We start from the raw sequence: 55,258 nt of genomic DNA, 5'->3' as shown, positions 1-55,258 counted from the left end.
CATGGCCCAATACCCGACCAGAACGTTGACCCCATCCAAGGCGCCGTCCCAGGCACCAGAGATTGTGACCTTGTCAGCCTGAGGTTTATCCGGCCAGCCTCAATTCGCCGGACCCCATTCGCCCGTCCCTGTTGACCTGGGCCACCAGATCCAAGGCCGGGCATGGGGGGCGACCACCCCGGAAAGGGGCAAGAGTTTTCCGAAAAACCCTTGCCCCCCCATGAACAGCTTTTCAGCCGCTCTAGTCCGGCATCGTATCTGCCAGCCGCTGCAACAGCGTGTCGCGGGTGACGACGCCAAGTGTCTTGCCATTTTCAGCAACGCGAATTGTGTCCACATCATCCGAAAACATCGCCACCAAATCATTGATTGGCGTGTCCGGTTCCACATCCGGCCCATCGGATTCGCCCGGCTCCATCATGTCGCAGGCGCAAAGCACCCCCAGCGGGTTCATATGGGCCACAAAATCCGCGACATATTCCGTTGCTGGGTTCGAAAAGATTTCCCGTGGCGTGCCGCATTGCACAATGCGCCCACCTTCCATGATTGCGATCCGGTCACCGATCTTGAATGCCTCGTCAAGATCGTGACTGACAAAGATGATCGTGCGCCCCAGCCGCCCCTGAAGATCCAGCAATTCGTCCTGCAACCGGGTACGGATCAGCGGATCCAGCGCGCTGAACGGCTCGTCCATCAACAGCACCGGGGCCTTGGTCACAAAGGCACGTGCCAGACCAACCCGTTGCTGCATGCCGCCCGAAAGATCGCCGACCTTGTGGTCGGCCCAATCGGCCAGCCCCACAAGCGCCAATTCTTCTTCTGCGAGGGCCTGACGTTCCTTGCGTTCCATCCCGCCCAGTTCCAGCCCCAACACCACATTGTCGCGCACGCTGCGCCAGGGCAGCAGACCAAATTGCTGAAACACCATGGCGACATGGCTTAGCCGCACATTGCGCAGGGTTTTGGCATCGGCATTGGTCACATCAACCAGATCGTCATCACAGCGCACCCGCACCGCGCCACGCGCCACCGGGTTCAACCCGTTCACCGCCCGCAACAGGGTTGATTTGCCCGACCCGGACAGCCCCATCAGCACAAGGATTTCGCCTTCGCGCACCTCGATATTGCAATTGTGAACGCCCAGCACCTGTCCGGTTTCAGACTGAATCTCGGCCCGGTCCTGGCCATCGTCCATCAGCGGCAGCGCCTCTTGCGGCGCATCGCCAAACACAATGGACACATTGTCGAATTCTACAGCATTCATTTGCGATCCACCCGCAGCATACGGTCCAACATGATCGCCACCACGACAATCACAAAACCACTTTCAAAGCCAAGTGATGTGTTCACCTGATTAAGGGCCCGCACCACCGGCACGCCAAGCCCATCCGCCCCCACCAGCGCCGCGATCACCACCATCGACAGCGACAACATGATCGTCTGGTTCAATCCCGCCATGATCTGGGGAAAGGCATAAGGCAATTCAACCTTCAGAAGCTTCTGCCGGGGCGTCGCGCCAAAGGCATCTGCGGCCTCCAACAAGGCCCCGGGGGTCGAGGTCACCCCAAGATGGGTCAACCGGATGGGCGCCGGCACCACAAAGATCACCGTCGCGATCAGGCCCGGCACCATGCCGATGCCAAAAAACACAATCGCCGGGATCAAATAGACAAAGGTCGGCAGCGTCTGCATCAGGTCAAGCACCGGCCGCATCCAGGCATAAAGCCGGGGCCGGTGCGCTACGGCAATGCCGATCGGAACGCCAAGCCCCATGCAGACCACACAGGCCGACAACACCAATGTCAGGCTCTCGGTTGTTTCTTCCCAGTAGCCCTGATTAAGGATGAACAGAAAGCCCAGAACGATAAAGGTCGTCACCTTCCAATTGCGCTGCAAAAGCCAGGTCAAACCGGCAAAAAACGCAATTATCACAATCGGATGCGGCGATTGCAGCAACCACAGGATCGCGTCGATCATTGTCTCTAGCGTATCCGACAACCCGTCGAAAAACCATGCGCCGTAGGTTTGCAGTTTGTCGAAAACCCAGGCGGCGGAATCGCCCACCGGGATCTTGTGATCGGTCAACCAGTTCATGCCTGCTCCGTCAAATATTTCTGATCACCCTTGGCCCATGCCAGCCGCAGTGGCATGCCGTCGGGCAAACGGGTTTCAATGCCTGCTTCAAACCTCTCGGCGGCAGAAAACATGTCGCAAAATGCCACAAAATCATTGTGCCACGTCGCCTTTGGGGAAAAACTCTGGACCACCATGGCCGCCACGGGACGGCGAAATCGACGGGCTTCGGCAATTGCCGCCGCAGTGCGGTGCAGCAATTGATAGCGCAGATCGCCAACATCCTCGGGGGTCAGCCCCAGCCAATCGCAAATACCGGCCAACCGCAGTGCCTTGCCCGCTGTTGGTTTGGCGTGCCAGTCCGATACGGTCTGGCCAAAGGGTTCTTCGACCTTGGCCTCAACCGCGACGGCCATGTCGCGGCCATCGGCATGCACCAATGCAAAGACATCACATTGCGACGGGAACCCGCCACCGGGCAAGGGCACCTTGTGTTCCACAATCGCCAATTGCAGCTCCGCATCAGCGCCCAGCGCCGCCGCAACTTCGGGCGGGAACCCCGCCTCCCAGCTTTGTGCAGTCGCCATCGCAGAATAGCCTGCGCGCCACTGCCGGTCCGGGTCTGCCAAAAGGGCCCGCCAATCGGCGAGCCCCTGAGTTGTGCGCAGAGGTGTCACTCCAGCGCCGATTTCACAGCCATCATTGCGTCGCCGCCGTCCTTGGCGGTCACACCGTCCAACCAGCCGTCAAGCACGCCCATATTGGCCGCCAGCCAGGTCTTGGCCGCATCCGCCGGATCATTGCCTTCGTCGAGGATCGAGGCCATGATCTCGTTTTCCATCGCGAGGGTAAATTCCAGGTTGGTCAGAAGCTTACCCACATTCGGGCAGGCATCGACATAGCCGGCCGATGTGTTGGTATATACTGTCGCGCCGCCGAGGTTGGGACCAAAGTAATCATCGCCCCCCGTCAGATAGGACATTTCGAAATTGGCATTCATCGGGTGCGGTTCCCAGCCAAGGAACACAACCGGCTCTTCGCGGCGATCGGCGCGCGCGACCTGGGCCAACATGCCCTGCTCAGAGCTTTCGACCACTTCGAAATCTTTCAGACCAAAGGCGTTTTCCTCGATCATCGACAGGATCAGACGGTTGCCGTCATTGCCCGCTTCGATGCCGTAAATCTTGCCTTCCAGCGCGTCCATCTGGCCCGCAATATCAGCAAAGCTGGCGATGCCCAGATCGGCGGCGACCTTGTTCACGGCCAGGGTGTATTTCGCTCCTTCCAGATTGGCGCGCACGGTATCGACCGTTCCGGCCTCGCGGTAGGATGCGATATCGCCTTCCATGGTCGGCATCCAGTTGCCGAGGAAAACATCAATGTCGCCTTTTGCCATCGACGTATAGGTCACGGGGACCGACAGCACCTTGATGTCGGTGTCATATCCCAGTGCCTGCAACACCGTTGTGGTGGCTGCCGTGGTGGCCGTGATGTCGGTCCAGCCCACATCAGAGAAATTGATCGTATCGCAATCGGCCAGAACCGGCCCAGCAATCCCAAGCGCCAGAACGGACGCCGTCAGTTTCAGTTTCATTGGTTAAGTTCTCCCTGATTTTTTATTGACTGACCCGTCAATCAATAACATATACTGCCAAGTCCGCAATGCTGCAAACGCCAACCCAAAAGAGACCGCCATGCCCAAGGTCGGAATGCAACCCATCCGAAGACAAGCTCTGATCGAGGCCACCATCGCCGAAGTCGGTGCGAAAGGCACGCTTGATATCACTGTCTCGGCGATTGCCAAACGTGCGGGCGTGTCGTCGGCGCTGGCGCACCATTATTTTGGTGGCAAGGACCAGATCTTCCTGGCGACAATGGTTCATATTCTTTCCGCCTATGGCCGCGATGTGCGCGATGCTCTGCGTCAGGCCGACACCCCGCGGCGCCGGCTTGCGGCCATCGTAGAGGCAGGATTTTCAGGTGGCAACTTCGACTATGCGGTGGTTGTGTCCTGGATGAACTTCTATGCGCTGGCGCTTTCGTCGCCCGAAGCCGCGCGTTTGCTTGCCATTTACCAGATCCGCCTTAGGTCGAACCTAAGACACGCATTGCGCCCCATGGTTGAATCTCCCGGCCCGGTCGCGGAAAGAATAGCTGCAATGATCGACGGTCTCTACCTGCGCGAAGCACAAAGCAAGGCGCCGGACGGCAAACACGCCATCGCAATCGTGATGCAACAAATTGACATGGAACTTAAAGGAACGGCGCAATGACCCGGCCCCTGCACCTCCCGGACCCTCAGCCCAAAGCCAGCCATTTTGTCGGCGGCTATTATGTCGAAGATGCCTCTGGGCCGGAAATTGCAGTGATCTATCCCTATACCGGAGAGCAGATTGCCCGGGTCCATGGCGCGACCGACGCGGTGCTGGATCAGGCGATTGCCGCGGCGGTTGTTGCGCAAAAGGAATGGGCGGCACGCAGTGGCACCGAACGCGGCCGGGTGCTGCGCCGGGCCGCCGACATCCTGCGCGCCCGCAATCACGAGCTTAGCCAACTCGAAACCTATGACACCGGCAAACCTTATCAGGAAACTTCGGTCGCGGATGCCACATCGGCGGCGGATGCATTGGAATATTTCGGTGGTTTGGCGGCCTCGTTGACCGGGGAACATATCCCGCTGGGGGGCGATTGGGCCTATACAATCCGCGAGCCCTTGGGGGTCTGTGCCGGGATCGGCGCCTGGAATTACCCGACCCAGATCGCCTGTTGGAAGGCCGCCCCGGCGCTGGCCTGTGGCAATGCCATGGTGTTCAAACCGTCGGAAACCACACCACTGTGCGCCTTGAAGGTGGCGGAAATCCTGGTCGAGGCCGGCGCGCCTCCGGGGTTATTCAACGTGGTGCAGGGGCTGGGGGATGTCGGAGCAAAGCTGATCGCGGACCCGCGTATCGCCAAGGTGTCGCTGACCGGATCGGTGCCCACCGGCCGCCGGGTCTATGCCGCCGCCGCAGAGGGCATCAAGAATGTGACCATGGAGCTGGGCGGAAAGTCCCCCTTACTGATTTTTGATGACGCCGTGGTGGACGATGCGGTGTCCGGGGCCATTCTGGGCAATTTCTATTCCTCGGGCCAGGTCTGTTCCAATGGCACACGGGTGTTTGTCCAGGCCGGAATTTACGATGCTTTTGTCGCACGTCTGACCGAACGTCTGGCGGGTGTGAAACACGGTGACCCCCAGAACCCCGAGGTGAATTTCGGCCCGTTGGTCAGCGCCGCACAACGTGACAAGGTATTGGGATACATCGAAAAAGGTCGCGCAGAAGGCGCGCGGCTGGTGGCCGGCGAAACCGAGATGTCGGGCCCCGGTTTCTGGGTCGCGCCCACGGTTTTTGCCGATGTGACCGACGACATGACAATCGCAAAAGAAGAGATCTTTGGCCCGGTTCTGTCGGTGCTGAAGTTCGAGGACGAGGCCGAGGCCGTGACCCGCGCCAATGCCAGCGAATTTGGCCTGTCCGCCGGGGTCTTTACCCGCGACATTACCCGCGCCCACCGTGTGATCGGGGCGCTGGATGCCGGTTCCTGTTTCATCAATTCCTACAACGACGCCCCTGTCGAAGTGCCGTTTGGCGGGTCGAAAATGTCCGGTGTCGGGCGCGAAAACGCCAAGGCCGCGATCGAGCATTATTCGCAATTGAAATCGGTCTTCGTGCGCATGACCCCAATCGAAGCCCCGTTTTAAGATGGAGGCCGATTATGTCATCGTTGGCGCCGGTTCAGCGGGATGTGCGCTGGCCTATCGGCTGACCGAGGCCGGGCATTCCGTAATCGTGATCGAATACGGCGGCAGCGATGCCGGGCCGTTCATTCAGATGCCCGGCGCGCTGTCCTTTCCGATGAACATGCGGCGTTATAACTGGGGATTTGAAAGCGCGCCGGAACCGGCCCTTGGTGGCCGCAGGCTGGCCTGTCCACGTGGCAAGGTGATTGGCGGGTCGTCGTCGATCAACGGCATGGTCTATGTGCGCGGTCATGCCAGCGATTACGATTATTGGCACAGCAGCGGCGCGCGCGGCTGGGCCTATGCCGATGTCGCCCCCTATTTCAATCGTATGGAAACATGGGATCCGGCCGGTCAAGGCGGAGAGCCGCATTTGCGCGGCGACAAGGGGCCGCTGCATGTCACGCGTGGCGGGCGGAAAAACCCATTGGTGCGCGCCTTTGTCGAGGCGGGCAAACAAGCGGGTTACGAAACAACCGAGGATTACAACGGCCAGAAACAAGAAGGTTTCGGCCCGATGGATTCGACCATCCACAAAGGCGAACGCTGGTCCGCCGCCCGGGCCTATCTGCGCCCGGCACAGGCAACGGGGCGTTGCACATTGCTGCGCGGGTTGGCCTGCAAGGTCGTGATCAAGGACAAGCGCGCCACCGGTGTCGAAGTCCTGCGCCGTGGCACGCGTGAGGTCGTCCATGCCCGCAACGAAGTGATCCTTGCCGCCTCTGCAATCAATTCCCCCAAGCTGTTGATGTTGTCGGGCATTGGTCTTGGCGCGCATCTGTCGGCGCATGGCATTGATGTGGTGGCCAATCGTGTCGGCGTTGGCATGAACCTGCAGGATCATCTGGAACTCTACATCCAGATGGCCGCCACCCAACCGGTGTCCTTGTTCAAATACTGGAACCTTTTTGGCAAGGCCTGGGTCGGGTTGCAGTGGCTGTTGACTCGCAAGGGACCGGGAGCCTCCAACCAATTTGAAAGCGCGGCTTTCATTCGGTCCCGCGCCGGGGTGCCCTACCCCGATATTCAATATCACTTCCTGCCGATTGCCGTGCGGTATGACGGGCGCGCCGCCGCCGAAGGCCATGGTTTTCAGGCCCATGTCGGGCCCATGCGCTCGCCCTCACGCGGGTCGGTCATGTTGAATTCCGCCGATCCCGCCGACGATCCGCGCATTCTGTTCAACTATATGTCCCACGCCAAGGATTGGGAGGATTTCCGCACCTGTATCCGCCTCACGCGTGAGATCTTTGCCCAGAAGGCGTTTGCGCCTTATGCCGGGCATGAAATCCAGCCGGGCGCGGATGTTCAAAGCGATGCAGAGCTTGATGCCTTCATTCGCGAACATGTGGAAAGCGCTTATCATCCCTGTGGCACCTGCCGCATGGGATCACTGGATGACCCGCAATCGGTGGTCGACCCGGAATGCCGGGTCATCGGGGTAGAGCGGCTTCGGGTGGCGGACAGTTCGATTTTCCCAAGAATTACCAACGGCAATCTGAATGCGCCGTCGATCATGGTGGGGGAAAAGGCGGCGGATCATATCCTGGGCCGCGCGCCGCTGCCGCGTGACACAACCCCGCCCTGGCAACATCCGCATTGGGACAGCCAACAACGCTAGGGCGCGCTTGGACCGCGCTCTCCCCCCCCCGTTTGCGCACCCGGTGCGCCCCGCTCACGCTGATTTGCCCGCTCATTCAGGCGCGGCAAGCCACCCCGGCAAGGCGCCAATATCGTCCAGCACCACATCCGCATAAGGCAAAAGCTCGGCCCGCTTGGCCGGGCCGGTCAACACCCCGACACAAACCATGCCGGCGCGGCGCCCGGACAGAAGATCATGGGTGCTGTCGCCGACCATCACGACCCTGTCGGGCGGGACATCCACCGCAGCGGCAAAGGCCAAAAGCGGCTCTGGCTCCGGCTTGGCGCCATGGCCGCTGTCAAATCCGGCGATGAAGTCAAACCGCCCGGTGACGCCCACCGCGCCAAGATGCGCCAACGCCCCGGCCTCGGTGTCATTGGTCACAACACCAAGCCGAAATCCCTGCTCTCTCAGCCCCGCCAGATAGGGGTCCAACGGCACCGCCTCCTGCACCGGCGCATCAAGCGCGCTTTGCATCAAATAGAACTCGATATCATCGACATCCCGCTCCGGCAGGACGGCGGCAATGCATTCTGCTGCTTGCCGGTTGGTGCCTGCGATAATCGGGCTGTCGGGCAAAAAGGTCCGCCCCGCCAGATCATACCGCGCCGCCGCGGCCAATGCGTCGCGCCGCCCCTCGTCACGACGGCCCGAAGCATCGGTCGCCAGCGCATCAATCACCCCGCCGGCCCAATGATCCCAGGTGGCCGAGAAATGAAACAGGGTGCCATCCTTGTCAAAACATATGGCCGCGATATTGCGTCTGCGCGTCACGTCCAATGTATCTGTTCCCCACCCGGAAGCGCGGCACGCGCCAGTCGCACGTGATCATAAGGCAGGTTTTGACCATCACAAAACCGAATAATCCAAGCGTCATCCATCAAGATAAAGTCCAAAACTGATCCTAAAAACTCTGGATCGCCGGCGCTTTCGCGCAAATCTTTTTCGTCCATGCCGCTGGATCCCAGGAAGACGCCGACCAAATCGTCCTCTGTGACCAGCCAGGACAACGCCCGAAGCGCCAGTGTTTCGGCGGTTTCCCGCGAAAAAGCCATGTTAAGACTCCATTTATGAATTGCGGAAAGGATTTGTTAACACTTCCAAACAAAAAGATAAGGAAAGTTTTGTTCAAAGGTGAGGTTACACAATGGCGCGTGAAATTCTCATTGTCGATTCGGTTGCGACCAACCGTATCGTGCTGAAGGTAAAACTTGCAGCCGCCTTTTACCAAGTATCTCAGGCCGTCACCGGAGCAGAGGCGCTGGAGCGGGTGCGCCGCAGCCCGCCGTCCTTGATTATCCTTGGCGGATCAAACGATATGCCGGCCGCGCAGTTGTGTCGCGAATTCCGCAAATTGTCGGCCACCGAAAATTGCCCGATCATCGTTCAGACAACAGAGACCGGGGCCGAATTCCGGCTTGAGATTCTGGCAGCAGGGGCCAGCGCCATTCTGGAACAACCTTGTTGTGATGCGCTTTTGCTGGCGCGGTTGCGGTCGCTGTCACGCGCACAGGAAACCGCCACGGAACTGCGGATGCGCGAAAGCACCCATCGCGCCCTGGGGCTGGCGGAAATGCAGTCCTCGTTTGATGCACCGGCCAAGATTGGTGTGATGGCCGTCAATCGCCGTGGCGTGGCCGGCCGCATGGCGGCCCTGCGGGCGATCGTGCCGCATCGGGTGGATCTTTTGTCGCCGCGCGACGTCTTTCACAATGGACCGGACACAAACGGGCATAATATCGTCGCGCCAGATGCCTTGGTGGTGTCGCTTGGCGATGACGATCCCGAGGCCGATCTTCAGATCCTGCCCAATTTGCGCGCCCGCGCCAGCACCAGATATTCCGGCATTCTAGTCCTGACCTCTGATCCCCATGGCCAGGTTGCGGCCGCCGCATTGGATCTGGGGGCGGATGATGTCGCGCCACAGCAAATTTCGGTCGATGAAATTGCCCTGCGCACGGATCGTTTGGTGGCACGCAAACGCATGTCGGACCGGTTGCGCAGCACCGTGCGCGAGGGGCTGCGTGCAGCGGTCACAGACCCGCTGACAGGGCTGTACAACCGCCGGTATGCATTGCCGCATGTGGCCCGTATTGCCGAACGTGCCAAACGGCTGGGGCGGCCCTTTGCGCTTATGGTGGCGGACCTCGACCATTTCAAACAGGTCAACGATCAATTTGGCCACGCCGCCGGCGATGCGGTGCTGGCCGAAGTGGCGAACCGATTTCGCGCCCAACTGCGGGCCGTGGATCTGGTGGCACGGATCGGCGGCGAGGAATTCCTGATCGCCATGCCCGACACCTCCGGGACCACGGCGCAATCCGCCGCGCATCGACTCCGCTCGGCTGTGGCGGACAAGCCTTTTTATCTGCCCAAACACGATCTGCCGATCCCGATCACAGTGTCCATCGGGGTGACCATGGCCATCCCCGACACCAGCCCGTTTGCCGACGGCGATGCATGCCACATGACTTCGGACATGCGGGCGGAAACCTTGCTGCACCGCGCGGATGGTGCCCTGTACGAGGCCAAGGCCCATGGCCGCAATCAGGTAGAATTGAGCCGCCCAGCGGCCTGAAATCACAGCCTGACACCACCGCCTGACAGCACAGCCCAAAATCAACCGATGCGCGCGGTTCGTGTATTTGCAGTCACGTTATTTACAGTCACGTTATTTGCGGTCGCGTTTTCCACGTTCCAGCGCTTCGGCAACCCGCGCGGCATATGCCGCCCTTTCCGCCGCGCTCATCCCCGCCACATGGTCAATCAGAAACGCCTGCCCCTTGCGGTTGCGGTCTTCGGCACGCATGTTCTGGCGTTCCAGAACCGCGCCAAACCCGTTACGGTCAAATGGTTCGGTGCGCAATAGATCCAACGCCTCGTTATATTCTGCACGGATACGCGCATGAAGCTCCTCGCGGCTTAGCCCCGCCCGCGCATCGCGGAAAAACTTGCGGCCCAGCTCGCGGCGGTCTTCCTTGCTCAGCGCCTGAGTATAGGGGGCAACAACATCGCGGATATGTTTCGGCCCGTCCCGATCCGGGCCACCGCGCAAGACAAAGCCCGCCACGATCCCGGCAATCGCCAGATTCAACGCCAGCGACATAAAGAACACAACCCGCAGCCCCAACGACATCCGCCGGGGTTTGGTGTCGTTGTTGGCCTGACCGGATTGCCCCGATTTCCCGGTGTCATTTGCCATGATCAACCTTCCTCCAGGTCAAAATCGAACCCCGACATCGGGTCGAACATTGCCAATTCGTCGGTGTAATAAAGTGCCGCCGTATCACTCAGACCCGAAGGCGGGCTGATCCCCAGCCATAGGCCGCATACCGAAGCGGTCACCAGCCCCGCCAGCGCCGGCCAGCCGCCAATCGCGGCACTGACCTGCGCCCAGAAACCGGGGCGCAGGGCGGCAGCTTTGCGCTCTGGCAGGGGCGCATTGTCAAATCCGGCCTGTATCGTTTCCGCATCGCCCAACACCCGCGCCAACAAATCCGCCGAAACCTCCGGCATGTCGGCATTGCGTGCGGCGCGCTCTTCCTGAAAAAGCGCATCGAGAAAGATGTCGTCGCGGTTGGTTTCAGACCTCGTCATCGGTATACCCCAGTTCTGCCTTGCGGCCCTTCAGCGCACGGGCAAGCGCCCGTCTGCCGCGCGCGGTCAGGCTTTCTACAGCGTCCACGCTAATCTTCAGTATGGCGGCGATCTCGGGGTTACCCAACCCCTCGAAATGCCTCAGCTCTACCGCCTGGCGTTGCCGATCCGGCAATTCGGCCAGGGCCCCGGCCAATGCGGCGCGGCGCGACGCCGTTTGCATCTGTGCCTCTGCGCTGGCGGTTTCATCCGCCGGTTCCCCGGCATCTTCCAGCGGCGCGACACGGCGACGTTTGCGCAGGCGATCGGTCGCCAGATTGGCCACCACCCGCCACAGCCATGTTGTCACCTGGGCCTCGCCCTGACGCCAGTCCGGCGCGATTTTCCACAGGCGCAACAGCGCGTCCTGGGTCACATCCTCGGCCTCGGCCCGGTCACCCAGCATGCGCAACGCCTGACCAAAAACCCGCGGCGTCAACCGAAGGGTCAGTTCCCGTGCTGCGGCGGCGTCACCATTGGCGTAAAGCACCAAAAGCGCTTCGTCCCCGACCCCGTTATGTGCATCCAGAGGCATGTGCATGTCCCGGTGGCTAAACTCTTTTATGTCTCTTGGGAATGGCAGAGTTCCTCTGGCATATCCCCTGCATCACCCATTGAACGTCTCTCCCCGCGATGCGGGAAGAGACGCGGACCAGGAAGACGGCCGGGATGCAATCAACCGCCTTCCTATCACGGGATCACTCGGCCGCGGGGGCCGGTTGACCTTGTTTTCCACCGCGTGCGGCTTCCAGCCGGGTCTTGGCAGAGTCGAATTCTTCTTTCGAAATCGTGCCATTGCCGTCGACATCTACCAGCGCAAACATCCGCTCAAAGCGTTGTTCGCCGCGCGCTTCACGACGGTCCTGACGGTCGCCACCGCGCATTTCGCCGCCGCGCATTTCGCCACGGTGTTCACCCCGGTGCTCGCCGTCACGTTTGCCCATGCGGTGATCTTTGCCGCGTTCATCGTTTTTGCCGCGCGCATGTTCGTGGCCCTGTTTGCCGCCTTTGCGCATCTTGTCCTGACCGGCCTGCATTTCTTCGGCGCTCAGCGTGCCGTTGCCGTCGCTGTCCATCCGGTCGATCATGCGGGTGAAGCGCGCGGCGCGTTTCGCCTCCGCGGCGGCTTCAAGCTCGGCGGCGCTCAACTGACCATCGCCATCGCTGTCCAACTTGTTGAAGCGGACCTGCGCGATGTTCTTCAGCTCTTCCTTGGTCAGGCTGCCGTCGCTATCAAGATCGAAATCCTCAAACGTCATTCCGGCCGCGCCATGAAAGCCGCCCATGCGGCCATGATCGCCGCCTTTGGCCAGCGCGCCAGTTGCCGGAACGCTGAGCGCAATCGCGGCGACGAGGACCGATCCGATCAGTGTGCTGCGTGTCTTGCTCATCTTGGTTTCCTTTCGTTTCCTGTATTGATCACATGGCCCGTTTGGCCCGCGATCTGACAGTCAAACGCGTGGTGCTGCCGGTTCCGTCGCAGGGTTGGAAAATTTTTTGATCACGAGGGCGTGACCGCGACATGCCACCACACGTATGTTTTGCCGCATGTCCATTACGTCGAACCTGGCCTAGGGTTGCCGCATTGGAGAATGATACGATGACGACAGTTCACCTCGAAGACATGAACACGCCCGCCGCCAAACCCGCTGCGGAACGCGATCTTTGGCCGACGCTCTGGAAAGGGTGGCGGTGCAAATGCCCCAAGTGCGGCAACGGTCCGCTGCTGTCAGGCTATCTGAAGGTGCGTGACACCTGTGTGGTCTGCCGCGAACCGCTGCATCACCATCGCGCCGACGATGGGCCGGCCTATCTGACGATCCTGATTGTCGGGCATTTGATGGCACCGCTGCTGCTGGTGGCCTTTACGGCCTATCGCCCGGATCCGATGATGTTGTTCACGATCTTTGCCGTTGGAAGCGTCGCGCTGTCGCTTTATCTTCTGCCCAGACTCAAAGGCGCGGTTGTCGCCTATCAATGGGTGAAGCGCATGCATGGCTTTGGCCGGCAGGACGATGACACGCCCGTGGACGGGCGCATTGGGGCCACTGGCCCCTAAGGGGACAGGATGGACAGCACCACCACCGACAAGACCCGCATTCGGGATGCCGCCACGGTTATCGTGCTGCGCGACCGCACGACTGCGCCCAAGGTGTTGATGGGCCAGCGTGGGGACAAGGCGGCCTTTATGCCGAATAAATTCGTCTTCCCCGGGGGGGCGGTTGATGCGGCGGACGGCGATGTGCCGCTGGCGCGGCCGCTTGCCCTGCCCTGCGTGGACCGCCTGCGCGAGGATTGTGAAGACGACCGCACCCACGCCATCGGCGCGGCGGCGATCCGTGAATTATGGGAAGAAACCGGCCTGCTGCTGGGCTTGCCCGGAAAATGGCACGGCGATGCGCCCGACGAATGGCAGGCCTTTGCCGAGCAGGGCCTGCTGCCGGATGCAGCGCCGCTGCAATTCGTGTTTCGGGCCATCACACCGCCGGGCCGTCCGCGCCGCTTTGATGCGCGTTTCTTTTTGATTGATGCCGGTGACATCGCTTCGGATCTTGATGATTTCTCTGCCGCCTGTGACGAGCTTAGCCACCTGCATTGGGCCGCGCTGGACGAGGTGCGCGCCCTGGATCTGCCGTTCATCACCGAGGTCGTTCTGGCCGAAGTCGCCGCGCGCCTTGATGATCCGGCGCCGCCGAAATCGGTGCCGTTTTTCCGCAACGACGATGAACAAAGCCTGTTCCTGCGCCTGCGGGGCCAGCCGATGCCATCGTGATGGTGCGGCCTTGACGGCCCCTAGGCCACCATCACCAGCGCCAGAATCGACACCGCCAGAAACGAAATTCCCAGCATCTCGCGGCTGGAAATCTTTTCCCGAAACACGAACACGGTCGCAAGAATGGAAAACACCAATTCCACCTGCCCCAGGGCATTCACGTAAGCCGCGTTTTGCAGGGTGAAGGCCGTGAACCACCCAAGTGACCCCAACATCGACGTCACGCCAACCAGCCCCGCAATGCGCCACACGCGCAAAACGCGCGCCACTTCGCCCGGCTCGCGCCAGCCCAACCAGACCGCCATGGCGCAGGTTTGCATCGCAGTAACAATCGCCAGGGCCACACCGGCGCGCAACAGGGGATCATCGCTGGCGATTTCCAGAGTGGCCCCGCGATAGGTGACGCCGGAAATGGCAAAAAACAGCCCCGACGTCAGCCCCAGCGCCACGGCGCGATTGCCCAGATTGCGCCATGACACGGCGGTGTCCGGCGTGACCGACAACACCAACACCCCGATCAGACCAACCAGGATTGCGCCAAATCCCAACGGCGACACCCCTTCGCCCAAGACCACCAGTCCAACCAATACGGTTTGGATGACCTCGGTCTTTTTGAAGGTGATGCCAACCGCGAAATTGCGCGATTTGAACAGCATGACGACACAGACCGTCGCAAGGATCTGCGACACCCCGCCGGCAATGGCATAAGGCCAGAACCGGGCAGAAATCGCTGGCAGCGCTGTGTCCCCGATCCAGAGATAGGCCGCGACCCCAAGCGCCACCAATGGCGCGGAATAGACAAACCGCGCAAATGTCGCCCCCGCCGCAGACAGGGCGGCGGCGCTGAGGTGTTTTTGCAGTATGAAACGCAGCGTTTGAAAAAAAGCCGCTGCAAGGGTCACGAATATCCAAAGGTCCATGCGCCTATCTGCGCAGAAACCGCGCGATAGGCCAGAGGCTTATCGCCGGAATGACGCGATCAGGCGCGGCGCCCCCAGCCAATTCCGGCCCAAAGCCGTTCATAGAGCACATAGGTGACAAAGCCGATGCCGGAATTGACCAGCGCCATTGTGCCGCCAACCGCCATTGACCCGGTGAATGCGATGCCCACAAGGCTCATCACCACCAAACCCATCAAGATCCAAAGAACCCCTTTTACCAATGTGCGTTGCTTGGTTTCCATTGCATCCTCCTGTTGTTGTGCTGTGCCTCCTTGCTACTGGGCGCAATGGTTGTGGAACATTCTGAATGTGATTAACAAAATTCAGCATCTGTGATAATTATCACCACATGAATACAAAAATCGACAAACGTGACCGTGCCCACCTGTTCCGCAGCCGATTGGAAGAGGCGATGACCCGCGCCGGATCAAACCAAAGCGCCCTGTCACGCGACATCGGCGTCGACCGGTCCACAGTGTCCCAGCTTTTGTCCGGGTCCGGGGCGCGCCTGCCCAACGCCCAGGTCGTGGCGGAATGCGCCCGCGCGCTGGGGGTGTCCGCCGATTGGCTTCTGGGGCTGTCTGATCGCCCGGAAAGTGCGGCCCATATCGTCGCCAATGCCTTTCACATCACCAAAGCGCCGCGCGCCCTGGTGGATGAGCAGATTTTCGATTGGCACCGCGAGGCCGACGGCTACAAGATCCGCCATGTGCCCACCGCCCTGCCCGACATGTTGAAAACCCGCGCGGTGCTGTCGTGGGAATTCACGCCGCACCTTGGGCGCACAGCCGAACAGGCGATCACCGCCTCGAACGAGCGGCTGGACTGGATGCGCGACTCAGCCTCGGATTACGAAATGGCGGTGCCATTGTACGAGATCGACAGTTTTGCCCGGGCCACCGGATATTACGCCGGGCTGGCGCTGGATGTGCGGCTGGAACAATTGGAGCGCCTTCAGCGTTTGACCCGCCAGCTCTATCCCCGTTTGCGGATGTCGTTGTTTGACGCCCGCAGGCTCTATTCCGCGCCGCTGACCATCTTTGGCCCGCTACAGGCGGTGATCTATCTTGGCAGCAACTATCTGACGTTTCGCCATGTTGACCGGGTGCGGGCGATCACCACGCATTTTGACCATCTCGTGCGCGAGGCCAGTGTGCCCGCCCGTGACATTTCCGACCACATTGGCCAGCTCCTGACCGAGGTTCAGGGCTAAACAGCCAAGCCTCAGGTCTTGGGCGCATTGACCCCGGGCGTGACCGCACGGCGTTTCAACTGCGCCTCGCGCAGCGTGATGAACACCACCGATGCAAGGATCAACGCACCGCCAAGGACCACAACCGGGTCAACCGGTTCGCCAAAGACCACCGCCCCCAAAAGCACCGCCCAGACCAATTGCAGGAACGTCACCGGCTGGGTCACGGTCAAAGGTGCAGAGCGAAAAGCCAATGTCATGGCGAAATGCCCGCCCGTGGCAAAACAGGCGATCCCGAAACAGGTCAAAAGGGTCCAGAGATCCGGCGTAACCCACACGGCAAAGGCAAAGGGCGCCAAGCCGATGGTCACGGTCACCGACAGCATGCCCACCACCATCGACGGCGAAACCTCATCCGCGACGATTTTGGCAATCAGGTAAGACACCGCAAACAACATCGCCGTGCCCAGCATGGCAAGATGGCCGGGGTTCACCTCGCGAAATCCGGGGCGCAGGATGATCAGCGCCCCAAGCAGGGCGACGGCCACCGCAATGATCCGCCGCTTGGCCAGGGTTTCCCCTAGAAACAAGGCGGCCGCGATGGTGACATAAACCGGCGACAGGTAATTCATCGCCGTCACCTCGGCGATTGGAATGCGCGTCATCGCAAAGAACCACAGGATCACACCCAGGGTGTGCACCCCGCCGCGCGCCGCAAACAGCGACCATTGCCGCCTGCTCATCCTTGTGGCCAGCAGGGTCTTGGCCATTGGCACCAGAAACACCAGGCCCAGAAGATAGCGCAGGAATGCCGCCTCGGCTGCGGGCACAGCATTGTCGAGGTATTTCACAAGCGCCGTCACCGCGACAAAACAAAGCCCGGTGACCAGCATCCAAAGTGTCCCGGCAACCGGATTTGATTTCATGCCTGTCATGACGCGCATCAAGACCGGCACAGCCGGAACTTGCAAGAGAGATCAGCCAAAAATCAACTTTGCCGCGATCACCCACATTGTCAGACCCACCACCACATCCAACACTTGCCAGGCGCGGGGCGAGGTAAACAACGGGCGCAACACCCGCGCACCATAGCCGAGCGAAAAGAAAAACACGAAACTGGCGGACATCGCCCCCAAGGCAAAGGCCAATCTGTCTTCGTATTGCGCCGAAATCGACCCAATCAGCACCACCGTATCCAGATAGACATGTGGATTAAGCCAGGTCAGCGCCAGACAGGTCAGCACCGCCGCGCGCAGCGATTGCGTGGTGTCGCCCTGATCCATAAGCGCACTGCCCCCCGCCAGCGCCGCCCGGAAATTGCGCGCACCATACCAGACAAGAAAAGCCGCCCCGCCCCAACGCATCACGGTTTCAAACAGCGGCACCGCCTCGGCCAGGGCGCCAAACCCCGCAACCCCGGCCGCAATCAGCGCCGCGTCACTGACCGCACAGGCCAGCACCACGGCCAGCACATGCGCCCCGCGCAGGCCCTGACGCAACACAAATGCGTTCTGCGCGCCGATCGCCAAGATCAGCGAAAACCCCAAGGCAAATCCCGCCAGTGCCGCCTGTGCATCCATGTGTTCCGCTACCTTGCCGATGTTTTGGGACAGGCTGGGTGGGAAAGCCCCGTCCAGGTCCAGGTTCAAGTCCAATTGCTTGTCCATATGTGTGGCGAAGGCGTCAAGCAGAAAGCCCGGATCACCTCAGGATGCCCCGCCCCAATGCCAGGACACGGCCCCCACCACCAAGAAAGATGTAAACCCATTGTGTTCTGGGCACTGGTCCACACTCGCCCGCCCTGGCCCGAACTGGCCCACCTTGGGATCGCCACAGCGCAATCCCGAAGTATTTGGTTTAAAGTCAGATAGATGCGCGTGACCACGCGCAGCCGACCACGGCGACAATAACTCCCCGGTGATGTTTTGCATCCACCAAAACCACCGATGCCGCGATAAACCAATAAAATTAGTCAGATTACTGTTGCGACAGCGAAGCCAATTTAATACTGAGTATTTCAGTAAGAATTCATCAAACAGGAGAGCCCGATGACCCGGACGGCCCTAACGTCAATCCTTGCCCTCACCGTTGCCAGCGCAGCTCTGGCCGAAGGTTCGGTCAATATCTATTCGTCGCGTCACTACGACAATGACGAGTCGCTCTATGAGGCCTTCACCGAACAGACCGGGATCGAGGTCAACCGGATCGAAGCCAATGCCGACGAGCTGATCGCGCGGATGACCGCCGAAGGCGCAAATTCACCCGCTGACGTCTTTCTGACGGTTGATGCCGGACGCATCTGGCGCGCGGATGAGGCCGGTCTGTTGCAGGCTGTCGACTCTGACGTGCTGGACGCCCGTATCCCTGCGCATCTGCGTCACCCCGACGGGCATTGGTTCGGCTTTTCGCAACGTGCACGGATCATTTTCTATGACAAAAATGACGTCGAAAACCCGCCGCTGACCTACGAAGATCTGACCGACGCCGCCTATGAAGGCCAGGTTTGCATCCGGTCGTCGAGCAATGTGTACAATCAGTCGCTGATGGCGTCGATCATTGACGCCAATGGCGAAGAGGCTGCGCTGGACTGGGCCAAAGGCGTTGTAGCCAATATGGCGCGTGACCCCCAGGGCGGTGATACCGACCAGCTGCGCGGCATCGTGTCGGGCGAATGCGAAATTGCGGTGACCAACACCTATTACTTCCTGCGCGGTCTTGCGAGTGGTGTTGACGGTCTGTCGGATGGCATTGAAAACATCGGCTGGGTGTTCCCCAACCAATCCGACCGTGGCGCACATGTGAACGTGGCAGCCGCTGGCGTTGCGGTAAATGCCCCCAACCGGGACAATGCGGTGGCGTTTCTGGAATACCTCGCCACCGATGACGCGCAGGCCTATTTCGCCAATCAGAACAACGAATATGCGGCGGTTCCCGGCATTGCACTGGCGGAAGTTCCGGCACGGCTTGGCCTGTTCCGCGCAGATGATCTGAACCTGTCGGTGCTCGGAGAGCAAAACCCGACAGCGCAGAAATTGTTCAACGAAGCCGGCTGGGAATAACCCGGACGTCGATTTGCGAACAAACGCCCCGCCTGGCAACAGGCGGGGCGTTTTTGTCTAGCGAAAGCACCGCCCAAAAGGCCGGTCCAAAGCCCAGCAGAATCACCGCGCAACGCCCGCTGGTTCAGACGGGGGGCCAGCCCCCCGCACCCCCCGGGATATTTTTGGTCAGATGAATAGAGCCGCGTGATTGCGGAATGGGTGCCCGGTGGCTTGGGGCCGGCTTATTGCCGCCCAACCCGGCGACACAGCAAGATCACCGGCAGAAGCCCGACTGCGACAATCACCAGACTGGGCACCGCGGCCCCCTCAAGCCGTTCATCCGCCGCCAGCCGATGGGCCTGTACCGCAAGGGTGTCGAAATTGAACGGGCGCAGGATCAGCGTCGCGGGCAATTCCTTCATCACGTCGACAAAGACGATCAGCAAAGCGGTCAGAAGCGAGGGCGTCAGGATTGGCAGATGCACCCGGCGCAGGGTGCCATACGATGTCTGGCCAAGCACCCGGGCCGCGGCGTCGAGGTTAGGATTGATCGCACTTTGCCCACCTTCATAGGCGCCAATGGCCGCCGCGAGAAACCTGATCATATAGGCAAAGACCAACACCCAGATCGACCCGGTGAACAACAGCCCGGTCGAGAGGTTGAACCAGTCACGCATCACCGCATCCAGCGCATTGTCAAAGGCGGCAAAGGGCACCATCAGCCCCACCGCGATGACCCCGCCCGGCACAGCATATCCCATCCGCCCGATGTGCAACGCCCAGCGCGCGGCACCGGATTGTGCGGCCCGCTGGTAATAGCCCAACGCCACCGCCGCCATGACCGTCAAAACCGCCGCCGTGGTTGCGAAGGTCAGCGAATTCTGCAGGAATCCGATATAGCGGCGGCTGAACAGATCCTGACCAGAGCCCTGCCCCATGACAACAAGAGCGACAATCGGCACAAGGGCCCCAAGCACCACCGGTGTCGCACAGAGGACCCAGGCCGCGCCTTCGGCCATGCCGTGCAATTTCAGCCGGGTCAGCCGTTCCAGCCGCTGGCCACTGTGGTATTTCGCCGCCCCGCGCGACCGCCGTTCCAGCACGGCGAGCGTCAGAGCAAAGGCCAGCAGACCAAGCGAGAGCTGCGCTGCCGCGGCACGATCCGCCATGTTGAACCAGCTGGTGTAGATGCCAGTGGCAAAGGTCGGCACACCGAAATAGGACACCGTACCGTAGTCTGCGATGGTCTCCATCGTGGCCAGCAGGACCCCCGCCGCAATGGCCGGGCGCGCCATGGGCAATGTGACCAGAAGAAAGGCGTGTAATGGCGGTTTGCCCAGCGCACGGGCCGCGTGAAACGTGCTGGCGCTTTGGCCAAGGAACGCGGTGCGGGCCAAAAGGTAGACATAGGGATAGAGCACCAGGATCAGCATGATCGCCGCGCCGCCCAGGCTTCGGATTTCGGGGAACCAATAATCGCGCGGGCCCCAGTCCATCAGGTCACGCAAGCCCGATTGGACAATGCCGGGATGGTCGAGCAAATGGGTATAGGCATAGGCCAGCACATAGGCCGGAAAGGCCAGCGGCACGACCAGCATGATTTCCAAGAAGCGGCGGCCGCGAAATTCGGTCATTGTCACGAAACAGGCCGCGCCGGTGCCAACCGCCAAGGTGCCTCCGGCCACCGCGGCAACCAGAACTAGCGTGTTGCCGATATACTGCGGTAAAACCGTTTCCAGCAGATGGGAGAGAGTGTCCAAACCGCCTGTGACCGCCGCAATTGTCACGGCAAGCAATGGCAACAGGCACAGCATCGCCACAACCATGGCCGCAGTTTTCAGGATCGAAAGCGACTCACCCTGACGCTGGGATGTGGATATGGCGGGTGCGGTTTGCATCCGAGGTTTTCTGTCAGGTTATCATCGCCCGCGCAAGGCCCAAGCGCCGATTGAGGCCCCGAAGCCGACCGCAGAACGCGCAGGAAAACAGGCGGGTGGGCGGATCACCGGAATACCCTAGTTTGATGTGTTGTCCCCACGGCTGCTGGGCGGCGCGGCGCCGGCAAAGGCCGCATTGCGCAGCGAAAGGTCGTAAAAAGTATGACAGGCCCGCCCCCGGTGTTTCGAGGCATAAAGCGCAAAATCAGCGTCATCCTGCATTTGCGCAATATCGGGTTCGGCGTAATCCTCACTGAGGACAATGCCGATACTGGCAGAAATCTGGCAGGTGTCTTCGCCAAAGACAATTGGCTTTTCCAACCGTTCGACAAGACGTTCGGATATGCGCGCCAGCCGCTTGCGGTTCATCCGCCCCGACATCAGCAGCACGAATTCATCGCCCCCCACACGCGCGACCGTGTCTTCGGTTCGGGTTTCTTCCACCAGAATGCGCGCCACTTCCTGCAATACGTGATCACCGGCGGCGTGACCCTTGGTGTCATTCACCGCTTTGAAGAAGTCGAGATCCAAATGCACCAGCGCAAACCGCCCGCCGCCAGAGGCCGCGCGCGACAGGACGTGATCCATCGCCCGGCGGTTTTTCAATCCGGTCAATGTATCGGTGAAGGCCTGTTCTTCGGCGGCGATCTTGGCCCCCTGCAACCGCAGGTTCAGCTTGCGAGACGCCTCCATCGCGGCGGACTTTGCCTCGACCAGATAGAGCATTTCAATGGTCAGATCGGTTGCGGCAAAATCAGCACCGGTCAGGGCGTAATCCCCCACCGCATCAACCACCGAGATCCCGAAGGATAGGTTGATCACCGCACCGCCACCAAAATCCGGCGGCGCAACCAGAACGCCGACCAATCCGGTCTGCTGGCCATCGCGAAACCGCAGATTCAGCTTGGTGCCGGCATGGGCCATAAGATCGGCCATCGCCTCGACACTGCGGGGTCGGCGCAGTTCGAATACTTCCAGAAACCGTTGCCCGACCAAGATTTGATCTGGGCGCAATTTCGCCAATGTGGGGCCGACATGGGCAATATGCCCAGCCCGGTCCAGCGTCAGGTGCATCGGACAGAACATATCCAACATGTCGCAATTGGGTCCCATTACTGCCCCTCCGCCCGGGCAACACCCAGCTCAAAACTTCGCCCTTCCGCAAAAGCGGCTTCGATCAGGGTAATTTCAATGACCTCGGCGCCGTGAAACACACCGGTGTGTTCCAGGAACACCAAGGCGCCATAATCATCGGCCATCGCACGCAAAACCCCGACCAACACATGCCCGAAGCCCATCAGATCACCGGAACACAACAGGCTGAACTGGTTTGCCCCGTGATCGCGCAATTCCAGAAGCGGCAGTTCCAGATCCTCGACCGCCAAACGCGCCCTGTCAGGCAGATCATCCAGAGAATGCAGAAAATCCAGGAATGTCACGCCACCAAAGCGCAGCAAGCGCCGTGGCGCTTCGACCTCGGGGTTGGAAATCAGATAGGTTCCGACATCTTCCAATACGGCCTCACGCTCTTTGCCCAGGGCGGCGGCCATTTCATCGACCATGCGATGTGTCAGCGCGCTGTCATAATGCAGCATCGGCTCGAAATCCGAAAAATCGAGATCCAATTGCCGCACGACCTCACCCCAGGCCAACGCACCATAGGTGTCGCGATAAAAACATTGGATCGCGCGATTGATCAGTCCATGCATGACCTGCCTCCTTTGGGCACACCATGGCCGCCTATCGGTTAATGTTCTCCCAACATCTAAAATCCTAGGGAATTACACTGATCCCGCCGAAGGTAATCATTTGGGTCTGGCTGGGTTCGATCCGAATCTCGCCAGAGTTCATCGCAGCAATCAGCGCCGCACTTTGGGCAGAGAGGGCCGCCCCACTGACATCGACAAACAGGCCACCGCCCGTTTCCAGCCCGCCGTTGCGCCGGTACAGGGTTTGAACCTTGACCCCTTCATCCGCAGCGGTGCGTTGCAGCAACACCCCTTCCTGCCCCGGCTTATGCGGGTTCAAATCGTCAAGGATCATGACACATCCGGGCCCCTCCGCATCGGCCAGCGGACAGCTTTCGGTCAGTTGCTGGTGAATATGCGGCTGCAAACTGCGCAGTTCCTCTGCGGTGATCGACTGGCCCTCGGGAAAGACCACGATCTGGTCCAACAATTCTGTCATGTCATTTTCGGTGATCTTGCGTCGATTGCGGTCACGCTCAAACACGAACCTGCTGTCTGTTTCCGTCAACCGCTGCAAGGCCAGGGACAGGTCGCTGGCTGCCGGGTGCGCGCCCGCGTCCGCAAGGGCCTGCAACTCTGCCAGCCCCGCTGCGCCGGCCCGGCCCCAATCATTTTTCATTTCCCAAAGCGCCACATCGTCAACCGTCACTTTGCCAGCCTTGAACCGGCTCACCTGGGATTGGGTCGAGATTGCCGTGTCATTCAAGATCGGCGTCAACCAAAGCGCAGACAGCGCCAGGACCGCCAAAGCCATGAAAAGGTTGGTCTGGCGAATCCGCCCGGCCCAATCGGGCAACAGCACCGACCCCGCATAGGCCAGCGCATACACCAGCAACAAACCGGCGCTGAACGCCGCCGCCACCCGCGCCGGTGTCCATCCATAGGCATCCACCCGCAACCAAACCGCCCAGGCCGCCGCCGCACAGAGCAAAGGCAACAACAGGCACATGATCCGCGCCGCGCCGCGCATCAGCGGCGCGCGCACCATGTCCTCTGGGCTGCGATCAAGCGCCGATGTCACCAATGTGATCGCGGCAATCGCCACCGCCATCAACGTCGCCGCCACAGACAGGCTGCCGAAAAGCTGATCCATGCCGCGCAGGGGCAGCGCAATCAGAAACACCGCCACCACCAGGGTCAACACCGGCAGGATCACCCGAAACAGCCGCAACACCAGAAACGGCGACACATAGTCCCGCAGCTCGTGCATGATCGCCATTGCCAGCCCCAGAAACATCCCCGTCAGCGCAAAAGGCACCGGATCAAGCTCGAGCAGGTCATCAATGACCGTCACCCCGACGATTTCGAACAGCGCATCCGACAGATACACAATCCCCCAGACCACCGCCGTAAACAGCCAGGCCGCCAGATACCGCACCAAAATGGCCCACGCCGTATCAAACAACAGGGCATAGTCCCGCCAGCCCCCCGTTCGTTGCAACGCGGCAGAGACAAAAGGCGTTCCAACGAACAGCAACAGCGCCATCGCGGAGAAGGGCAAACCGCTGTCAAAAAACGGCTCCAACGTGTCAAACCCGGTGGTGTCCCAGGTCATCAACCCGGCGATCAACACCGCCATCACTGCGGCCCCCAACGCCGCCGAAGCCCAACGCAATGGCCCGACAATCCCGAGAAACAGCCCGAAACCGCCCATGACCGCCGTCACGGTGAACAGAAACAGCCGCGGGCGATGGAACATCGTCTCGGCCAATTCGCCGAAAAACCAGGCCGCCAATCCGGCACATGCCCCGACAAGGGCCAGTGTCAGGCGATGCATCGCCACTTCTTTGTCTGATCCGCTCATGTTTCGCCTCCGGGGGGGTCGCCCTTAGATGATCTTTGATGATTTGCGCGCAGTTTGGCGGTCTTTGGCCGCCTTGGCCAGACTACACTCTGGCGCCGGGGGCGGTGCAGCCCGTCATCCCGGAAATCCATCTTCCTGACCGTCTTGCGCCGTGGGCCAAATCCCGGAGATCAGGTTATGTGACAGCAGATCCGCCACCGAAGGATCGCGCACCAAAGGACGGAGCTGACGTGCAAGCGCCGCGCGGCTTGTCGCCTCTCGCTGCATCTCTGTCACGGCTTCTTCTACGGAAATACGACGAAACCGCAGTGATGCGCCGGGCGCGGCCTGGGCCACAATTGGCAGGTCCGGCGGGATCACCGTGCCAATCCGGGGATAGCCGCCGGTGGTCTGACACTCGGCCAACAGCACATAGGGCACGCCATCCCCGGTCATTTGAATATCACCGGGCAAGATCGGTTCGGACAGGATGGTCAGCCCGCTTTTGGCGGCAAACCGCGCCGCGCCCGCGATCAGCGCCACGCCCTGGCGATTGCCGCGCGCATCGCGCAGAAACTGCGTGGTTTCAAACGCAGCCCGCACCTCTGGGTCGAACAAATGACTTTGAAATCCATGCACAAACCGCAGCTCGCCGCCGCCAAACCGCGCCGGATCGGGCAGCACCTGCGCCACCGGCCCGCCGGGATCGTCGCCCAGCGCAAGCGTATCACCCGCCGCAATTGGCCGGCCCAGCCCGGCAATCAAATGCGTCGCACGCGCGCCCATCACGGTCGGCGTGACAAGACCACCGCCAACCGAAAGATAGCTGTAGACCCCAACGCCCAATGGCCGCAGCGTCAAACAGCCCCCCGGCGCAAGCATATGACTCGCGTTCCAGACCAGCCGCTGACCGTCGGCATCCGCCGCCATCGGCGCGCCGGTCAGGGCAATGCGGGCGGGACGGTCAACAGAAAACACCCCGCCCCCCGCCGCCATCTCAAGTGCGGCTCCCGGCGCGCCCAAAAGCGCCTCTGCCTCTGCCAGTGCAAGCCGATCGGCCGCCCCACCACGCGCCAACCCCTGCGCCAACCAGCCGGGGCGGCCCAAATCCTGGACCGTCAGCCCCGGCCCGGCCTGATGCACCAAAAGCTGTCCGGTGGAATGGCGGCTCATGGGATGGCCTCGACGCTGGCACCGGCCATGCCGCTGCTGTCAGCTGCAATATGTGCGGCCAGTTCCGCCTCGGACACCGGCAAAAAGCTCACCTGATCGCCGGCCCGCAAGGCCATCGGCGGCGAGGCATCGGGCTGAAACGTGCGAAATCCACATTGGCCGACATGGCGCCACCCGGTTGGCGCCGGATTGGTAAAGATGATCAGCTGACGCACCGCGACCACAATTGCCCCCTGCGGCACCTGAGGTGTCAGGGCGGTCTGGCGTGCAATGTCCCAATTGTCCGGCAACATCCCGAGATAGGGCTGGCCCGGTGCAAACCCGAGCGTCAGAACCTCTATCGGTGCAGAGCAAAAGGCGGCAATCGCCCCCGCCTCATCCGCCCCGGCCAGCGCCGCAGCTTCTGCCAGTTGCGGGCCGGCGGCCCCGCCAAACACCGCGGGAATTCGCCAATGGCGCCCGCCCGTGTTCGGCACCGCGCCCCAATCCCGCTCCGCCAGCAAGCGGTCTATCAGTAACCGGATCTCTGCATGGCTGATCCGCAGCGGATCAAAGGACACCATCGTCGAGGTCAACGAAACGGTGGTCTCTTCAACCCCATTCCAGCCCGCCGCATCCACCGCCGCCCGAAACGCGCGCGCCGCGCGGTTGGCGCCCCCCTGCGGCGTATCGCCAAAGGTGACCAGCATCGCCGTCACCCCCATCGTTGCCACTCTGGGATAGCCTTGCGCGTTTTCCATCTCTCAACCCTGCGTCAGCCGCCGCCGCCCTGCAACCGGAATACACCGCCATGGCCGCCACAGACCGCCGCCACGCCAGCCAATCAGACCACCCGGCATGTGTCTGGGTCCAGACATCCGAATGTCCCTTCCCCCGGGTCCGGGGGAAGGTCAGGTTGGGGGTCCGTTCGCCCTGTCCGCCAACAGGCGGGCAGATGTTAATGGCGCGATTGCGGACGGAAAACCACCAATTACAGCTGTTCCATCACCTCGTCAGACGCATCAAAGTTGGCGGTGACACGCTGCACGTCGTCATCGTCTTCCAACGCATCAATCAGGCGCATCAACTTCTGCATCCCATCCAGATCCAGCTCGGTTGTGGTGGTGGGTTTCCAGATAAGCTTGGTCGAATCCGATTCGCCCAGCTCGGCCTCAAGCGCGGTGGCCACGTCATTGAGGTCGGTATCGGCGCAATACACCACATGACCATCCTCGGAACTTTCGACATCCTCGGCCCCGGCTTCGATCGCGGCCATCATGACCGTATCGTTGTCGCCGACCGACGCGGGATAGATCACCTCGCCCTTGCGCTCGAACATGAAACCGACAGAACCGGTCTCGCCCAGATTGCCGCCCGCCTTGGTAAAGGTCGACCGCACAGTCGACGCGGTGCGGTTGCGGTTGTCGGTCATTGCCTCGACAATCACGGCAACGCCGCCGGGGCCATAACCCTCATAGCGAATTTCTTCGTATTCATCGCCTTCTGCCGCTTGCGATTTCTTGATCGCGCGGTCGATCACATCCTTTGGCACGGATTGCGATTTGGCTTCCTTGACCGCCAACCGCAGGCGCGGGTTCTTGTCCGGGTCAGGATCGCCCATCTTGGCGGCGACGGTGATTTCTTTTGACAATTTCGAAAACAATTTCGAACGGGCCGCATCCTGGCGACCCTTGCGGTGTTGGATATTTGCCCATTTTGAATGGCCGGCCATGGCTGCCTCATATAATATCTGCTGATCAGGCATGTCTATAATCCAGCACAGCCTCTGTTCGCAAGCCGGTTGCGGTTGGCGCGGGGAAAGGGTCAAGTGGCGACAGGAGGCCACGCCATGACCACGGACCAGATCATTCTCTTTTCGCTCTTCGGGGCTGTCTTCGGATTCTTGCTCTGGGGGCGGTTTCGTTATGACATCGTCGCCTTTTCCGCCCTGCTTCTGGGCGTGGTGTTTGGCGTGGTCGAAACCAAACATGCCTTTGACGGCTTTGGCCATCCCGCGACCTTGATCGTGGCGCTGGTGCTGGTGGTCTCGGCCGGGTTGGTGCGGTCGGGTGCAGTGTTGCTGATCACCCGCACGCTGGTGGATCAGAGCCGGGCGCTTGGCGCGCATATCGCCATCATGGGCGGGGTTGGTGCGGTGCTGTCGGGATTCATGAACAATGTCGCGGCCCTGGCGCTGTTGATGCCGGTCGATATTCAGACCGCCCGCAAGGCCGGGCGCAGTCCGGCGCAATCGCTGATGCCGCTCAGCTTTGCCACCATCCTTGGCGGCATGGTCACCTTGATCGGCACCCCGCCGAATATCATCATCGCCTCGATCCGGGGCGAGACCCTGGGCACACCTTTTGCAATGTTCGATTTTGCCCCGGTCGGTGGCGTGGCGGCGCTGGCGGGATTGTTGTTCGTGGCGTTGATCGGTTGGCGGTTAATCCCGCTGCGCGAAGACGCCCTGAGCAAGGCCGGCGAGCTGGAGCCCTACATTGCGGAATTGACCGCGCCGGCGGACAACAAGATTGTCGGCCAGCGTGTGCGCGAGCTGCGTGAGGTTGCCGACAAATCCGATGTGGCCATTGTCGGGCTGATTCGCGATGGCAAGCGGCGCTATGGCTCGGTTTTGAACACCCTGATCGAAGCCGGGGATGCGCTGGTGCTGGAGGCGACACCAGATGCGCTGGACGAATTCCGCTCGACCCTTGATCTGGCCTTTTCCGACGAGAAGCGAGAGGAGCTGCTGAAGGCGGATTCCGAAGGGCTGACCCTGATTGAAGTGGTCGTCCCCGACACCTCTCGCCTTGTGGGCAAGACCGTGCAATCCGTTGGTCTGGTCTGGCGGCACCGGACCATTTTGATGGGGATTTCGCGCAAGGGCCGCCGGATTACCAAACAGATGCAGCGCACGGAAATCGAACCAGGGGATATTCTGTTGCTGCTCGCCCCGCGTGAAAGCGGGCCTACGGTTGTGGAATGGCTGGGCGTCTTGCCGCTAGCGGACCGGGGTTTGGCGGTGACCGAAAATTCCAAGACCTGGATGGCAATCGGATTGTTTGCCGGCGCAGTGGCCGCGGCCAGTTTCGGCCTGATCTATCTGCCGGTGGCGCTGGGGCTGGTGGTTGTGGCCTATGTGTTGTTGAAAATCCTGCCCCTGGCCGAGCTTTATGATCATATCGAATGGCCGGTTGTGGTGCTTTTGGGGTCGATGATCCCGCTTGGCGCCGCGCTGGAGACATCCGGCGGCACCGAATTGATTGCCGGGGCTTTGGTTGGCTTTACCGAGGGCTGGCCGGTTTGGGCGGTGCTGACCGTCCTGATGGTGGTGACCATGACGCTGTCGGATGTGTTGAACAACACCGCAACCGCAATTGTCGCAGCCCCGGTCGGCATCCAGATGGCGCAGAGTTTGAATGTGTCGCCCGATCCGTTTTTGATGTGCGTGGCGGTGGCGGCCTCGGCGGCGTTCCTGACCCCGATCGGCCACAAGAACAACACGCTGATCCTTGGCCCCGGGGGCTATCGCTTTGGCGATTACTGGCGCATGGGATTGCCGTTGGAGATTTTGGTGATCGCGGTGTCGGTACCGGCAATATTGCTGTTCTGGCCGCTGTGAGATCCGCGATGAAGAAGGGGGCCAGCCCCCGTCCCTGCGGGACTCCCCCGGGATATTTGTGAACAGAAGAAGACGAAGACGACACCGCGGACTTTTGCTTTGTGGGGTCGCCGATTAAGAGGCTGGCATGGGACATTTTCTGATCTTACAATTGCGGCCCGAGGCGGATGCTTCGGACGCGGAATATGCGGCAATCCGCGACAAGGCGGGTTTGGCAGAGGCGCAGTGCCATCGCATTCGGCTGGATTGCGAAGATCTGCCAAGCGATCTGGACCCGCGCGATTTTTCCGGGGTGATTGTCGGGGGTGGGCCCGGGTGTGTGTCGGACGCACCGGACAAGAAGTCGCCGGTTGAGGCGCGGATCGAGGCTGCGGTCTTGTCTTTGATGCCTGCAATTTCGGATCATGATCATCCGTTTATGGGGTGTTGTTATGGCATCGGCATATTGGGCGCACATTTGGGCGGGGATGTTTCCAAGGCGCGGTATGGCGAAGCGGTGGGGCCGACCCTGTGCCAACTGACCGAGGATGGGCGGCAAGATCCGTTATTGGACGGATTGCCGGAGACATTTGAGGCCTTTGTCGGCCACAAGGAGGCGCTGCAATCGCTGCCGCAGGGCTGTGTGCATCTGCTGGCCTCTGCCCCCTGCCCGTTCCAGATGGTGCGGTATGGCCAGAACGTCTATGCCACGCAGTTTCATCCCGAGGCCGATGGCCAGGTTTTTGAAGATCGCATTCGCGTTTACCGCAACCATGGCTATTTCCCGCCAGACACCGCAGAGGATCTGATTGCGATGTGCCATGCGGCGGATGTCACCCAGCCTGAGGTTATTCTGCGCCGATTTGTTCAGCGCTATGGATGAAGCGGCCACAGGAACGGGATCATGAAGCTGGCCAGCAGGCCGATGGAGAGGTTGAGCGGGATGCCGACCTTTAGGAAGTCGGTGAAGCGATAGCCGCCGGGGCCATAGACCAGCATGTTGGTTTGATAGCCGATCGGGGTGGCAAAGCTGGCCGACGCCGCGACCATGACAGCCACCACCAGCGGCCGGGGATCGACGCCCAGCGCCCCTGCCAGACCGATGGCAATCGGCGTGACCACCACCGCCACCGCGTTGTTGCTGACCATCTCGGTCAGGATCGAGGTCAGCAGGTAGATGGCCCAGATAATCAGCGGGGCCGGCAACAGCCCGATATAGGGTGCGACGCCATCGACAATCAGCGCCACCGCGCCGGAATGTTCCAACGCCGCGCCAATCGCCAGCATCGCAAAGATCAAAGACAACAGGCGACCATCGACGAAGGAAAACGCCTCATCCGCGTCGATACAGCGCGTCAGCAACACCACGGCAACGGCTGCAAAACTCAGCAGGAAGATCGGGGCCATTCCAAAGGCCGCCAGACCGACGATGCCGAACAGCGCCACAAAGGCCACCGGGGCATGGCCACGCCGATAGGCCCGCGCCGAGGGTTGGGTGACATCCACCAGATCCATCTCGGTTGCCAGACGTTTGATGTCGTCCGCGGCGCCCTCCAGCAGCAGGGTATCCCCCACCCGCACCACCAATTCATCCAGCTGGCGCCCGATATTCTGGTTCCGACGATGCACAGCCAGCGGATAAACCCCGAACCGCCGCCGCAGCCGCATCGACCCCATCGACCGGCCGACCATCTTGCAGCCCGGTGTGATTAGCACCTCGACCGTGGTGGTTTCCACGGCAGAGACCTGATCCACGCGTTTCAGGGATTTATCGCGCTGCAAGGACAGAAGTTCGGTCATCTGGGTGCGCAGAACCACCCGGTCACCGACTTGCAGCTGCACGTTTTTCAGGTCGCGCCGCAACGACAGGTCGCCGCGCACCACGTCAATCAACCGCACACCATCGCGTTTGAACAATTGCACCCCGGTCACTTCGCGACCGATCAGGTTGCTTTCCGGCGGGATCACGGCCTCGGTAAAGAATTTCATCCGGCTTTTGTCGCTCAGCAGATCGGCCATGCTGTCACGATCCGGCAAGAGATAGGGGCCAACAAACCGAAGGTAGATCATCCCCCAGGCGACCAGAACCACCGCCAGCGGCGTCACTTCGAATATGGTAAACGGGGCCTGGCCCAGCGACCGCGACACACCGTCAACCAACAGGTTGGTCGATGTGCCGATCAGCGTCAACGTGCCGCCAAGGATCGCGCCATAGCTGAGCGGGATCAAAAGCTTGGAGGCATTGACCCCCAGCGTGCGCGACAATTGCACAAAGACCGGGATCATCACTACGACAACCGGGGTGTTCGACACCACCGCCGAGGCCAGCACCACAAAGGCCATCATCATGGCAATCGCCAGTTTCGGGTTTGATTGGGCCTGACGGTCGGCCATTTTGGTAAAGCTGTCCAAGGCGCCGGTGCGCACCAGCGCGCCCATGACAATGAACATCGCCGCGATGGTCCAGGGCGCGGGGTTCGACAGAACCTCCAGCCCTTTGTCATAGGGCAAGACCCCCGTAACCATCAAAAAGGCCGCGCCGGACAGGGCGACAACCTCGGTCGGATACACCTCTCGGACGAACAGAACGAACATCACGAGAACAACGCCCAATGTCGCCATGGCTTCGGAGGTTGGTGACAATTCCAGAATGCTGAACATATCGGCCCTTTTCAACGCGCCCAGCGCATAGTCTTACCCCTTGCATCCGCAGGAGCAAGGGCCGCGTTACTTGCCGAAAATCAAACGGTCGGGCCGGATTGTTGCAGACGCCCGCCCTGACGCACCATATGAACCGCCGTCGCCGCGCCGTTGCGGTCATCGGTTTCGACCATCAGCCCGCTGAGCGTCGCCTCTTCGCTGGCAGGGGTGAACCGGCCTTTGGGCATACCGGTGATGAAACGGCGCATTGGCTCGGCTTTGTCCATGCCAATAACCGAATTATAGTCACCACACATGCCCGCATCCGATTGAAACGCAGTGCCGCCGGGCAGGATCTGGGCATCCCCGGTGGGCACATGGGTGTGGGTGCCGACAACCACGCTGGCGCGGCCATCACAGAAATGGCCCATGCCCATTTTTTCGCTGGTGGCTTCGCAATGCATGTCAATCAGGCTGGCCTGGACCTGGCCGCCGCGCGGGTGGCTGCGTAAAATTGCATCAACCGCTGAAAAAGGATCATCAAATGGGCGTTTCATGAACACCTGGCCCAGGGCCTGAGCCACCAGAATACGACGCCCCCGACCGGCATCAAAGATTGCCGCACCGCGCCCCGGCGCATCCTTGGCAAAATTCATCGGGCGCAGAACGCGGGGCTCGCTTTCGATGAACTGCAGCATGTCGCGTTGATCAAACGCATGATCGCCCAGGGTGACGCAATCGGCGCCCGCATCAAGCAGAAGTTTGGCGTGATCACCGGTCAACCCCATGCCGTTGCTGGCATTTTCGCCGTTCACCACCACAAAGTCGAGCTTCCAATCGGCCCGAAGCCCGGCAAGACGGTCACTGACCGCTTTGCGGCCCGCACGGCCCATCACATCACCAAGAAAGAGTATACGCATATCGTTTGGGTAGGGTCACAAACACAGAACGGCAAGAGAAGAATACGAAATTCTGGCCAGCAAATCCGCCAAATCCATACTTATAATTGAGTTGACGGTGCAATTCACAACCCTGATTGTGTCTGGCATTGTCCGTTCATTGCGACCGCAACCGAGAGATTTTGCATGTTGACCCCTTTTGACATCTGGGCGCCGATGATCCGCGCGCCATTTTCCGGCGATGTGACCCAGGAAATTACCCCGCGAATCCTGTCCCCTGACATCAAGGGCGTGCCGGAAATCGAACATAAGGTGCAGGTCGAAGTGGCCAGCTATGGCAAGCAGTTGGGCAAGATCCTGGAGGCGCTGCAAACCCTGTCCGAGGCCACAGGCACGCCCCTGCCAGAGATCGACGCAATGGTGCAGCAGATCGAAGCGGTCAAATCCGACAGCAAGGCCGCATTGCGCGCCGACGCCGAAGCGGCGCTGGAACGGTTGCGCGCGGCAGATGAACCGGCGTGGCGGGAGCTGCGCAAAGGTTAGACGCCGGGTGTGATCACGGCCTTTTCGGTCACAATCACATCCAGTGGCTGATCGGTGGGCTCCAACGGCAGGTCCGGGTCTTCTTGTGCCGCATAGGCAAAGCCAATTGCCAGTGTCGGGCGCGCCGCACGCAACATTTCCAGCGTGCGGTCATAAAACCCGCCGCCATAGCCCAACCGGCCACCGCTGCGCGAAAAGGCCACCAGTGGCACAATCACGATTTCCGGTTCAATAAAGTCCAGCACCGCAGGCACAGACGCGCCGAACGGGCCATCAACCATGGCACATCCCGGTTCCCACCGGGCAAATTTCAACGGTGCGCCCTTGGTCTCGATCACCGGCACACAGACCGGGCCATGTGCCGCAGCCTCTTCCATCGCGGGCAGTGGATCAATCTCGGTGCGCATCGCCATGTAGCCCGAAAGCGGCACGCCACGATATCCCGCCAGCAACGAGGACAAGACCCCGGCGCGGCCCGGCCCGGCGGCCTCATGGGCCAGCTGACGCCGGGCGAAACCCGCCTGTCGTGCGGCGCGTTTGCGGGCGGCCAGATCGGTCACAACAACACCACAACCGCCAACCCAAGAAAGGCAAAGAAGCCGACAATATCGGTCACCGTGGTCACAAAGGCGCCCGAGGCCAGCGCCGGATCGACCCCGACCTTGTCCAGCACCACCGGAATCACCGTGCCCGCCAACCCGGCGATCACCATGTTGATCACCATCGCCGCGGCAATCACATAGCCCAGCGCCGGCGAGCCGAACCAGACCATGCCGACAATCGCCATCACGACGGCAAAAATCACCCCATTGACCAGACCAACAAGGACTTCGCGTCGGATCACCCGCCAGACGTTGGCGCCGGTCAGGTCCTTGGTGGCAATCGCGCGCACCGCCACGGTCAGCGACTGCGTGCCCGCATTGCCGCCCATCGAGGCCACAATCGGCATCAGAACCGCCAGCGCCACCAATTCGGCAATTGCGCCTTCGAACAGCGCAATCACCAGCGACGCCATCACCGCCGTCAACAGGTTGACCGCCAGCCACGGCAGGCGCTGCTTGGTGGTTTCAACAACCTTGTCCGAAAGCGAGCCTTCGCCAACCCCCGCCAGACGCATGATGTCTTCTTCGTGTTCTTCGTCCAGAACCGCCATCGCGTCGTCAATGGTGATCACGCCGACCAAACGGCCCTCTTCATCCACCACGGGTGCAGAAATCAGGTGATATTGGTTAAAGGCATAGGCCACATCACCCTCGACCTGGGTGGCGGGAATGACGCGAAACACCTCTTCTGTCAGATCCACCAGCGGCACATTGCGGCGCGCGCCCATCAGTTTGCCAAGCGTGATATTGCCAATCGGGTGCATCCGCGGATCAACCAGCACAACATGATAAAATTGTTCCGGCAGATCAGTGCTGCTGCGCAGGAAATCTATGGCATCGCCCACGGTCCAATGTTCCGGCGCGCGCACCACTTCGCGCTGCATCAAACGGCCTGCGGAATATTCCGGGTAGGCCATGGATTGTTCGACCGCCGCCCGGTCCGGTTCTTCCAGCGCGCCCAGAATCGCCGCCTGTTGCGGTTCTTCCAGATCCTCGATCAGATCGACCACATCGTCGCTGTCCAGCTCGCGCACAGCATCGGCCAGAACCTCGGGGTTGAGGACCGAAATCACTTCTTCCCGAATGCTTTCGTCCAGCTCGGACAGGATTTCGCCGTCGAATTCCTTGTCATAGAGCCGGATCAGCCGCGCACGATCAAACGGATTGACCTGTTCCAGAAGGTCGGCGATGTCGGCGGCGTGCAACGGTTCCATCGCCGCGACCAGCGCCTCGCGGTTTCCGGTTTCAACCGCATAGAGAATCGCCATGACCGCCTTGCGTTCCAGCACATAGGCATTTTCGGCGTCTTCCGCCTCGTCGTGGATGGGCAGGTCTTCACTCTGGTCTTGCATGATTTTTCTTTTGCCCCGCAGGCTCGATTTTAGAGAAACATACGATAGTGTCGGAAAAAGAAACAGTGGTCTCACAGGAATTGTCGTGCAGACATCGGCAAGATTTGCCAAGCCACAATTGACGACAACATTCAACAATGAGGGGTGGCAAAATGAAGCTTTTGACCGGCCAGACGCTCAGCTTTCGGGCAGATCCGTTTTCAGTGCCTTTTGCCGAGGCCTGCACCCTGCACCGCCACGGCGGCGTATTGGTCGATGACGGACGGATTGTGGCGACAGGCACCGCAGACGCGCTGCGCGCAAGCCACCCCAAGGCCGAGGAAGTGGCTTATGGTACGGATCTGATCTGTGCCGGTTTTGTCGATGCACATGTGCATTTCCCGCAAACCGCGATGATTGCCAGCTGGGGCCTGCGGCTGATTGACTGGCTGAACACCTATACCTTTCCCGAAGAGGCACGCTTTGCCGATCCGGCCTATGCCAAGGACATCGCGACCCGCTATCTTGATCTGACCGCCGCACATGGCACCACCACAGTGGCCAGTTTCTGTACCATTCATCCCGCCAGTGTTGATGCGATTTTCACCGCGGCACAGGCACGCGGGCAATGTGTGGTCGCGGGCAAGACCTGTATGGACCGCAATGCGCCGGATGATCTGCGCGACACGCCGCAAAGCGCCTATGACGACAGCAAGGCGTTGCTGGAGCGTTGGCACGGTCAGGACAGGCTGCGCTATGCGATCACGCCGCGATTTTCACCGACGTCAACGCCGGATCAACTAGCGGCGATGGGGGCGCTGTGGGGCGAACACCCGGAGTGTCTGATGCAAACACATCTGAGCGAGCAAACCGATGAAATCGCCTGGGTGAAATCGCTCTATCCCAAGGCGCGGGATTATCTTGATACCTACGAGGCGCACGGGCTTTTGGGCGCACGTGGGCTCTATGGTCATGCGATCCATCTGGACGAGCGGGAAATTGATCGCCTGGCCGAGGTCGGCGCGGCATTGGTCCATTGCCCGACCTCCAACACCTTTATCGGCTCTGGTCTGTTTCGCACCGCCGCGATGAAGGCGCGCGGATTGTCGGTTGGGTTGGCGACCGACACCGGCGGCGGGTCCAGCTTTTCCATGCTGCGCACCATGGCGGCGGCCTATGAGATCGGCCAATTGGTCGGCACGCCGCTACATGCCGCGCAACTCATGTGGCTTGCGACACAAGGATCGGCCAAGGCGCTGCATCTGGACGATGAAATCGGCAATCTCGCCCCCGGCATGGCGGCGGACCTTGTGGTGCTGGACCTTGCGTCGACCCCGGCGATTGCCCAACGTGTCGCCACCGCCAATGATCCATGGGAGGCGCTGTTTCCCACCATCATGATGGGCGACGATCGGGCCGTGCGTGCGACCTGGATCAATGGATGTCTGGTGTGACCCGGCCCTGAAACGCGATGTTCAGCAACCGCGCGCCAGCACCATGACCCAGATGTTGCCCGCCCCGCGCGCAACGCCAAGATCGGTCATCTCGCGGTCCATCATGTTGCGCCGATGCCCCCGCGAGGTGCGCCAGCCTTTCAATGCCTCATCCAGCGTCGTCTGGCCCTTGGCGATGTTTTCCGCCACCCCGCACCAGCGATACCCCGCCGCAGTCACCCGGGCCCCGACGTCAGAACCATTCGCCCCCTGATGCGCGAAAAATCCGCCGCGTGCCATATCATCGGCATGGGCCTGTGCGGCGACGACCAGCTGCGATGACCACCGCAAGGCCCGCCGCCCACGCAAACGACGCAATTGATTGACCGAATTCAGAGCCGCGCGTTCATCGGCCAGTGTCGGCGCGGCGCACCAACACAAGCCCGCCGCCAGGACATCCCGGCGCCTCATGCCATAAGCCTGTGCGCCAGCGTGTTCTGGCGGGCAATTGCGGCCGGCAAATCGAACGACACCACATGGCCATCCCGCACCACGGCGCGCCCTTCGACAAAGAGATCACGCACCTTGTTTGGCCCCGCCAGCAGCATCGCCCCCGCATCCCAACTGCCGGCGGCTTCGATCCCCGACATGTCCCAGATCGCCAGATCAGCGCGTTTGCCAAGGGCGATCTGACCGCAATCATCGCGGCCCAGAACCTCTGCCCCACCGCGGGTGGCAATGCGCAGCGCCTCGCGGGCGCTCATCGCATCCGCGCCAAGGGCAACCCGCTGCAACAGCATCATTTGACGGGCCTCGCCCACCAGATTGCCAATGTCATTCGACGCCGACCCGTCCACGCCCAGCCCCACTTTGACGCCCGCATCCCGCATCGCACGCACCGGCGCGATGCCAGAGCCAAGGCGACAGTTGGAACAGGGGCAATGCGCCACCCCGGTGCGTGTTTTGGCAAAGAGATCAATCTCTTGCCCGTCCAGCTTCACACAATGCGCGTGCCAGACATCATCGCCGGTCCATCCCAGATCCTCGGCATATTGCCCCGGACGACAACCGAACCTCTCAAGGGAAAAGGCGATATCCTCGTCATTTTCGGCCAGATGCGTGTGCAGCATCACGCCCTTGTCGCGCGCCAGTATCGCCGCCTCGCGCATCAGATCCCGGCTGACCGAAAACGGCGAACAGGGCGCCAGTCCGACCCGGACCATCGCGCCCTTGGATCGGTCATGAAAGGCATCCACCACACGAATCGAATCGTCCAGAATCGCGCGTTCCTGTTCGACCAGAGCATCCGGCGGCAGCCCGCCGTCGCTTTCGCCAATCGACATCGCGCCGCGCGTAGGATGAAATCGCAGACCCACCTCACGTGCGGCGGCAATCGTGTCATCCAGCCGCGCGCCGTTGGGATACATGTAAAGATGGTCAGAGGTCAGACTACAGCCCGACAGGGCCAATTCCGCCAAACCCACCTGTGCCGAGATGAAAATCTCTTCCGGGCCAAACCGCGCCCAGATCGGATAAAGCGTTTGCAGCCACCCAAACAGCAGCGCATCCTGCCCGCCCGGCACCGCGCGGGTCAGCGTTTGATACAAATGGTGATGCGTGTTGACCAGGCCCGGCGTCACAAGGCAACCGCTGGCCTGCACCACCTCGCCGTCACTGGCCAGATCCGCGCCAATTTCGGCAATGACGCCGTCCTGCAAACGGATGTCACATTCAGCAATTTCGCGGTCCGCGTCGTCCATCGTCAGGACCAGCGCGGCGCGTTTTATCAGGATGTCTTTCATTTGTACCCTCAGAGACAGGCCCATTTCTGAGGTGAAATCAAACGCGCCGGTAATGGGCAAATTTCGCACGTCCTGATGCCAAATTACCCGACCACCCCCCGGCGATCAAGCACGCTGGCCTAGGCCCCCTGCAAAATCGCCAGCGCCTGGGCATGAAGGGTCGCATTTGCAGCAGCCAGCGCGCGGCCGCCCTGATGCACCGGCCCGCCCGACCAATCGGTCACAAGACCACCCGCCGCTTCGATCACCGCAATCGGGGCCTGAATATCATAGGCATTCAACCCCGATTCGATCACCAGATCGACCTGTCCCGCCGCCAGCAGCGCATAGGCATAACAATCCATACCGTATCGCGTCAGCTGCACCTGCGCCGCAACACGGTCAAACGCGACCTTGTCTTCGGGCGTGCCAACCTCGGGGAACGTGGTGAACAAAATTGCATCCGACAGCGCCTCGGTGGTTTTTGTCGCCAAATCCACCTGCCCATGTGGGCCATCCATGCGCGCCACGCCGGGGCCGCCACGAAACCGCTCGCCGATATAGGGTTGATCAATCACCCCCATGCGCGGCCCGTTTGCATCCGACAAGGCGATCAACACGCCCCAGGTCGGCGTGCCGGAAATGAACCCGCGTGTGCCGTCGATCGGATCGAGCACCCATGTCAGACCGGATGTGCCATCCTGCGCGCCAAATTCCTCGCCCAGAATGGCGTCCTGTGGGCGATGCTGGGCCAGGACGTCGCGCATGGCCCGTTCTGCGGCGCGATCCGCCACGGTCACGGGATCAAATCCCGCCGCCAGTTTGGATTCCGTTCCCAGGGCCGTGCCCCGAAAAAACGGCAAAATGGCCGCACGCGCTGCGTCGGCCATTTCATCCGCCACCTTCCAGAGGTGGCTCATTTCGTCGTTCTGCATAGCATCCCCCGCCGATTTGCGCCGCCTTACGGCCGCGCTCTTGCGGGTTTATGCGACGTCGCTTAACACACGGGCAAGTTCAAACAGGCGCCGACGCTGATTTTCCGGGATCGCATAATAGGACCGCACCAGATCCAGCGCTTCCTTGTCGCCCAGAAGATCGGCAGGCACGCCGCTTTCCCCTGATGTCGGGGCCTCTGCCCCTTCGTCCAGACCTTCAAAGAAGAAGCTGACAGGAACCTCCAGCGCATCTGCAATGTCCCAAAGACGCGAGGCACTGACCCGGTTTGCACCGGTTTCATATTTCTGAATCTGCTGGAATTTGATTCCGACATGTTCGGCAAGCTGCTGCTGGGTCATTCCAACAAGCCACCGACGGTGGCGGACTCGTTTGCCTACATGCACATCCACGGGGTGTGGCATACCATTCATCCTTTACTTTGCGCCCCCGATGGAGAGATCCATCAGAGTTCGCATACTATAGTTGATGCGGAAATGAGTGACCCCCGCACAGTATTTACAACATTGCACCCCTGCAGCTTGGGAAAAGATACGGATGGCACACCAGAAAGCAAGGGAAAAGAACGCGTAAAAAGAATACGGTTAACGCCTGGCACACGCAGGACGGTAAGAAAACACCGCTCACCGCCCGCCTCTGTCGCCCCTCCCGATTGCCGCGACATATCACGCCATTTACAAAGCGGCAGTGGCGCGAAACTGTTAACTCGCGGCCATTAACCATCCCCCACCTCAAAGGACAAGTTTGAAAAATGCGCGCATTCATGATCGCAACCGCCGGGGCAGCAGCCGCGGTGACCGACTGCCCGAAACCCGATCCGGCGGCTGGGGAATTACGGTTGAAAATCGCGGCCTGCGGTTTGAATTTTGCCGATATTTTGATGGAAAAGGGCACCTATCAGGACACGCCGACCGCGCCATTCACCCTGGGAATGGAGGTCGCCGGCGTGGTCGATGCGCTGGGCCCGAATACGGACGGCCCTGCGCCCGGCACGCGGGTTGCGGTGTTTGGCGGCCATGGCGGGCTGGCAGAATACGGTTGTTTTGACGTGGCGCGCGCCGTCGTTCTGCCCGACAGCATGAGTTTTACCGACGCGGCGGCGTTGCAGATCGCCTATGGCACCTCGCATGTCGCATTGCAGCATCGCGCAAGATTGCAACCCGGCGAAACCTTGTTGGTGCTTGGGGCGGCCGGCGGGGTGGGCCTTACGGCGGTGGAAATCGGCAAGATCATGGGGGCCCGGGTGATTGCCTGTGCTCGCGGCGCAGACAAGCTAGCAGTGGCAAAAACCGCCGGGGCCGACCATCTGATCGACGCCACAACCGCCGACATCCGGGCCGAGGTCAAGGCCTTGGGCGGGGCGGATGTGGTCTATGATCCCATTGGCGGCGCACAGTTTGAAGCCGCCTTTCGGGCCTGCAATCCAGAGGCGCGCATCCTGCCGATCGGCTTCGCCAGCGGCGATGTGCCGCAGGTCAAGACCAACCATCTGTTGGTCAAAAACCTGAGCGTTCTGGGGGTCTATTGGGGCGGTTACCTGAAATTCCGCCCCGATGTCGTCACCGATTCTTTGAAAACCCTCATCGACTGGCACAGCGCTGGTCGGATTTCCCCGCATGTCAGCCATGTTCTGCCGCTGGATCGCGCGGCAGAGGCGCTGGCGCTATTGCGAGACCGGAAATCCACCGGCAAGGTTGTGGTCACACCCTGACGGCAATCGGCGTTGACGCAGCTAAAGCGTTTCATAGGCCTGACGTACCAAATCAGACAGCAACCGCACCGGTTCATTGCCCGGCTGATCATTGCTGTAGAGATTGACCATATAGGTGCCCAGATCCGGCAGACCGCATCCCATCGGCAATTCGGTCAACTGCCCGGGCACCGTCCCCTCCAGCAACGCCGTAACCGCGAGATCGGCGCTGACCGTCGCCTCGACCGTGCGGTCGCTGTCGGTTTCCACCACCGAGGTCCAGTCCACATCGGCGCGGTTCAATCTTTCGATCACACCGGGGCGAAAACCGCATTGCACCGCCTGGGCCAACCGCAGGGGACGGTGCCGCCAGACCTGCCCCCCCGGCGCACCAACCCAGCGCAGGGCAATCTCTGCCAATGTGGTGCCCCCGTCGCCCAATGACCGCTCGGTTGTCAGGATCAGATCGGTTTCCCCACGCGAAAAATCCTCGCGCAGTTTGGCGGTGTAGCTGGTGACCAGCCGCACCCGCATCCGCGGCATTTCCGCGGCAAACCGTTGCAGCACCAGCGGAATGACCGGGTAAACAATGTCATGCGGCACGCCCAGCCGGATTTCCCCGGCATATTCAGAAGCCGTCAGTTTCGAAAATGCCTCGTCGTTCAATTCGACCATGCGGCGGGCATAGCCCAGCAACTGCTCACCTGCCGCGGTCAAGGCAATGCGCCGCGCCGTCCGATCCAGCAGCTCCAGCCCCAGAAGCTCTTCCAACCGCTTGAGCTGCATCGACACCGCAGATTGCGTCAGGTTCAAAAACCCCGCCGCACGGGTGACGCCCCCGGTCTGGGCCACGGCCACAAAACTGCGCAGGACAGTGACATCAAGGTTTCGCATGATACATCACCCTTTGTGATATTAAAAATCAAAATCATTCGTTTTCAATATGACGCAGGCCGGGCTACACATCAAGGAACAAAATACTTCACAGCGAAAGCATCACAACCAAAGGAGATACCCAATGTCCCGCAGCCTTGAAATCGCCTGCCACCCAACCCGGCGCTCTGCCCTGCCCCGACTGACCGAAATTTTGGCAATTTACCGTCAGCGCCAGACCCTTGCCCGGCTGGATTCAGCGCAGCTTGCCGACCTTGGATTGACCACACAGCAAGCCGCAGCAGAAGCGCGCCGCCCGATCTGGGATCTGCCGACGCATTGAAACGCGCGCGAATCCGCGATTTGATGTCAATTGACACCGATTTCCTCCGAAAACACCGCCAAGACGACCGTTGATATCTTGAAAACTCAGGTGGTTCAGCCAATATCTGAGGGGACGGCCAGCATGTGCTTGGCCCCAGCTCTTTTTCGGAGGAACTCGATGGCTAACTTTAACACAATCCGGTCGACAGCGGCTGCCGCCGGCGCCGCCCAGATTGATGCGGGCCTGCGCGCCCACATGAACAAAGTCTACGGCACAATGTCGGTAGGCATGTTGATCACCTTTGCAGTCGCCTGGGCCGTTGGCTCTAACCCGGCGCTGTTGTCGGTGTTCCGTGACCCCGCGACATTGCAACCCAACATCCTGGGCTGGATCATCATGTTTGCGCCCCTCGGTATGGTGTTTGCCTTTGGCGCGGCGATCAACAAACTGTCCGCCGCCGGCGCGCAACTGTTCTTCTATGCCTTTGCGGCGGTGATGGGCCTGTCGCTCAGCTGGATCTTCGTGGCCTTCACCGGCTTCTCGATTGCTCAGGTCTTCCTGGTCACCTCGATCGCCTTTGCCGGTCTCAGCCTCTATGGCTACACCACCAAGAAAGACATTTCTGGTTGGGGCTCCTTCCTGATCATGGGTGTGATTGGTCTCTTGGTTGCGTCGATCATCAACATCTTCCTGGGTTCGCCCGCGATCATGTTCGCGATTTCGATCCTGGGTGTGCTGATCTTTGCCGGTCTGACCGCCTATGACACCCAGAAGATCAAGAACACCTACCTTGAGCACGCCCACCACGGCGACAGCGAATGGTTGGGCAAAGCCGCGATCATGGGGGCATTGAACCTCTATCTCGACTTTATCAACATGTTCATGTTCCTGCTGCAGCTGTTCGGCAATCGCGAATAAGCGGACCGCACAACAACAGACAGTATCACGCATTGGGCCGGTCATATGACCGGCCCTTTTGCGTTCCAACAACCACCCGCCATCGGAGCCACAGATGCGCACACAATACCATGCCCGCAAGGTCGGGCCGGACATGCATATCTGGGACGTGCATCGTCTCGTGCGCGCGCCAGAGCCTCTGGAGGTGATCAGACTGCCGCTCACCGAAATCGCAGAGCTTGATGAAAACTGGTGGTACGACGACCCTGCCAATGTGCCAACGCCACGATCCTTTGTGCAGCATATGACGCTGGTCAGGGCGTGCGACCTCGCCTATCCAATTCTGCTCTGTGCTGAGGGGCGATTGATGGATGGCATGCATCGCGCGGTCAAAGCTCTGCTGGCGCAGAACACATATATACTGGCGCGGCGGTTTCCAAAGACACCTGCCCCGGATCACATCAACGTGCCGCTTACAGAGCTGCCCTATCATGATCAAGACATCTGAGACCGCCCTGCACAGAAAAAGACCCACACACGAAAAAACGCCGCGCAGGCTTGGGGCCGCGCGGCGTTTTGCCGTCTAGAAGGGGAAGATCGCTTACTTGATCTTGCCTTCTTTGTATTCAACATGTTTCCGCACAACCGGGTCATACTTACGCTGAACCATTTTCTCGGTCATGGTGCGCGCATTTTTCTTGGCCACGTAAAAGTGGCCAGTGCCCGCGGTCGAATTCAGGCGGATCTTGATTGTGGTCGGCTTCGCCATTTTTCATCTCCTGCGTGGCGCGGGCCAATGCCGTCGCGCACTCGTATATCTCTATGAAGGTCGGGTTCTACTCGTCTACGCCCCCGAGTCAAGCGGTTTTCATCAGGTTCTGGCCGGAGAAGGCCATTATTGCGCGGAAGGCCTGTAAGCCGGATTCTGTCTCGGCGCGAACGCCGTGGATGACCATTCCTCTTGACGCATGATTGCCCATGCGCCTCTAGCTGCCAACCCGGACCTCTCGGGCTGAAACATCCCTGCGTCGATATCCCCGAAAGGATCAGTCGCGCGCGAGGCCCCTATTTGGCATTGCTCCCGGTGGGGCTTGCCTTGCGGGCGCTGTTGCCAGCCCCCCGGTGGGCTCTTACCCCACCGTTTCACCTTGACCCCTGCAGGCAGGGGCAGTTTGTTTTCTGTGGCGCTCTCCGTCGGGTTACCCCGCCCGGGCGTTACCCGGCACCGTTGTCTCAGGGAGTCCGGACTTTCCTCGCGGGTCTTGCGACCCCCGCGGCCATCCAGCCTTCCGCGCAAGGGCGCACTTACGGGTTGTGTGCGGCCCGGTCAACGGGAAACCGCGTTGACAGGTCCGCGAGCAGCGCAATGTCGCACCTGTCCAGGGGGCCCGTGACCGCCGGGCGAAACCGTGCCCGAAAAGCGTCAAGCAATGTAGCGTCATCCACCGCAGGCCCATAGCCAAACAACACCGCCAGCGCGCGGAACCGCGCGGCAGTGACCGTCGCCTCATCCCGTCGCGCCACGTCCGCCAGCCCGGTCTCTGGCCAAATCGAAAGCCCCATCCGCGCCAACCGCCGCCAATCGAACCGTCGGCCGGGGTCGATCTTGCGCCCCGGTGCCATGTCGGAATGGCCGATCACCCGCTGTGGGGCAATATCCCACCGCGCCATGATCCGTGGCAACAACGCCTCCAGACAGGCCATCTGAGGCTCTGAATACGGCTGGGTGCCGCTGTTGGTGATCTCGATCCCGATCGAGCGGGAATTGACGTCCGTGACGCCACCCCATGACCCGGCGCCGGCATGCCAGGCCCGCTGGTCCTCGCCAACCATTTGGATCAGCTCACCTGTGGTGGAAATCAGATAATGCGCCGAAACCTCGGCCACGGGATTACACAGCCAGTCACGTGCCGCCACCGTGGTGGTCATGGCGGTGTAATGCAGCACCACCATGTCTGGCCGCGCGCCCAGCCGCCGCGCGCCGCAATTGGGCGACGGATGCCATAACGCGCCCGCGTCCCGCAAGGATCAGCCGCCAGCAGCGCGACGGAAAGGTGTCGGATCCCAGGCACAGGCAAAACCATCCCCATCAGGATCAAGCGCCTTGCGATCCCGCTGTGGCCCGCCATTGGACAGGAAATCTTCCTGCGCCAGATCGGGGCTGGCAAAGCTTGCGCAATTGCGCTGATGCTTGGCCTGCGAATTCAACGACGACCGTTTGTAGACCGCCGTCCCGACCGGGTTGTTGGTCTGCAGGGCATAGCCGACGATATTGGGCTGGCCACCCTGTCGCGTCGGCAGGGCCGTCGGTTCAATCACCTGATATTGCGCCTGCGCCTGACGCAACCGGGCAGCATCGCCCTGAATATCACGTTCGCCAGAGACCGCCTGGAAATCCTGCTCGCGGCTGATTCCCGCGCCATTGGTCACCGCCTGCGGCGCGGGGTTTTCCGGGCTGGCGTCAAGTGGCGCAACGCCGGAATTTGCCGCCTGCGCCTCTGCCGCAGCGGCGCGTTCGATCGCGGCCCCATCGCCCTGTTGCGTGGATTGCAGCTCTGAGGTTTGCACCGGCGGCGCGCCTTCAAGACGGGCATTACGCTCAAGCCGCGCGGTGCGTTCCGCATCAACACGGTCGAAGCCCACACCGGCGCCACTGTCCGGCACCTGCGGCGCACAGGCCGCCAAGGCCCCTAGGGCGACACTCGCCAGGAAAATTCGCATATGCTTTGGCCTCATACCTGCTCTTTAAGCGTGGTTTACCACCATTTCGCCGGCTTGGAAACAAATCCCGCCGCCTGTTCCAGCGCATAAGCGCAATTCAGCAAATCACCCTCTTCCCAAGGCCGCCCAATCAACTGCAAGCCCAGCGGCAAGCCTTGGGCGTTGGTGCCCACAGGCACCGAAATACCGGGCAGACCGGCCAGATTGAGCGTGATGGTGAACACATCGTTCAGATACATCTGCACCGGATCGGTCGACGCCATCTCGCCCAGGCCAAACGCCGCGCTTGGCGTTGTTGGCGCAAGGATCGCATCAACGCCCGTGGCAAAGACGTCCTCGAAATCCTTCTTGATCAGGGTGCGCACCTTGCGGGCACGGTTGTAATAGGCGTCATAGAAACCCGCCGACAGCACATAGGTGCCAACCATGATCCGGCGCTGCACCTCTGGCCCGAAACCTTCGGCGCGGGTCTTTTCATACATCTCGGTGATGCCATCGCCTTGGGCCAATGTCGCACGGCGGCCAAAGCGCACCCCGTCATAACGCGCCAGGTTCGAAGACGCCTCAGCCGGAGCAATCACATAATAGGCCGGCAAGGCGTATTTCGTGTGCGGCAAAGAGATATCGACAACCTCGGCCCCGGCATCTGCCAGCATCTTGCGCCCCTCGGCCCAAAGCGCCTCGATCTCGTCCGGCATGCCGTCCATATGGTATTCACGCGGGATACCGATCTTCTTGCCCCGAACATCGCCGGTCAGCATCGCCTCGAAATCCGGCACCGCCAGATCCGCGCTGGTCGAATCCATCGGGTCATGCCCGGACATGGCCCCCAGCATGATTGCGGCGTCGCGCACATCCTTGGTCATCGGCCCGGCCTGATCCAGCGAACTGGCATAGGCCACAATGCCCCAACGCGAACAGCGGCCATAGGTCGGCTTGATACCGGTGATCCCGGTAAAAGCCGCGGGCTGGCGGATCGACCCACCAGTGTCGGTGCCGGTCGCCGCCAGACAAAGATCCGCAGCAACGGCACTGGCCGATCCACCGGACGAACCGCCCGGCGTCAGCGCCGTATCATCATCCGCACGCCGCCACGGGTTGACCGCATTGCCATAGGCCGAGCTTTCGTTCGAAGAGCCCATGGCGAATTCGTCCATGTTCAACTTGCCCAACATCACCGCGCCGGATTCGAACAATTGCCGGGTCACGGTGCTTTCATATTCCGGCTTGAACCCATCAAGGATGTTGGACGCCGCCTGGCTGGCCACACCCTTGGTGCAGAACAGATCCTTGATCCCCAACGGAATGCCGCACATGTCGGGCGCATCCCCGGCCTTGATCCGCGCATCCGCCGCACGGGCCTGCTCCAACGCGATCTCCGGCGTCTTGTGCACAACCGCGTTCAGCGCATCAGCACCGTCAATCGCAGCCAGACAAGCTTCGGTCAATTCCACGCTGGTCACATCGCCCTTGCGCATCGCATCCCGCGCTGCGGCGATTTTCATCCCATTCAGATCAGCCATTATTCAACCACCTTCGGAACCGCAAAAAATCCTTCACGCGCATCCGGCGCATTTTTCAGGACCTTGTCCTGTTGCCCCCCATCGGTCACCACATCGACCCGGCGCTTCAACCGCATAGGCGTGACCGACACCATCGGTTCCACCCCCTCGACATCGACTTCGTTCAGCTGTTCAATAAAGCCAAGAATATCGTTGAATTCCTGCGCCAGCGCCGGAAGATCCTCCGCATCCACACGGATACGGGCCAGTTTTGCCACTTTGGCGGCGGTGCCTTGGTCGATTGACATCGGGCCACTCCCAATCATTTGAGGTCTGGCATCGGCTTTACCGTTCTGCCCCGCCCCCTGCAACCACATGCCGGTGCGAAACCGCAATCATCCAGCCCGCAACCACCGCATTCAGCAGATACAATCGAAAATACCCGCAAATTGACCAAACAGCACATGACCGCCAGGCCAAAGCGACATGCCCCAGGTCGGCTCTTCTTCTGTTCACAAATATCCCGGGGAGCGCGAGGGGCTGGCCCCTCGCTCCGATCCGCGCAATCTGGACCAGTCCCGCAATCATGCTAGGGTCACCACAGCACAATCAGGAGACATCACATGCACCTCATCTGGCTTGGACACAGCTCGTTTCGTCTGGAAACCGGCGACGCAATCATCCTGATCGACCCCTGGCTCACCGGCAATCCAATGCTGGCGGAACACCAACATGCCGCCGCCACCAAGGGTGCGACGCATATCCTCTTGACCCATTGCCATTTTGATCACGTGGCCGACGTTCTGCCCCTGGCACGAGAGTTGAAGATCCCCACAGTCGGGCAATACGATGTGATGCAATATTGGGCAGAGCACGAAAACATCGACACCATCGGCTTCAACAAGGGCGGCACCGTGGATCTGGCCGGGGTCAAGGTCACCATGGTGCCCGCCTCGCATTCATCGACCTTCGGGTCTGATGCCGGCCCAAAGGCGGCAGGCAGCGAAGTGGGCTACATGATCACGGCAGAGGGGAAAACCATCTACCTGTCCGGCGACACCACCATCATGGCCGATATGGATTGGATGGGGGATTACCACAAACCCGACATCGGCATCCTGTCGGCCGGCGGGCATTTCACCATGGACATGGCCGGGGCCGCCTATGCCGCCAAACGATACTTCAACTTCAAGACCCTGATCCCCTGCCACTACCGGACCTTTCCCCTGCTAGAGCAATCGGCCCGGTCGCTGGTCGACGCTCTGCCGGGGGTGAATGTCATCGAACCCGAGGTCTTGCGCCCGATCGAGCTGTAAATCGCGTCGATCCCCGCCGCCACGGCACAGCCACCGCGCCGCATTTACTGCGGCGCCTCCTGGGCTGTGCCTCTTGGGCTGTCGATAGTGGGGGCGGATCAGCCCGCCTTGCGCATCATCACCTGATCCACAGTATCATCGGCCACACGGGCCGGGCTCACGCCCTTTTGCGCCGCCGCCAAAAGGATGCCGGACATGCTGCGCTCCAATTGCGCCAAACGCTCAGCCACAAAGGTCTCGCGGTCGGCGATTTTCAGGATTTCAGTCGCAACATTGATGATACCACCGCCATTGGCGACATAATCCGGCAAATAGAGAATGCCGCGCGCCTCCAGCAGATCGCCAATCGCCATATCGGCCAATTGGTTGTTGGCCGCGCCACAGATCATTGCAGCCTTGATCGCGGGCACGGTATCCGCATTCAATGTGCCACCAATTGCGCAAGGGGCAAAGATATCCGCCTCGACCGCATGGATCGTCGCGGGATCTGCCGCTTCGGCGCCGAATTGGGCCACCGCATCGGCGACCCGCGCCGCGACCGGGTCCGCGACACTCAACCGGGCCCCGGCTTTGTGCAGATATTCACACAGAGACCAACCGACATGGCCCAGCCCCTGCACCGCGACGCGTTTGCCGCCCAGATCGGCGCTGCCGAACTGACGTTCTGCGCCGATTTTCATCGCATTGAACACACCGCGTGCGGTGATCGGTGACGGATCGCCGCTGGCGAAGTCACCCTCCGCCAGACCCGCAACAAAATCGGCCTCCTGGGCCAGCACCTTGAGGTCATCCGGCGACATCCCCATGTCCTCGGCGGTCCAGTAACGGCCATCAAGCTCGGCCACCGCGCGGCCCATCGCGCGCAGTTTGGCTTCGGTTTTCTCGGTCCGTGGATCGCCCAGGATCACGGCCTTGCCGCCACCCAGCGGCAATCCGGCGGCGGCGTTTTTATAGGTCATGCCGCGCGACAGGGCGAGGACATCGGCCAATGCCGCATCAAAGCCATCATATGTCCGCATCCGCAAACCACCGGCGGCAGGCCCGGACAGGGTCGAATGAATGGCAATCACGCCCTCCAGCCCGCTGTCGCGGTCGCTGACGCGATAAACCTCTTGGTGCGTGGTGCAATCGATCCGTGTGAGCATGAAAACCTCCTTGTGTTGGCCCCAAATTATTGCGGAACCCACGCGACATCTTGCCAATCTTCATTGCCTGACAGGCGAAACTTGGTAAAAAACTCCAAAACAACAGGGGTACTTGGAGAATGGACAGCATCGACGCCAAAATTGTGCAGGCGCTGCAACGTGACGGGCGTCAGCGGCTCGCTGATCTGTCGGAAAAAGTTGGCCTGTCGGCCACGCCGCTGGCGCGCCGGATTGCGCGGTTGGAAAGTGACGGGGTCATCACCGGCTATTCCGCGCGGGTGGATCAGGAAAAGCTGGGCCTGCCGTTAAACGCCTTCATTTTTGTCGAGCTGGAACACCAGAACCGCGACGCGGTAAAAGCGTTTGAAACCGCGCTCTGCCGATTTGACGAGGTGATGGAATGCTATCTGATGACCGGCACGCGCGATATCCTGATCCGGGTGGTGGCCCGGGATCTGACGGCGTTTGACCGCTTTCTGGAAGACGGGTTGATGCAGGTCAAAGGCATCCGAAACATGCGATCCAGTTTTGCCCTGCGCACCATGATCCGGCGCAACGATTTGCCGCTGTGCCATTGATCCATCCCGCTCGATCTTACCCGTTCTTGCCCGAACTTCGCGGTGCATTGCGGCCCTTGGCCCCCTAGCCGTCGATGACAAACCCGGACAGGTCCGGGATCACAGCAACCTCTTCGATGGTGACGTCACGCACCGCAGCGGCCCCCGGCCCGGCCCACATCAGATCCAGCATTGTGTCCACCGCCTCTGGCGTGCCAATCAAAAACGCTGAAACAGAGCCATCGGGGTTGTTATGCACCCACCCCCGCAGCCCCAGCGACTGCGCCTGATTTTGCGTCCAGGCGCGATAGGCCACGCCCTGCACCCGGCCCATCACTCTGGCGTGTCGGGCAACTTCCTGTGTCATCTGCGCGCCCTCCCGGTCGGTTTCCAAATGAAGTCTGCCATGAATTGCGGTTTCGGGGAACCGTCGACAAGACAGCGGCGGGATCTAACCACATTTTTCATCTGGCCGGGGGCCAGGCGCGCGCCCATGTCGGGGCGAAACCAGCCGGCTTTTGCCGAAAATGGCCCCAAGTCCGACCCCGGGACAGCAACAGGGCTGCAAAAACCTCGGCCAGCCCGCCTGCGCCGCACAGAGTCAATTGACGGCCCCGCGATTTCACATCATATCCCAATCCATGACAGATCTCGCTCATATCCGTAATTTCTCGATCGTCGCCCATATCGACCACGGGAAATCCACCCTTGCCGACCGGCTGATCCAATCCACCAATACGGTGGCCGAACGGGACATGAAGGCCCAGTTGCTTGATTCGATGGACATCGAGCGCGAGCGCGGCATCACGATCAAGGCGCAAACCGTGCGCATTGATTATGTCGCCCAGAATGGCGAAGCCTATGTGTTGAACCTGATCGACACGCCCGGCCACGTGGATTTCGCCTATGAAGTGTCGCGGTCGATGCGTGCGGTCGAAGGATCGCTGTTGGTTGTGGACAGCACCCAAGGGGTCGAGGCGCAGACGCTGGCCAATGTCTATCACGCGCTGGACGCCGATCATGAGATTGTGCCGGTGCTGAACAAGATCGACCTGCCCGCAGCCGATTGCGACCGGGTGGCGGAACAGATCGAAGACGTGATTGGCATTGATGCGTCAGAGGCGGTTCAGGTGTCGGCCAAGACCGGCATCGGCATTGCCGAAACGCTTGAGGCGATTGTGCACCGTTTGCCCGCGCCCACCGGCGACCGCGAGGCACCGCTCAAGGCGATGCTGGTCGACAGCTGGTATGATGCCTACCTCGGTGTTGTGGTTCTGGTGCGGATCATGGATGGCGTCCTGAAAAAGGGCGACAATATCAAAATGATGCAGACCGGCGCGAAATACGGCGTTGACCGCATCGGCGTGTTCCGCCCGGCAATGACCGTGATAGACGAGCTTGGCCCCGGCGAGATCGGCTTTATCACCGCCTCGATCAAACAGGTGCGCGACACCAAGGTCGGCGATACCATCACCCACGAGAAGAAGGGCACCGATACGCCCCTGCCCGGCTTTGCGCCGTCGCAGCCGGTGGTTTTCTGTGGCCTGTTCCCTGTGGATTCGGCCGAATTCGAAGACCTGCGCGACGCGATCGAGAAACTGGCGCTGAACGACGCCTCCTTCAGCTATGAGATGGAAACCTCTGCCGCGCTTGGCTTTGGCTTTCGCTGCGGCTTCCTCGGGCTTTTGCACCTTGAGGTGATCCGCGACCGGATCGAGCGCGAATATGATATTGATCTGATCACCACCGCGCCGAGCGTGATTTATCAGATTTTCACCAAAGACGGTGAAATGGTGGAATTGCACAATCCCGCCGACATGCCCGATCCGTCGACAATTGATCACCTGAAGGAACCGCGCATCAAGGCGACGATCCTGGTGCCCGACGAATACCTGGGTGACGTGTTGAAGCTCTGTCAGGATCGGCGCGGCATTCAGATGGATCTGACCTATGCCGGGTCACGCGCGATGGTGGTCTATGACCTGCCGTTGAACGAAGTGGTGTTTGACTTCTACGACCGGCTGAAATCGGTGACCAAGGGCTATGCCTCGTTCGACTATCAGATGACCGAGTACCGCGAGGACAATCTGGTCAAGATGCAGGTGCTGGTGAATGACGAGCCGGTGGATGCGCTGTCGACCATGGTGCACCGTGACCGGGCCGAAATGCGGGGCCGGGCGATGTGCGAAAAGCTCAAAGATCTGATCCCGCGTCACATGTTCAAGATCCCGATTCAGGCGGCCATCGGCGGCAAGGTCATCGCACGCGAAACCCTGTCGGCGCTGCGCAAGGACGTGACAGCGAAATGTTACGGCGGCGACGCCACGCGCAAGAAAAAGCTGCTGGAAAAGCAGAAGGCCGGCAAGAAGAAGATGCGCCAGTTCGGCAAGGTCGACATCCCGCAAGAGGCCTTTATCAGCGCCCTGAAAATGGACGGTTAACCCCGGCCATTTTTCGGGAAACCGGATCTTGGCGGAAACGGGACAAATCCGTCAGGAGCCGGCAGCAGACCGGGCGACATGACTGAACGATATGAGCGGGGCGACAGCGATCAGCCCCGCCAGATGCCGTCATGTAGCCGCTTACACAGGTATTTTCCGGTCAGAGCTCTTCCGGTCAAAGGCATATCTGGTCAGGGCAATTTTCCGCCCTGACCGATCATCAAAGCCTATTCACAAGCGCCCGCCGTACAACCAATGTCCTGGCCGCCCGGGGTTGCGGGAATGTCGACAGACACATCTGTCGGGTCTTCGGTGGTCACTGGATAATCCGGGTATTCCGGGTCGACCGGCTCTAGCACGGGTTCATCGACCTCTTCACCAGGCTCATAGGATTTTGACGGCTCTTCGCCCGCGTCATCATTGCCCTGCGGCCCGACAAGGCGCGCCAGCATCCGGGCCTCGCGGCGTTCGATAAAGGCCTCGATCTGATCCAGGGTCGGGGTCGGTTTGGTGGTCTGGATATAATCGGCCGCCGCACGCAGTTGCGCCCGCATGAGCGACACCGGAACCCCGCTCAGGTCGCGTTCATAGGCGTCAAAGCTGGTGCCAAATGGCGATTGGGCAAAGGCAAATTCGGCGTCGGGCACAGACCCGCTGAGCGGTTGCAGATTGTCCCGCAGCGCACGTTCCATGCGCGGGTCAGCCAGTGCGCCACCCTCTTGCGCAAATCCCAGCGTCGCGGCGTGTTTCACAACGCCCCCCGCGCTCAGATCGCGCCCCGTGTCGCCCCAGCGTGGCCCGCCGAGGTACACGGCGGCGTACATCACCTTGGCCCGGATTTCCGCCGTGCCGCCGACCCGCAATCCGTCATAGAACATGCGATGAGTCTCGCGCCAATCGCGGCTGTGATAGGTCGGCAGCGCATCGTTGCCAATGCCGCAATAGGCATCATGCATCGCCGCCGCCTGGGCAAATTGCCGGCTGCGCGGATCGCCGATCATATTGACAAAAATCGGCGGGATCGACGCGCCATCCGTCAGCGTCCCCGGCTCAGCCCGCCAATTCGACGCGCCGCCATCGACAAAACCCAAAGGGCGCGCCAGTGGAAAGAATTCAACCTCGCGCGTCGGCAAACGGACCGAGGTGTCGGCCAGAAGAAACGGACCATCAAAGAAACGGCATTCCGGCGTGCCCGGCCCGCCACATTCCGGCCCGTCCATGGTCTGGTTCGCGGTCTGATGCGGGGTGGTCCCGGTGCGGGTTTGTGGCGTATCACAGCCCGCCAAGATCAGCAGCGCACACGCCGCACCAGAAATGTATTTCAACACTTTAACAGTCCTCTGCAACAAAACGCCGACGCGGAAACAGCCGATTCTCCAATTTCGCGATCTTGCCATTGCCCCGCAACATTGCAACCCTGCTGACCGGATGCCCGCAAGGCTGATCCCTTCAGGTCACAGATCGCGCAACAGCCCGGTGGAGCAGCTTTCGATCAGATCAAGCACAGCTTCGAAATCACCGGTGAAATAGGGATCTGGCACGTCCCTGACGGCCCCATCGTGAAATTCCGTGAACAACCGCACCGTCGCCGCCCCCGCTTTTGCCTCTGCCCGCAGCGCGCGAATATTGGCCAGATTGTCACGGTCCATGGCAAGGATCAGATCAAACTGATGAAAATCCTCAACGGTGAGCTGACGCGCCCGCAGCCCGCTCAGGTCATATCCCCGCGCGGCCGCCGCCCGTATCATCGGTGGATAGGGCGCCTCGCCCAGATGCCAGGCCCCGGTGCCCGCGCTGTCCAGAACCAGATCGCGATTGCCGCTTTCGGCCCGCACCACGGCCTCGGCGGCGGGCGACCGGCAAATATTTCCAAGACAGACAAACAGGATACGGCTGGTCATAACAGGGCCCCTTTGGCAATCTGACCAAGGTCTAGTTTCCAGAGGTCACATGCGCAACATCAGACAAAAGATTGTCATTCTCACCGGTGCCGGTATCTCGGCGGAAAGCGGGCTGGGCACCTTTCGCGACGCACAGGGGCTTTGGGCGCAACACGCAATAGAGGACGTCGCGACCCCAGAAGGGTTTGCACGCGACCCCGGCCTTGTGCACAGCTTTTACAATGCCCGCCGCGCCCAGGCCGCCGCAGCATCACCCAATGCGGCACATCATGCATTGGCGCGATTAGAGGCGGAGTTTCCCGGTGAGGTGGTGCTGGTCACGCAAAACGTCGATGATCTGCATCACCGCGCAGGATCGCAGAACATCCTGCAAATGCATGGCAAATTGGCCGGGGCGCTATGCGGCG

The 55,258-nt window shown here is 60.9% G+C and carries 60 protein-coding genes and 1 other RNA gene (2 of these 61 cut by a window edge); 21 read left to right on the top strand and 40 right to left on the bottom strand.

Translation table 11 applies throughout. The features are described 5' to 3' along the window. On the top strand, positions 1–82 hold the 3' end of the coding sequence (gene cysG / locus Q4577_RS02015) for a siroheme synthase CysG (protein WP_303466775.1). It extends 1,352 nt beyond the left edge of the window; only the last 82 of its 1,434 coding nucleotides appear in the window; the start codon falls outside the window, past its left edge; its stop codon occupies positions 80–82. Positions 83–241: 159 nt separating this feature from the next. Here the strand turns inward: cysG and choV are convergent, their stop codons facing one another. From choV to choX, 4 genes are all read right to left on the bottom strand, one after another. Beyond that, complete coding sequence (choV, locus tag Q4577_RS02010) at positions 242–1,264, bottom strand: choline ABC transporter ATP-binding protein (RefSeq protein WP_244686243.1); 1,023 nt, start codon at positions 1,262–1,264, stop codon at positions 242–244. After that, complete coding sequence (gene choW / locus Q4577_RS02005) at positions 1,261–2,094, bottom strand: choline ABC transporter permease subunit (protein ID WP_303466776.1); 834 nt, start codon at positions 2,092–2,094, stop codon at positions 1,261–1,263. Before choW ends, choV begins: the two co-directional genes overlap by 4 nt. Continuing rightward, entirely contained in the window at positions 2,091–2,660 is a 570-nt protein-coding gene (locus tag Q4577_RS02000) for a hypothetical protein (protein ID WP_244686239.1), read from the bottom strand. Before Q4577_RS02000 ends, choW begins: the two co-directional genes overlap by 4 nt. 86 nt (positions 2,661–2,746) lie before the next feature. Further along, positions 2,747–3,667, bottom strand: coding sequence for a choline ABC transporter substrate-binding protein (gene choX / locus Q4577_RS01995; protein WP_244686236.1), 921 nt, complete (start codon positions 3,665–3,667; stop codon positions 2,747–2,749). Positions 3,668–3,767: 100 nt separating this feature from the next. Between choX and betI the strand changes: the two genes are divergently transcribed. From betI to betA, 3 genes are read left to right on the top strand one after another with little or no spacing between them, the layout of a single operon-like run. Continuing rightward, positions 3,768–4,346, top strand: a complete 579-nt coding sequence (gene betI / locus Q4577_RS01990) for a transcriptional regulator BetI (protein WP_303467458.1) — start codon at positions 3,768–3,770, stop codon at positions 4,344–4,346. Then, positions 4,343–5,815: a betaine-aldehyde dehydrogenase gene (betB, locus tag Q4577_RS01985; protein WP_303466777.1), complete on the top strand. Its 1,473-nt coding sequence runs from the start codon at positions 4,343–4,345 to the stop codon at positions 5,813–5,815. The genes betI and betB overlap by 4 nt, the downstream gene beginning before the upstream one ends. Position 5,816: 1 nt before the next feature. Continuing rightward, positions 5,817–7,475, top strand: a complete 1,659-nt coding sequence (betA, locus tag Q4577_RS01980) for a choline dehydrogenase (RefSeq protein ID WP_303466778.1) — start codon at positions 5,817–5,819, stop codon at positions 7,473–7,475. A gap of 72 nt (positions 7,476–7,547) precedes the next feature. Here the strand turns inward: betA and Q4577_RS01975 are convergent, their stop codons facing one another. Together Q4577_RS01975 and Q4577_RS01970 are read right to left on the bottom strand one after the other, a co-directional pair. Next, positions 7,548–8,270: an HAD family hydrolase gene (locus Q4577_RS01975; RefSeq protein WP_303466779.1), complete on the bottom strand. Its 723-nt coding sequence runs from the start codon at positions 8,268–8,270 to the stop codon at positions 7,548–7,550. Then, positions 8,267–8,551, bottom strand: coding sequence for a DUF3572 domain-containing protein (locus tag Q4577_RS01970; protein ID WP_244686229.1), 285 nt, complete (start codon positions 8,549–8,551; stop codon positions 8,267–8,269). The genes Q4577_RS01975 and Q4577_RS01970 overlap by 4 nt, the downstream gene beginning before the upstream one ends. A 92-nt stretch (positions 8,552–8,643) precedes the next feature. Here Q4577_RS01970 and Q4577_RS01965 point away from each other — a divergent pair, with 92 nt between their 5' ends. Beyond that, positions 8,644–10,074, top strand: a complete 1,431-nt coding sequence (locus tag Q4577_RS01965; protein WP_303466780.1) for a diguanylate cyclase — start codon at positions 8,644–8,646, stop codon at positions 10,072–10,074. A gap of 93 nt (positions 10,075–10,167) precedes the next feature. Here Q4577_RS01965 and Q4577_RS01960 read toward each other — a convergent pair whose 3' ends face one another. The 4 genes from Q4577_RS01960 to Q4577_RS01945 all read right to left on the bottom strand — a co-directional run bounded on the left by Q4577_RS01960 (position 10,168) and on the right by Q4577_RS01945 (position 12,523). Then, entirely contained in the window at positions 10,168–10,698 is a 531-nt protein-coding gene (locus tag Q4577_RS01960) for a periplasmic heavy metal sensor (protein WP_303466781.1), read from the bottom strand. Positions 10,699–10,700: 2 nt separating this feature from the next. Beyond that, positions 10,701–11,093 carry a hypothetical protein gene (locus Q4577_RS01955; RefSeq protein WP_303466783.1) on the bottom strand — a complete coding sequence of 131 codons (393 nt, stop codon included), beginning with the start codon at positions 11,091–11,093 and terminating at the stop codon, positions 10,701–10,703. Next, positions 11,080–11,673, bottom strand: a complete 594-nt coding sequence (locus Q4577_RS01950) for an RNA polymerase sigma factor (protein ID WP_303466784.1) — start codon at positions 11,671–11,673, stop codon at positions 11,080–11,082. Before Q4577_RS01950 ends, Q4577_RS01955 begins: the two co-directional genes overlap by 14 nt. A gap of 157 nt (positions 11,674–11,830) precedes the next feature. After that, positions 11,831–12,523 carry an EF-hand domain-containing protein gene (locus tag Q4577_RS01945; protein ID WP_303466785.1) on the bottom strand — a complete coding sequence of 231 codons (693 nt, stop codon included), beginning with the start codon at positions 12,521–12,523 and terminating at the stop codon, positions 11,831–11,833. Positions 12,524–12,732: 209 nt separating this feature from the next. Between Q4577_RS01945 and Q4577_RS01940 the strand changes: the two genes are divergently transcribed. Both Q4577_RS01940 and Q4577_RS01935 read left to right on the top strand, forming a co-directional pair. After that, the gene (locus Q4577_RS01940) at positions 12,733–13,191 is read left to right on the top strand and encodes a DUF983 domain-containing protein (RefSeq protein WP_303466786.1); all 459 of its coding nucleotides are present in this window, start codon (positions 12,733–12,735) and stop codon (positions 13,189–13,191) included. 9 nt (positions 13,192–13,200) lie between these two features. Then, entirely contained in the window at positions 13,201–13,905 is a 705-nt protein-coding gene (locus Q4577_RS01935; RefSeq protein WP_303466787.1) for an NUDIX hydrolase, read from the top strand. Between the two features lie 20 nt (positions 13,906–13,925). On the opposite strand, the gene Q4577_RS01930 is transcribed toward Q4577_RS01935, so the two are convergent. After that, on the bottom strand, positions 13,926–14,825 hold the full coding sequence (locus tag Q4577_RS01930; RefSeq protein WP_244686214.1) for a DMT family transporter: 900 nt from the start codon (positions 14,823–14,825) through the stop codon (positions 13,926–13,928). Positions 14,826–14,884: 59 nt separating this feature from the next. Next, entirely contained in the window at positions 14,885–15,088 is a 204-nt protein-coding gene (locus tag Q4577_RS01925) for a DUF2061 domain-containing protein (RefSeq protein ID WP_244686211.1), read from the bottom strand. Positions 15,089–15,195: 107 nt separating this feature from the next. Here Q4577_RS01925 and Q4577_RS01920 point away from each other — a divergent pair, with 107 nt between their 5' ends. Further along, positions 15,196–16,059: a helix-turn-helix domain-containing protein gene (locus Q4577_RS01920; RefSeq protein WP_303466788.1), complete on the top strand. Its 864-nt coding sequence runs from the start codon at positions 15,196–15,198 to the stop codon at positions 16,057–16,059. Between the two features lie 11 nt (positions 16,060–16,070). On the opposite strand, the gene Q4577_RS01915 is transcribed toward Q4577_RS01920, so the two are convergent. Both Q4577_RS01915 and Q4577_RS01910 read right to left on the bottom strand, forming a co-directional pair. Continuing rightward, positions 16,071–16,973 carry a DMT family transporter gene (locus Q4577_RS01915; RefSeq protein ID WP_303466789.1) on the bottom strand — a complete coding sequence of 301 codons (903 nt, stop codon included), beginning with the start codon at positions 16,971–16,973 and terminating at the stop codon, positions 16,071–16,073. Positions 16,974–17,015: 42 nt separating this feature from the next. Further along, entirely contained in the window at positions 17,016–17,618 is a 603-nt protein-coding gene (locus tag Q4577_RS01910; RefSeq protein ID WP_303467460.1) for a LysE/ArgO family amino acid transporter, read from the bottom strand. A gap of 468 nt (positions 17,619–18,086) precedes the next feature. On the opposite strand from Q4577_RS01910, the gene Q4577_RS01905 reads away from it, so the two are divergent. Next, positions 18,087–19,097: an extracellular solute-binding protein gene (locus tag Q4577_RS01905; protein WP_303466790.1), complete on the top strand. Its 1,011-nt coding sequence runs from the start codon at positions 18,087–18,089 to the stop codon at positions 19,095–19,097. A 224-nt stretch (positions 19,098–19,321) separates the two neighbouring features. On the opposite strand, the gene Q4577_RS01900 is transcribed toward Q4577_RS01905, so the two are convergent. The 7 genes from Q4577_RS01900 to Q4577_RS01870 form a co-directional block, all read right to left on the bottom strand. Next, positions 19,322–20,977, bottom strand: a complete 1,656-nt coding sequence (locus Q4577_RS01900; RefSeq protein ID WP_303466791.1) for an iron ABC transporter permease — start codon at positions 20,975–20,977, stop codon at positions 19,322–19,324. Between the two features lie 117 nt (positions 20,978–21,094). Next, on the bottom strand, positions 21,095–22,129 hold the full coding sequence (locus Q4577_RS01895; RefSeq protein WP_303466792.1) for a diguanylate cyclase: 1,035 nt from the start codon (positions 22,127–22,129) through the stop codon (positions 21,095–21,097). Further along, positions 22,129–22,725, bottom strand: coding sequence for a heme NO-binding domain-containing protein (locus tag Q4577_RS01890; RefSeq protein WP_244686198.1), 597 nt, complete (start codon positions 22,723–22,725; stop codon positions 22,129–22,131). The genes Q4577_RS01895 and Q4577_RS01890 overlap by 1 nt, the downstream gene beginning before the upstream one ends. A 64-nt stretch (positions 22,726–22,789) precedes the next feature. After that, positions 22,790–24,568 (bottom strand): DUF4153 domain-containing protein, encoded by a 1,779-nt coding sequence (locus Q4577_RS01885; protein WP_303466795.1) that lies wholly within the window; start codon positions 24,566–24,568, stop codon positions 22,790–22,792. Between the two features lie 114 nt (positions 24,569–24,682). Further along, entirely contained in the window at positions 24,683–25,720 is a 1,038-nt protein-coding gene (locus Q4577_RS01880) for a biotin-dependent carboxyltransferase family protein (RefSeq protein WP_303466796.1), read from the bottom strand. Further along, positions 25,717–26,460: an allophanate hydrolase subunit 1 gene (locus Q4577_RS01875; protein ID WP_303466797.1), complete on the bottom strand. Its 744-nt coding sequence runs from the start codon at positions 26,458–26,460 to the stop codon at positions 25,717–25,719. Before Q4577_RS01875 ends, Q4577_RS01880 begins: the two co-directional genes overlap by 4 nt. Positions 26,461–26,690: 230 nt before the next feature. After that, on the bottom strand, positions 26,691–27,431 hold the full coding sequence (locus Q4577_RS01870; RefSeq protein WP_303466798.1) for a YebC/PmpR family DNA-binding transcriptional regulator: 741 nt from the start codon (positions 27,429–27,431) through the stop codon (positions 26,691–26,693). Between the two features lie 117 nt (positions 27,432–27,548). On the opposite strand from Q4577_RS01870, the gene Q4577_RS01865 reads away from it, so the two are divergent. Beyond that, a complete protein-coding gene (locus Q4577_RS01865; RefSeq protein ID WP_303466800.1) occupies positions 27,549–29,321 on the top strand; it encodes an SLC13 family permease in 1,773 nt (590 codons plus the stop codon). A gap of 127 nt (positions 29,322–29,448) precedes the next feature. Then, positions 29,449–30,183 carry a glutamine amidotransferase gene (locus tag Q4577_RS01860; RefSeq protein WP_303466801.1) on the top strand — a complete coding sequence of 245 codons (735 nt, stop codon included), beginning with the start codon at positions 29,449–29,451 and terminating at the stop codon, positions 30,181–30,183. Here the strand turns inward: Q4577_RS01860 and Q4577_RS01855 are convergent. Further along, positions 30,174–31,961, bottom strand: coding sequence for an SLC13 family permease (locus tag Q4577_RS01855; protein ID WP_303466802.1), 1,788 nt, complete (start codon positions 31,959–31,961; stop codon positions 30,174–30,176). The genes Q4577_RS01860 and Q4577_RS01855 overlap by 10 nt on opposite strands. Positions 31,962–32,041: 80 nt before the next feature. Beyond that, complete coding sequence (locus Q4577_RS01850; RefSeq protein ID WP_244686180.1) at positions 32,042–32,860, bottom strand: TIGR00282 family metallophosphoesterase; 819 nt, start codon at positions 32,858–32,860, stop codon at positions 32,042–32,044. Positions 32,861–33,025: 165 nt separating this feature from the next. Here Q4577_RS01850 and Q4577_RS01845 point away from each other — a divergent pair, with 165 nt between their 5' ends. After that, positions 33,026–33,382, top strand: a complete 357-nt coding sequence (locus tag Q4577_RS01845; RefSeq protein ID WP_303466803.1) for a hypothetical protein — start codon at positions 33,026–33,028, stop codon at positions 33,380–33,382. Here Q4577_RS01845 and Q4577_RS01840 read toward each other — a convergent pair. Further along, positions 33,379–33,942 (bottom strand): 5-formyltetrahydrofolate cyclo-ligase, encoded by a 564-nt coding sequence (locus Q4577_RS01840; RefSeq protein ID WP_303466804.1) that lies wholly within the window; start codon positions 33,940–33,942, stop codon positions 33,379–33,381. The genes Q4577_RS01845 and Q4577_RS01840 overlap by 4 nt on opposite strands. After that, on the bottom strand, positions 33,939–35,336 hold the full coding sequence (gene mgtE, locus Q4577_RS01835; protein WP_244686173.1) for a magnesium transporter: 1,398 nt from the start codon (positions 35,334–35,336) through the stop codon (positions 33,939–33,941). The genes Q4577_RS01840 and mgtE overlap by 4 nt, the downstream gene beginning before the upstream one ends. 152 nt (positions 35,337–35,488) lie before the next feature. Here mgtE and guaD point away from each other — a divergent pair, with 152 nt between their 5' ends. Continuing rightward, positions 35,489–36,769, top strand: a complete 1,281-nt coding sequence (gene guaD / locus Q4577_RS01830) for a guanine deaminase (protein WP_303466805.1) — start codon at positions 35,489–35,491, stop codon at positions 36,767–36,769. A 21-nt stretch (positions 36,770–36,790) separates the two neighbouring features. On the opposite strand, the gene Q4577_RS01825 is transcribed toward guaD, so the two are convergent. The 4 genes from Q4577_RS01825 to Q4577_RS01810 all read right to left on the bottom strand — a co-directional run bounded on the left by Q4577_RS01825 (position 36,791) and on the right by Q4577_RS01810 (position 39,887). Continuing rightward, positions 36,791–37,219, bottom strand: coding sequence for a CAP domain-containing protein (locus Q4577_RS01825; protein ID WP_303466807.1), 429 nt, complete (start codon positions 37,217–37,219; stop codon positions 36,791–36,793). Continuing rightward, the gene (locus Q4577_RS01820) at positions 37,216–38,550 is read right to left on the bottom strand and encodes an 8-oxoguanine deaminase (protein ID WP_303466809.1); all 1,335 of its coding nucleotides are present in this window, start codon (positions 38,548–38,550) and stop codon (positions 37,216–37,218) included. Before Q4577_RS01820 ends, Q4577_RS01825 begins: the two co-directional genes overlap by 4 nt. A gap of 119 nt (positions 38,551–38,669) precedes the next feature. After that, entirely contained in the window at positions 38,670–39,464 is a 795-nt protein-coding gene (hisN, locus tag Q4577_RS01815; protein WP_303466811.1) for a histidinol-phosphatase, read from the bottom strand. A 48-nt stretch (positions 39,465–39,512) separates the two neighbouring features. Continuing rightward, a complete protein-coding gene (locus Q4577_RS01810; RefSeq protein ID WP_244686162.1) occupies positions 39,513–39,887 on the bottom strand; it encodes a helix-turn-helix domain-containing protein in 375 nt (124 codons plus the stop codon). Between the two features lie 347 nt (positions 39,888–40,234). On the opposite strand from Q4577_RS01810, the gene Q4577_RS01805 reads away from it, so the two are divergent. Next, positions 40,235–41,194: an NADPH:quinone oxidoreductase family protein gene (locus tag Q4577_RS01805; protein ID WP_303466813.1), complete on the top strand. Its 960-nt coding sequence runs from the start codon at positions 40,235–40,237 to the stop codon at positions 41,192–41,194. Between the two features lie 21 nt (positions 41,195–41,215). On the opposite strand, the gene Q4577_RS01800 is transcribed toward Q4577_RS01805, so the two are convergent. Beyond that, complete coding sequence (locus Q4577_RS01800) at positions 41,216–42,070, bottom strand: LysR family transcriptional regulator (protein ID WP_244686366.1); 855 nt, start codon at positions 42,068–42,070, stop codon at positions 41,216–41,218. Positions 42,071–42,191: 121 nt separating this feature from the next. Here Q4577_RS01800 and Q4577_RS01795 point away from each other — a divergent pair, with 121 nt between their 5' ends. The 3 genes from Q4577_RS01795 (at position 42,192) to Q4577_RS01785 (ending at position 43,776) form a co-directional block, all read left to right on the top strand. Beyond that, positions 42,192–42,389, top strand: a complete 198-nt coding sequence (locus tag Q4577_RS01795) for a DUF1127 domain-containing protein (RefSeq protein ID WP_303466814.1) — start codon at positions 42,192–42,194, stop codon at positions 42,387–42,389. A gap of 159 nt (positions 42,390–42,548) precedes the next feature. Beyond that, positions 42,549–43,289, top strand: a complete 741-nt coding sequence (locus Q4577_RS01790) for a Bax inhibitor-1/YccA family protein (protein WP_303466816.1) — start codon at positions 42,549–42,551, stop codon at positions 43,287–43,289. 94 nt (positions 43,290–43,383) lie between these two features. Next, positions 43,384–43,776 (top strand): hypothetical protein, encoded by a 393-nt coding sequence (locus Q4577_RS01785; RefSeq protein WP_303466818.1) that lies wholly within the window; start codon positions 43,384–43,386, stop codon positions 43,774–43,776. 93 nt (positions 43,777–43,869) lie between these two features. Here the strand turns inward: Q4577_RS01785 and rpmG are convergent, their stop codons facing one another. The 6 genes from rpmG to gatC form a co-directional block, all read right to left on the bottom strand. Then, complete coding sequence (rpmG, locus tag Q4577_RS01780) at positions 43,870–44,037, bottom strand: 50S ribosomal protein L33 (protein WP_244686152.1); 168 nt, start codon at positions 44,035–44,037, stop codon at positions 43,870–43,872. Positions 44,038–44,166: 129 nt separating this feature from the next. Continuing rightward, positions 44,167–44,561, bottom strand: an RNA gene (gene rnpB, locus Q4577_RS01775) — RNase P RNA component class A. Between the two features lie 12 nt (positions 44,562–44,573). Beyond that, positions 44,574–45,221 (bottom strand): N-acetylmuramoyl-L-alanine amidase, encoded by a 648-nt coding sequence (locus tag Q4577_RS01770; protein WP_303467463.1) that lies wholly within the window; start codon positions 45,219–45,221, stop codon positions 44,574–44,576. 75 nt (positions 45,222–45,296) lie between these two features. Beyond that, positions 45,297–45,989, bottom strand: coding sequence for a hypothetical protein (locus Q4577_RS01765; protein ID WP_303466819.1), 693 nt, complete (start codon positions 45,987–45,989; stop codon positions 45,297–45,299). A 35-nt stretch (positions 45,990–46,024) separates the two neighbouring features. Next, a complete protein-coding gene (gatA, locus tag Q4577_RS01760; RefSeq protein ID WP_303466820.1) occupies positions 46,025–47,512 on the bottom strand; it encodes an Asp-tRNA(Asn)/Glu-tRNA(Gln) amidotransferase subunit GatA in 1,488 nt (495 codons plus the stop codon). Further along, positions 47,512–47,799 (bottom strand): Asp-tRNA(Asn)/Glu-tRNA(Gln) amidotransferase subunit GatC, encoded by a 288-nt coding sequence (gene gatC / locus Q4577_RS01755; RefSeq protein ID WP_244686146.1) that lies wholly within the window; start codon positions 47,797–47,799, stop codon positions 47,512–47,514. The genes gatA and gatC overlap by 1 nt, the downstream gene beginning before the upstream one ends. 315 nt (positions 47,800–48,114) lie before the next feature. Between gatC and Q4577_RS01750 the strand changes: the two genes are divergently transcribed. Beyond that, the gene (locus tag Q4577_RS01750; RefSeq protein ID WP_303466823.1) at positions 48,115–48,807 is read left to right on the top strand and encodes a metal-dependent hydrolase; all 693 of its coding nucleotides are present in this window, start codon (positions 48,115–48,117) and stop codon (positions 48,805–48,807) included. A gap of 98 nt (positions 48,808–48,905) precedes the next feature. Here the strand turns inward: Q4577_RS01750 and Q4577_RS01745 are convergent, their stop codons facing one another. Further along, positions 48,906–49,952: a Glu/Leu/Phe/Val dehydrogenase dimerization domain-containing protein gene (locus Q4577_RS01745; RefSeq protein ID WP_303466825.1), complete on the bottom strand. Its 1,047-nt coding sequence runs from the start codon at positions 49,950–49,952 to the stop codon at positions 48,906–48,908. Between the two features lie 119 nt (positions 49,953–50,071). On the opposite strand from Q4577_RS01745, the gene Q4577_RS01740 reads away from it, so the two are divergent. Next, entirely contained in the window at positions 50,072–50,530 is a 459-nt protein-coding gene (locus Q4577_RS01740; protein WP_244686140.1) for an Lrp/AsnC family transcriptional regulator, read from the top strand. Positions 50,531–50,594: 64 nt separating this feature from the next. Here Q4577_RS01740 and Q4577_RS01735 read toward each other — a convergent pair whose 3' ends face one another. After that, positions 50,595–50,876 carry an acylphosphatase gene (locus tag Q4577_RS01735; RefSeq protein WP_244686138.1) on the bottom strand — a complete coding sequence of 94 codons (282 nt, stop codon included), beginning with the start codon at positions 50,874–50,876 and terminating at the stop codon, positions 50,595–50,597. 274 nt (positions 50,877–51,150) lie between these two features. On the opposite strand from Q4577_RS01735, the gene lepA reads away from it, so the two are divergent. After that, positions 51,151–52,950, top strand: coding sequence for a translation elongation factor 4 (lepA, locus tag Q4577_RS01730; RefSeq protein ID WP_303466829.1), 1,800 nt, complete (start codon positions 51,151–51,153; stop codon positions 52,948–52,950). Between the two features lie 227 nt (positions 52,951–53,177). Here the strand turns inward: lepA and Q4577_RS01725 are convergent, their stop codons facing one another. Together Q4577_RS01725 and Q4577_RS01720 are read right to left on the bottom strand one after the other, a co-directional pair. Further along, positions 53,178–54,278 carry a DUF1353 domain-containing protein gene (locus Q4577_RS01725; protein WP_303466831.1) on the bottom strand — a complete coding sequence of 367 codons (1,101 nt, stop codon included), beginning with the start codon at positions 54,276–54,278 and terminating at the stop codon, positions 53,178–53,180. A 126-nt stretch (positions 54,279–54,404) separates the two neighbouring features. After that, positions 54,405–54,851 (bottom strand): low molecular weight protein-tyrosine-phosphatase, encoded by a 447-nt coding sequence (locus Q4577_RS01720; RefSeq protein ID WP_303466833.1) that lies wholly within the window; start codon positions 54,849–54,851, stop codon positions 54,405–54,407. Positions 54,852–54,900: 49 nt separating this feature from the next. On the opposite strand from Q4577_RS01720, the gene Q4577_RS01715 reads away from it, so the two are divergent. After that, on the top strand, positions 54,901–55,258 hold the start of the coding sequence (locus Q4577_RS01715) for an NAD-dependent deacylase (RefSeq protein WP_303466834.1). 359 nt of this gene lie beyond the right edge of the window; 358 of the gene's 717 nt are visible here — the first part of the coding sequence; the start codon lies at positions 54,901–54,903; its stop codon lies beyond the right edge, outside the window.

It is taken from the genome of Marinovum sp. 2_MG-2023, from assembly GCF_030548265.1.
In the GTDB taxonomy this organism is placed as follows: domain Bacteria; phylum Pseudomonadota; class Alphaproteobacteria; order Rhodobacterales; family Rhodobacteraceae; genus Marinovum.
Note: the sequence above shows the minus strand (reverse complement) of the source record. Positions and strands in the feature narration are given on the sequence as shown.

Bases quoted from the DNA above. Each gene is read 5' to 3' on its own strand.
- Q4577_RS01970 (WP_244686229.1), bottom strand. From the start codon at position 8,551: ATGGCTTTTTCGCGGGAAACCGCCGAAACACTGGCGCTTCGGGCGTTG.
- betA (WP_303466778.1), top strand. From the start codon at position 5,817: ATGGAGGCCGATTATGTCATCGTTGGCGCCGGTTCAGCGGGATGTGCG.
- Q4577_RS01765 (WP_303466819.1), bottom strand. From the start codon at position 45,989: ATGCGAATTTTCCTGGCGAGTGTCGCCCTAGGGGCCTTGGCGGCCTGT.
- Q4577_RS01915 (WP_303466789.1), bottom strand. From the start codon at position 16,973: ATGACAGGCATGAAATCAAATCCGGTTGCCGGGACACTTTGGATGCTG.
- Q4577_RS01785 (WP_303466818.1), top strand. From the start codon at position 43,384: ATGCGCACACAATACCATGCCCGCAAGGTCGGGCCGGACATGCATATC.
- Q4577_RS01960 (WP_303466781.1), bottom strand. From the start codon at position 10,698: ATGGCAAATGACACCGGGAAATCGGGGCAATCCGGTCAGGCCAACAAC.
- Q4577_RS01910 (WP_303467460.1), bottom strand. From the start codon at position 17,618: ATGGATGCACAGGCGGCACTGGCGGGATTTGCCTTGGGGTTTTCGCTG.
- Q4577_RS01870 (WP_303466798.1), bottom strand. From the start codon at position 27,431: ATGGCCGGCCATTCAAAATGGGCAAATATCCAACACCGCAAGGGTCGC.
- Q4577_RS02000 (WP_244686239.1), bottom strand. From the start codon at position 2,660: ATGGCGACTGCACAAAGCTGGGAGGCGGGGTTCCCGCCCGAAGTTGCG.
- Q4577_RS01745 (WP_303466825.1), bottom strand. From the start codon at position 49,952: ATGCTCACACGGATCGATTGCACCACGCACCAAGAGGTTTATCGCGTC.
- Q4577_RS01930 (WP_244686214.1), bottom strand. From the start codon at position 14,825: ATGGACCTTTGGATATTCGTGACCCTTGCAGCGGCTTTTTTTCAAACG.
- Q4577_RS01865 (WP_303466800.1), top strand. From the start codon at position 27,549: ATGACCACGGACCAGATCATTCTCTTTTCGCTCTTCGGGGCTGTCTTC.
- Q4577_RS01810 (WP_244686162.1), bottom strand. From the start codon at position 39,887: ATGCCACACCCCGTGGATGTGCATGTAGGCAAACGAGTCCGCCACCGT.
- Q4577_RS01795 (WP_303466814.1), top strand. From the start codon at position 42,192: ATGTCCCGCAGCCTTGAAATCGCCTGCCACCCAACCCGGCGCTCTGCC.
- Q4577_RS01950 (WP_303466784.1), bottom strand. From the start codon at position 11,673: ATGCACATGCCTCTGGATGCACATAACGGGGTCGGGGACGAAGCGCTT.
- gatA (WP_303466820.1), bottom strand. From the start codon at position 47,512: ATGGCTGATCTGAATGGGATGAAAATCGCCGCAGCGCGGGATGCGATG.
- choX (WP_244686236.1), bottom strand. From the start codon at position 3,667: ATGAAACTGAAACTGACGGCGTCCGTTCTGGCGCTTGGGATTGCTGGG.
- lepA (WP_303466829.1), top strand. From the start codon at position 51,151: ATGACAGATCTCGCTCATATCCGTAATTTCTCGATCGTCGCCCATATC.
- Q4577_RS01825 (WP_303466807.1), bottom strand. From the start codon at position 37,219: ATGAGGCGCCGGGATGTCCTGGCGGCGGGCTTGTGTTGGTGCGCCGCG.
- betB (WP_303466777.1), top strand. From the start codon at position 4,343: ATGACCCGGCCCCTGCACCTCCCGGACCCTCAGCCCAAAGCCAGCCAT.
- Q4577_RS01940 (WP_303466786.1), top strand. From the start codon at position 12,733: ATGACGACAGTTCACCTCGAAGACATGAACACGCCCGCCGCCAAACCC.
- mgtE (WP_244686173.1), bottom strand. From the start codon at position 35,336: ATGCAAGACCAGAGTGAAGACCTGCCCATCCACGACGAGGCGGAAGAC.
- Q4577_RS01820 (WP_303466809.1), bottom strand. From the start codon at position 38,550: ATGAAAGACATCCTGATAAAACGCGCCGCGCTGGTCCTGACGATGGAC.
- Q4577_RS01965 (WP_303466780.1), top strand. From the start codon at position 8,644: ATGGCGCGTGAAATTCTCATTGTCGATTCGGTTGCGACCAACCGTATC.
- Q4577_RS01720 (WP_303466833.1), bottom strand. From the start codon at position 54,851: ATGACCAGCCGTATCCTGTTTGTCTGTCTTGGAAATATTTGCCGGTCG.
- Q4577_RS01805 (WP_303466813.1), top strand. From the start codon at position 40,235: ATGCGCGCATTCATGATCGCAACCGCCGGGGCAGCAGCCGCGGTGACC.
- Q4577_RS01925 (WP_244686211.1), bottom strand. From the start codon at position 15,088: ATGGAAACCAAGCAACGCACATTGGTAAAAGGGGTTCTTTGGATCTTG.
- Q4577_RS01890 (WP_244686198.1), bottom strand. From the start codon at position 22,725: ATGCATGGACTGATCAATCGCGCGATCCAATGTTTTTATCGCGACACC.
- Q4577_RS01895 (WP_303466792.1), bottom strand. From the start codon at position 22,129: ATGGGACCCAATTGCGACATGTTGGATATGTTCTGTCCGATGCACCTG.
- Q4577_RS01860 (WP_303466801.1), top strand. From the start codon at position 29,449: ATGGGACATTTTCTGATCTTACAATTGCGGCCCGAGGCGGATGCTTCG.
- Q4577_RS01790 (WP_303466816.1), top strand. From the start codon at position 42,549: ATGGCTAACTTTAACACAATCCGGTCGACAGCGGCTGCCGCCGGCGCC.
- Q4577_RS01750 (WP_303466823.1), top strand. From the start codon at position 48,115: ATGCACCTCATCTGGCTTGGACACAGCTCGTTTCGTCTGGAAACCGGC.
- Q4577_RS01905 (WP_303466790.1), top strand. From the start codon at position 18,087: ATGACCCGGACGGCCCTAACGTCAATCCTTGCCCTCACCGTTGCCAGC.
- choW (WP_303466776.1), bottom strand. From the start codon at position 2,094: ATGAACTGGTTGACCGATCACAAGATCCCGGTGGGCGATTCCGCCGCC.
- rpmG (WP_244686152.1), bottom strand. From the start codon at position 44,037: ATGGCGAAGCCGACCACAATCAAGATCCGCCTGAATTCGACCGCGGGC.
- guaD (WP_303466805.1), top strand. From the start codon at position 35,489: ATGAAGCTTTTGACCGGCCAGACGCTCAGCTTTCGGGCAGATCCGTTT.
- Q4577_RS01880 (WP_303466796.1), bottom strand. From the start codon at position 25,720: ATGAGCCGCCATTCCACCGGACAGCTTTTGGTGCATCAGGCCGGGCCG.
- Q4577_RS01850 (WP_244686180.1), bottom strand. From the start codon at position 32,860: ATGCGTATACTCTTTCTTGGTGATGTGATGGGCCGTGCGGGCCGCAAA.
- Q4577_RS01920 (WP_303466788.1), top strand. From the start codon at position 15,196: ATGAATACAAAAATCGACAAACGTGACCGTGCCCACCTGTTCCGCAGC.
- choV (WP_244686243.1), bottom strand. From the start codon at position 1,264: ATGAATGCTGTAGAATTCGACAATGTGTCCATTGTGTTTGGCGATGCG.
- Q4577_RS01770 (WP_303467463.1), bottom strand. From the start codon at position 45,221: ATGGTGGTGCTGCATTACACCGCCATGACCACCACGGTGGCGGCACGT.
- Q4577_RS01945 (WP_303466785.1), bottom strand. From the start codon at position 12,523: ATGAGCAAGACACGCAGCACACTGATCGGATCGGTCCTCGTCGCCGCG.
- betI (WP_303467458.1), top strand. From the start codon at position 3,768: ATGCCCAAGGTCGGAATGCAACCCATCCGAAGACAAGCTCTGATCGAG.
- gatC (WP_244686146.1), bottom strand. From the start codon at position 47,799: ATGTCAATCGACCAAGGCACCGCCGCCAAAGTGGCAAAACTGGCCCGT.
- Q4577_RS01955 (WP_303466783.1), bottom strand. From the start codon at position 11,093: ATGACGAGGTCTGAAACCAACCGCGACGACATCTTTCTCGATGCGCTT.
- hisN (WP_303466811.1), bottom strand. From the start codon at position 39,464: ATGCAGAACGACGAAATGAGCCACCTCTGGAAGGTGGCGGATGAAATG.
- Q4577_RS01735 (WP_244686138.1), bottom strand. From the start codon at position 50,876: ATGACACAGGAAGTTGCCCGACACGCCAGAGTGATGGGCCGGGTGCAG.
- Q4577_RS01885 (WP_303466795.1), bottom strand. From the start codon at position 24,568: ATGAGCGGATCAGACAAAGAAGTGGCGATGCATCGCCTGACACTGGCC.
- Q4577_RS01855 (WP_303466802.1), bottom strand. From the start codon at position 31,961: ATGTTCAGCATTCTGGAATTGTCACCAACCTCCGAAGCCATGGCGACA.
- Q4577_RS01875 (WP_303466797.1), bottom strand. From the start codon at position 26,460: ATGGAAAACGCGCAAGGCTATCCCAGAGTGGCAACGATGGGGGTGACG.
- Q4577_RS01740 (WP_244686140.1), top strand. From the start codon at position 50,072: ATGGACAGCATCGACGCCAAAATTGTGCAGGCGCTGCAACGTGACGGG.
- Q4577_RS01900 (WP_303466791.1), bottom strand. From the start codon at position 20,977: ATGCAAACCGCACCCGCCATATCCACATCCCAGCGTCAGGGTGAGTCG.
- Q4577_RS01935 (WP_303466787.1), top strand. From the start codon at position 13,201: ATGGACAGCACCACCACCGACAAGACCCGCATTCGGGATGCCGCCACG.
- Q4577_RS01845 (WP_303466803.1), top strand. From the start codon at position 33,026: ATGTTGACCCCTTTTGACATCTGGGCGCCGATGATCCGCGCGCCATTT.